Source organism: Haloterrigena salifodinae (assembly GCF_003977755.1).
Taxonomy (GTDB): domain Archaea; phylum Halobacteriota; class Halobacteria; order Halobacteriales; family Natrialbaceae; genus Haloterrigena; species Haloterrigena salifodinae.
This window is the reverse complement of record NZ_RQWN01000001.1, coordinates 837,340-892,205: the sequence shown is the minus strand read 5'-3', so window position 1 is coordinate 892,205 and position 54,866 is coordinate 837,340. Positions and strand designations below refer to the sequence as shown.

Sequence of the window (54,866 nt, the reverse complement as noted above, 5' to 3'; positions counted from 1 at the left end):
CGTAAGCCGGAGCGTCGGAGCATCGTCGATCGAATAATCGGCGACGGCCACTGGCCGACGAGCGCCGCGCCGCGACCGGAGCCGGTTCCGGCCTCGTTCCGGTAGCGGTCGCGAGCTCGCGGCGCGTTCGGATTCGGTTTTTCCTCGCCGAGTTAGTCGGTCAGCGACTGGTCCGGCGGTCGCGCGTCGACGACCTCGAGGGGCTGGCGCCGACCGCGGCGATCGAAGGCACCGAACGACCGGTCGCCGAGTTTCCAGGGCGGAACGGCGACGAAGATCACTTCCGCGAGGTCGTCCCGTCTGGTCACCTCGAGTTCCCGAAGCGGGTGCGAGACGAACTGCCCCTGGGTCTGGCGGGCCGGGGTCGTGAGATTGACGCCGAAGACGGCGTTGAGGGCGTTATCGGGATCGGGAAGGAAGAAGTCCGTAAAGACCGGCATCTCGGGCGCCAACTCGGTCGTGCCCTCGAGTTCGCCGGCGGGCGTCACCGAGACGCCGGTCGTCACGCGGTCCGGATCGGCGTCGCTGGCGAGATCGAGGAGAACGTCGACGAGCGCCCGCGTGATGTAGACCATTATTCACCATAAGTACCGATCGTAGTTAGTTGTACCCCCCGCGGACATCGATGCAACCGATGTCGGAATGAGAAGAGACGATTCGACAATTTCGGAACAGAATACGGGCGATTCGACGGTGCTGGAGCGCGATGCGAGCGCTTCGACCGTATCGGTACCGTTTTCGACGGCGTAGTGACTTTTCTTCGTTTAGATCGGCAGCAGCTGCCACGCCATCCCCGCGTACACCTGCGGTGCGCGCCGGCGGGCGTTCTCGAGGGCGTCCGCGAGCGCCGCCGGCGCGTCGGTCGCGATCCCCGGACCGTGCCCGACGAGGATCCGCTCGGGCGAGAAGCCGCCCAGTTCCTTGCGGGGCGGGACAGGTCGACGCACCGGGTGGACGCCGAGGCGTTCGCTTCCGGCCCGGAAGAACGCGGCCGTGCCGACCGATTCGGGGACGACGAGCGTTCCGTCCTCGGGGTTGTAGAGGGCGACCTCCTTCCAGAAGCGATTGTCGACGATCGTGTGGGCCTCGAGGCCGGTGTCGGAGAGTTCGTCCGAAAAGCGGGCGACCGGCGCGTCGAGGTCCTCGGTGACGCCCTCGAAGATCCGCGGGAGATAGACCGGCACGTTGTGCCGGTCGGCGATCGCTTCGGCGTCCCGCGTGTGGCGATCGAGCAGGACGACGACCCCCCGTACGTCGCCGAACTCGGCGACCAGTTCGTCGAGTCCTGCGGCGTCGACGGGATCGACGAGCCAGACGTCGCCGTCTACCTCGAGGGCGTGGCTCGCGCGTTGCATCTCCTCGTCGGGGTGGGCGATCCAGCCGACGCCGCCGTCGAAGCGGTCGATCTCCCGGAACTCGGTCGCGCGCTCGTCGACGCGGAACGGCATATACCGACGACTACGACGGCGGCGCGTAAAAGCGTAGGCAATGACACTATGTCGCCGCCGCGCGTACGTCCGACCATGCTCACCGGGTTGTCCTGGCTCGCTCTCGAGGCCAAATACCTCGAGCCGGCGCGGTCGTTCTACGAGGAGACGCTGGAGTTGGCCTGCATCGCGGAGCGCGAGACCGAACTCGCCTTCGCCGCCGGCGAGACGGACCTCGTGATTCGCCGGCCCGAGGCCGTCCCGCGAGGCGGGCTCCACACCCACTACGCGTTCTCGATCCCCGACGACGAGTACGACGACTGGTGGGACCGCCTGAGCGCCGAGTACGACCTCGAGGAGGCCCGATTCGGCCCCGCGAAGTCGCTGTACCTCTACGACCCCGACGGCAACTGCGTCGAACTCGGCCAGCAGGGCGTCGATGGCCCCGGCATCGACGGGATCTTCGAGGTCGTCCTCGAGGTCGAGGATCTCGAGCGCGCGGAGTCGTTCTACGCTGCGCTGGGGTTCGAGACGGTCGACGGCGGGGACGAACGCAAGCGGATCCGGATGAACGGCCCGATGGCCCTGGAGCTCTGGGAGCCCCACCTCGGCATCGCCGACGCTCGCGGCGGCGTCCACGTCGATCTGGGCTTCGAGAGCACCGAACCGACCGCGGAACTCGAGGCGGTCAGCGATCGCGTCCGGCGCGTCGACCGCGTCGACGACGAGGAGGTCGTCGTCCGGGACCCGGACGGCCATTTCCTGACGTTCACGACGTGAGGGACGCGAGTCTCTCGGAGACGGGCCGGTCATTGATTGCTCAGCGAGTCGCAGTGGGGGATAGCGGCGACCGCTACGCTCGACTGTCTGGCGGCTCTTCGCTGTCGGCTCGAGACGGGCGAGTCCGTGCCGACTCCCGGGCCTCAGTGCGCGGCAGCGTGAAGTAGAACGTCGCGCCCTCGCCGGGTTCGGAGTCGACCCAGATCTTCCCGCCGTGGCGCTCGACGATTCGCTGGCACAGCGCCAGTCCGATGCCCGAGTCCGATCCCTCCTCGGCCGTGTGGGCGGTTTCGAAGACGTCGAAGATCCGTTCGGACTGCTCGGAATCGAGCCCGATCCCCTGATCGGCGATTGCAAACTGCCACTCGTCGCCGGTTCGTTCGACGCCCACGTGCACCTGCGGCGGCTCGTCCCCGCTATATTTGAGCGCGTTCGAGACGAGATTACGGAAGACCTGCGCGAGCTGGTCGCCGTCCGCGGTCACCGTCGGGAGTTCGTCGACGGTGATCGTCGCGTCGGTCTCCTCGATCCGCGGCTCGAGGTCCGTGAGTACGTCGTCGAGAACCGCCGCGGCGTCCGTCGGCTCCAGGGGGTCCCCGCGGGTGGTGACTCGGGAGTACTCGAGGAGGTTCTCGATCATCGCCCGCATCCGGTCGGCGCCGTCGACCGCGAAGTCGATGAACTCCTCGGCCTCCTCGTCGAGGTCCTCCCGGTAGCGATCCTCGAGCAACTGGAGGTAGCTCGAGACCATCCGCAGCGGTTCCTGCAGGTCGTGGGAGACAGCGTAGGCGAACTGCTCTAAGCGCTCGTTCGACGCCTCGAGCTGGTCGACGCTTTCGGCTAACTCCTGTTGAGTCCGTCTGAGCTCCGTCACGTCGGTGTAGAGCGCGAACGTCCGCTCGCCTTCTTTCCCGACCTCGTAGGGGATCACGCGGAGCTTGTAGTGACTGCGGCCGTCGGGACGGTCGACGGTGACCTCGTCCTGGTAGATCTCGTTGTCCGCAACGTGGGCCGCGACCGCCGCTTCCGTCTCCGTCTCCCGGAGCGGTACGACCTCGAACAGGTTCTTACCCTGGGCGTCCGCGCTCGTGTGGTCGACGAGGTCCTCGAAGACGGTGTTGGCGCGATCGATCGTCGGCTCGCCGTCCGTATACTGGATATCCGCCGCCGCGGACGGCGTGTTCTGGAACAGCGACTCGAACCGCTGCTTCTCCGTTCGGATCTTTTTTTCGATCTCCTCGAGATCGGCGATAGATCGTTTCCTGCGGGCGGTTTCCAAGCCGACGATGACGCCTGCTATCCCCCCGACGAGCGCCACGAAGATCGCCTGGAACAGGATCACGTCGAGCTCGATCGTCGCCTCCGGAACCAGGTACTGATGCGACGCGTATCCCCCGGACGCCAGCCCCGCGAGTACGTACCCGGCGACCGTGTAGCGACCGATGATACCGACCCCGTTCGGCGCGTCGACGTTCGCGAGCGCGTAGTAGCCGACGCAGCCGAACGTCAGCGAGAGCACGACCAGTGACCACTGCCCGACTATCGTCAACAGCAACTGCGTTTCGTGAATCTGCACGTGATAGACGGAGACGACCAGCGAGAAGAGAAAAACCGTCGCGACGATCACAGTTCCGAGCCAGTTCGGAAAACGCCAGTCCATACGATTGTTTGCTACTTGTATCAGTTATAAATTGGGTTGAAAGGACCGTAGAGACTGTTTAACTCGCTGCCATACACCGAACAGGCGTCGAATCGTTGAATGGTCTCCGACGACCGGGGATGAGCACGCCTGTAGAGCCGGTTGCCGCCAGCCGAACGCTCCTGCAGACTGCAAGCCCGCTATTTATCGAACCGAGCGCTGTCCCAACAAACGGATCGTCTATGAGCATCGACTCAACCGAAGACCTCTTCGTATCCGGCCTCAAGCACGCGTATTACACCGAACAGCAACTCGTCGACGCCCTCGACGAACTCGAGGAGACCTCCTCGAGCGAGGAACTCAAGAGCGGGTTCGCCGAGCACCGCGAGGAAACGAAGACGCACGTCGATCGCATCGAGCAGGTGTTCGACCAGCTCGATGCCGACGCCGAAGCCGAGGAAGACCCCGTCGTCGAGGGGATGATCCAGGCCCACGAGGAGTTCATGGATCAGGATCCGAGCGATCAGGCCATCGACCGGTTCAACATCGCTGCCGGCCAGAAGTCCGAACACTACGAGATCGCCACCTACGGCAACCTCATTCCGATGGCCGACCAGCTCGGGATGGACGACGCCGCCGACCTGCTCGAGGAAACCCTCCGCGAGGAGCAGGACGAACTCGACACCCTCTCCGAGAAGGGCGAGCAGTTCGACTACGGCGAACTCGAAGCGTCGAACTAACGGCGCGACCCGCGCGATCCTCGCTTTTTCTCGACCGCGAGACGACGAGACTACAGTCGATTCGTGTTCACGTCGACGCCCGGCGGCGTCACCAGCAGGAACCCGCGGAAGTGAACGAGGTTCCCCCCCGACTCCCTGATGTCGCGAGCGAAGCCGGCGGCCAGTTCGTTGACGTCGCCCTCGACGTTGAGGACGAGCACGTTCCCCTTCGAGATCGCCTCGAGCCACTCCTCGGCGGGCGTCTCCCCGTCGAGGACCCCGAGGACGATGCTGCCATCGATCTCGAGTTCCTCATCGATGTGTTCCTCGACGGTCCGGAGGTCGAGGTCGAAATCGCTCATAGGGGGTGCGTCGAACCGGGACGAGAAAAACGTTCGGCATCAACCTTTTGCGCTGCGGTCTATCGCGCTGGCGGCAGCGTAGCTGCCGCACAGCGCACCGTCCCTCGGTAAAAGGTCGATCAAAAGCACGTCGTCACCCCCTCAGCCGCGCCGACGGCGCGGCTTCGGGGATTCCTCGGCCCGCTCACTCACTTCGTTCGTTCGCGGCGGCCATCGAAGGCGGACCGCTCAGTCCTGCGGGAACTCCTTCTGGAAGCCGCGGAACTCGGTGTGGTGGGCCTCCTCGTCGGCCAGGATCGTCACCGCGACGTCCTCCGTAACGGGGTCGCTGGCCTCGGAGGCAGCCTCGTGGAGCGAACGGTAGGTCTCGATCGCGTCGTTTTCGGCCTCGAGGACGCCCTCGATGACCGACTGGACGTCCGTCGTGTCCTCGGGCGGCTGGAGGCTGTGCTGGTTGGCCTCGAACCCCTCCGAACCCGGCGGGGATTCGTCGAGTTGCTTCAGGCGCTCGCCGAGCATCCGCGCGTGGTCGAGTTCCTCCTGGATGTCCTCTTCTAAGCTCTCCTTGACCTCCTCGGCGTGGATGCCGTCGAGCACAATCGCGTTCGTGAGGTAGTTCATCACGGTCTCGAGTTCGTCGACGTAGGCCTCCGTCAGGAGATCCTTGATCTCGTCGTTCGTCATGCCGGCCGACCTACCACAGCGAGCGGTAAAACCCTGCACCGCGCGCCTGCATGACGCGTTTATGAACACCCGGCCGTTCGTCGCCGATCCGCAGCGGCGCGGCTACGTCCGCCCGCACGACGCCGCGCTGAGGGGGGCGCTTGGAGATATATCGACGAATGGGCGCTAATGGGCCGATATAATCGAAATGTTCGTCTCGGTCCGAATCAGGGGGGCGAATTCTACCCAACTGTCAACCGGTGAGCGCGCGCCAGCGAGTCTCGGTCGTCGTCGGCTCGCGATCGGGGTCAATTCGAGACGATCACGGTCTCGTTCGCTCTCGATCGAAGTATGATAATAGGAGGTAATAGGATGGGAAAGGACGTTGGTGTCTTGCGGTTTTCGACCTCCATCGGATAATGTGTGTTGTGATGACTTGACATTCGGGAGTCGAGACAGCGGTATCTTTATATACCTCGTCGCCCGTCGAATTCAGATACAATGTCTTCACAAGACGATTCGTCCTCTGACACCAGTCAGGGGGGTCGAGTTCTTCCAGGGCACGTTAGATTCCACTGACGAAATAGAGTCAGCACGTGTCTTCGATACGACCCTCCGGGACGGCGAGCAGTCGCCCGGAACTTCGTTCTCCTACGACGACAAACGGCAGATCGCGTCCATCCTGGACGACATGGGAACCCACGTCATCGAGGCGGGCTTCCCGGTCAACTCGGACGCGGAATTCGAAGCCGTTCGCGATATCGCGTCGTCGACGCAAACGACGACCTGCGGGCTAGCCCGTGTCGTCGATGCGGACATCGAGGCCGCACTCGATTCGGGTGTCGAGATGGTGCACACGTTCGTCAGCACCAGCGACGTCCAGATCGAGGACTCGATGCACGCGACGCGAGACGAAGTCGTCGAACGCGCAGTCGAATCGGTCGAGCGCGTCACTGAGACGGGAACCACCTGCATGTTCTCGCCGATGGACGCGACACGAACTGACGAGCAGTTCCTGCTCGAGATCATCGAGGCCGTCAGCGAGGCCGGCGTCGACTGGATCAACATTCCGGACACCTGCGGCGTCGCTACACCGACGCGGTTCCGGGCCATGATCGAGAAGGTCTGTGCCCACACCGACGCGCAGATCGACGTCCACACCCACGACGACTTCGGGCTGGCCACCGCCAATGCCCTGGCCGGCATCGAAGCGGGAGCCGATCAGGCGCAGGTCTCAGTCAACTCCATCGGCGAGCGCGCGGGCAACGCCGCCTACGAGGAGTTCGTAATGGCCGTCGAGTCCCTGTATCAGACCGATACGGGGATCGACACGACGCGCATCGCCGAGCTCTCGAACGTCGTCGAGGAGAAAAGCGGGATGGCGACGCCGGGCAACAAGCCCGTCGTCGGCGACAACGCTTTCTCCCACGAGAGCGGCATCCACGCCGCCGGCGTCATCGAGAACTCCGACACCTTCGAGCCCGGCGTCATGACCCCGGAGATGGTCGGCGCCGAACGCCGCCTGATCCTGGGCAAGCACACCGGTACCCACTCGGTACGGGAGCGCCTGGCCGAACTGGGCTTCGAGCCTACCGACGATCAGGTCAGGGCGGTCACCCGCCGCGTCAAGGACTTCGGGGCCGAGAAGCGTCGGGTCACCGTCGACGACTTGGAGCGCTTCGCCGAAGAGGCTGGCATCGAACGCCAGTCCGAAGAGGAGGAGGAGGTGCGCGTCTAAGGGATGTCCTCCCCGTTTGCCACCGTTCGCGAGCCCCTGCTGTCGCGCTCGAGCGGACCGACCAGCAATACTTGCAGCGGCTTGAAAACTCGCAAGGGTTATGTCACTCGAGGGTCCTACGAGAACGATAATGACGGTCCGCGCTTCACTGTCGGCTCGCAGCCCAGTCGACACCAGCGCGCTCGCTCCGATTCGTATTGTAGGGGCGCCTACGCCCCGTATCTAGTACCTCGTAGCTTCGGACCCGAATTCGTCGCACCGTTCTCACAGCGACAGCAAATCCAGCAGATGACAGCATACCCGACATCCACAGCGATCGACAGCCGCCACGCGGCGGGAGGTAATCGATGAGCGAACGCGCAGCAAAGGTCACACAGGCAGACGAGGAGGCACAGGACGACGACCAGATCACCGACAGCGCGGCCCCGGACGCGGCCCAGGAGGTCGACGCCGAGTCGGAGACGACGCCGGCGCCCGTCACCAGCGGTGCCGAAGCGGTCGTCCGCGCGCTAGAAAACGCGGGCGTCGAGCACGCCTTCGGCGTGCAGGGCGGGGCGATCATGCCCGTCTACGACGCCCTCTACGACTCGGAGATCTACCACGTGACGATGGCCCACGAGCAGGGCGCGGCCCACGCGGCCGACGCCTACGGCATCGTCTCGGGGAAGCCGGGCATCTGCCTGGCGACCTCCGGTCCGGGCGCGACCAACCTCGTCACGGGGCTGGCCGACGCCGACATGGACTCGGATCCGATGGTGGCCCTGACGGGCCAGGTGCCGACGGATCTCGTCGGCAACGACGCCTTCCAGGAGACCGACACGACGGGCGTCACGACGCCGGTCACGAAGGATAACGCCTTCTCGAGCGACTCGGACACCGTCGGTAGCGACGTCAGCGAGGCGTTCGCCCTCGCCGGCGAGGGCCGACCGGGCCCGACGCTGGTCGACCTGCCGAAGGACGTGACCAACGGCGAGACCGACCGGGAGCCCGACGCGCCGTCGGTGCCCGAGACCTACGAGGTCCAAGAGCGGGCCGACGAGGAGATCGTCGCGGCCGCAGCCGAGCGCATCGAGAACTCGAACAGGCCCGCCATGTTGCTGGGCGGCGGCGTCATCAAGGGTGAGGCCAGCGAGGCCTGCCGCAAGTTCGCCATCGAACACGAGATTCCGGTCATCACCACGATGCCCGGCATCGGCGCGTTCCCTGAAGATCACGAGCTCTCGCTGGAGATGGCGGGGATGCACGGTACCGGCTACGCCAACATGGCGATTACCCACTGCGACACGCTGATCGGGATCGGGACGCGGTTCGACGACCGCCTGACCGGCGGTATCGAGACCTTCGCGCCCGATGCGGAGCTCATCCACGTCGACATCGACCCCGCGGAGATCTCGAAGAACATCCACGCGGACTACCCGCTGATCGGCGACGCCGCAACCGTCGTCGAACAGTTGGTCGAGGCCGTCGACGAGTCGCCCGAGGCCACGAAGTGGCGTGCGCAGTGCCAGCAGTGGAAGTCCGACTACTCGATGGCCTACGACGCACCCGAGGACGAGCCGCTCCAGCCGGAGTTCGTCGTCGAAGCCTTAGACGAGGCGACCGACGACGACACCATCGTGACGACCGGCGTCGGCCAACACCAGATGTGGGCCTGCCAGTACTGGACCTACACCGAACCCCGCACGTGGGTCTCGAGTCACGGGCTCGGGACGATGGGATACGGGCTGCCGGCGGCGATCGGCGCCCGGATTGCGGCCGACGACGATCAGGATGTCGTCTGTTTCGACGGCGACGGCTCGTTCCTGATGACGCTGCAGGGTCTCTCTGTTGCGGTCCGCGAGAATCTGGACATCACGGTCGCCGTGCTCAACAACGAGTACATCGGGATGGTCCGACAGTGGCAGGACGCCTTCTTCGAGGGGCGCCACTCCGCGTCGGACTACCACTGGATGCCCGAGTTCGATAAGCTCGCCGAGGCCTTCGGCGCGGCCGGCTTCCGCATCGACGACTACGACGAGGTCGCCGACACCATCGAGGAGGCGCTTTCCTATGACGGGCCCTCGGTGATCGACGTCCACATCGATCCCGAGGCGAACGTCTTCCCGATGGTTCCGAGCGGCGGCGACAACGGACAGTTCGCACTGACGGAGGATCAACTATGACCGTCGGACAAACCGCGTCCGACTGCAACCGAAACACCGAGACGGCTTCGCCGTCTCGAGCGTTACTTCACTCCGTTCAGCAACACACGAGGTGTTTCGCATGAAACGCGGATTAGAAGGACCACCGCCGGAGGACCGACCGACCCCCACGGGTCGACGCAACAAGCAGGGCATTCGCATCGACCCCGAGGTCGAAGCGACCCACGAACCCCGGCGCACCGTGATCTCCGCGCTGGTCGCACACGAGCCCGGCGTGCTCTCGGACGTCTCGGGGCTGTTCTCGAGGCGGCAGTTCAACATCGAGAGCCTGACCGTCGGGCCGACGAAAGACGAGGACCGCGCGCGGATCACGGTCGTCGTCGAGGAGCCCGATCCGGGCATCGACCAGATCAAGAAACAGCTGCGCAAGCTCGTGCCGGTGATCTCGGTGCGCGAACTCGAGCCCGACGCGATGCAGCGGGAACTGGCGTTGATCAAGGTCGACGCCGACGATCCCGCGCAGGTCAGCGCCGTCGCGGACATGTACGACGCGACGACCGTCGACTCGAGTCCGGAGACGGCGACGTTCGAGATCACGGGCGCACGCCAGAAAATCGAGGCAGCGATCGACACGTTCGGCCAGTTCGGGATCCGGGAAATCTCCCGAACCGGGACGACGGCGCTCGCTCGCGGCACCGAGGAGACCGCGGCAGCCGTGAACGCGACTGAATCGACCGCCACCGAGGCGAACCACGACGAAACATACCAGACAGCAAACGATGACTGACGAATTCACCACCGACATCTACTACGACGACGACGCAGACGTATCGACGCTCGACGACGAGACCGTGGCCGTGCTGGGCTACGGCAGCCAGGGTCACGCCCACGCGCTGAACCTCCACGACAGCGGGGTCGACGTGGTCGTCGGCCTGCGCGAGGGGTCGTCCTCGCGCTCGGCCGCCGAATCCGACGGCCTCGAGGTCGCGACGCCGGCCGACGCCGTCGCCCAGGCCTCCTACGTCTCCGTACTGGTGCCCGACACCGTCCAGTCGGACGTCTACGAGAACGCCATCGAACCCAACCTCGAGGCGGGGGACACTCTGCAGTTCGCCCACGGGCTGAACATCCACTACAACCAGATCCAGCCCCCCGAAGGCGTCGACGTGACGATGGTCGCGCCGAAGAGCCCGGGCCACCTCGTCCGCCGGAACTACGAGAACGACGAGGGGACCCCCGGCCTGCTGGCGATCTACCAGGACACCACGGGCGACGCCGAAGAGCGCGCGCTCGCCTACGCGAAGGGGATCGGCTGCACTCGCGCCGGCGTCATCGAGACGACGTTCCAGGAGGAGGTCGAGTCGGACCTCTTCGGCGAGCAGGCCGTCCTCTGTGGTGGCGTCACCTCGCTGGTCAAACACGGCTACGAGACGCTGGTCGACGCGGGCTACTCGCCCGAGATCGCCTACTTCGAGTGTCTTAACGAGCTCAAACTGATCGTCGACCTGATGTACGAGGGCGGCCACTCCGAGATGTGGGATTCGGTCTCCGACACCGCCGAGTACGGCGGCCTCTCCCGAGGCGACCGGATCGTCGACGAGAACGTCCGTGAGAACATGGAGGAGACCCTCGAGGAGATCCAGAACGGCGAGTTCACCCGTGAGTGGATCGTCGAGAACCAGGCCGGCCGACCCAGCTACACCCAGCTTCGACAGGCTGAGAAAAACCACGAGATCGAACAGGTCGGCGAACGGCTGCGCGACCTGTTCGCCTGGGCCGAGGAGGAAGAGGAAGCGGAAGACGAAGACGAGTCCGTCCAGGTGCAGGCGGACGACTAACGACAGGACACCACCAATGAACGAGAACGAAACGACATCCGAGACGATGGCCAACGTCAGCCACACCAACCCCTACACGGGGGAGACGGTCGGTCGGCTGTTCAGCCGCGGGCCGACGGTCGTCGCCGACGGAGGGACGGATGGCCGCGAGCGAGACGCGACCGACTCGAGTGAACGCACGGACGAGCAATCGAACGACACGATGGCGGACGTGGATCACACGCCGCCACAGGACGCCGAAGACGCGAACCGCGTCTTCGAGCGCGGACGGGACCACCCCGTAGAGGACGAGGAATGAGCGAGGGCACACTATACGACAAGGTCTGGGATCGACACAAAGTCACCACGCTGCCGACGGGACAGGATCAGCTGTTCGTCGGGCTCCACCTCATCCACGAGGTCACGAGTCCGCAGGCGTTCGGGATGCTCCGCGAGCGCGACCTCGAGGTCGCCTACCCCGAGCTGACCCACGCGACGGTCGACCACATCGTCCCGACGGCCGACCAGTCCCGCCCCTACGAGGAGGACGCGGCCGAGGAGATGATGGCCGAACTCGAGGAGAACGTCCGCGACGCGGGCATCGACTTTTCGGACCCGACGACGGGCGATCAGGGGATCGTCCACGTCATCGGACCGGAGCAGGGACTGACCCAGCCCGGCAAGACGATCGTCTGCGGCGACAGCCACACCTCCACCCACGGCGCCTTCGGCGCGCTCGCGTTCGGGATCGGGACCTCCCAGATCCGCGACGTGCTCGCGACGGGCACCGTCGCGATGGAGAAACAGAAGGTCCGCAAGATCCAGGTCGACGGCGAACTCGGCGACGGCGTCGAGGCCAAGGACATCATCCTCGAGATCATCCGTCGCCTGGGAACCGAGGGCGGCGTCGGCCACGTCTACGAGTACGCCGGCGAGGCCATCGAGAGCCTCGGGATGGAAGGCCGGATGTCGATCTGTAACATGTCGATCGAAGGCGGCGCCCGCGCGGGCTACGTCAACCCCGACGAGACCACCTACGAGTGGCTCGAGCAGACGGACTACTTCCAGGAGAACCCCGAGAAGTTCGAGGAACTCAAGCCCTACTGGGAGTCCATCCGCTCCAACGAGGACGCCGAGTACGACGACGTCGTCCACATCGACGCGAACGAACTCGAGCCGGTCGTCACCTGGGGGACTACGCCCGGACAGGGGATCGGCGTCACCAAGCCGATTCCGGCCCCCGAGGACCTGCCCGAAGACAAGCAGGACACGGCTCGACGCGCCCAGGAACACATGCGCGTCGAACCCGGCGACACGATGGAAGGCTACGACATCGACGTCGCCTTCCTCGGTTCCTGTACGAACGCGCGCCTGCCCGACCTGCGACGTGCCGCCGAGATCGTCGAGGGACGGGAGGTCGACGACGACGTCCGTGCACTGGTCGTCCCCGGCAGCCAGCGCGTCCAGGAAGCCGCCGAGGAGGAAGGACTGAAGGACATCTTCGAAGAAGCCGGCTTCGAGTGGCGAAACGCCGGCTGTTCGATGTGTCTCGGCATGAACGAAGATCAACTCGAGGGCGACGAGGCCAGCGCCTCCTCCTCGAACCGGAACTTCGTCGGCCGACAGGGCTCGAAAGACGGTCGCACTGTCCTGATGAACCCGCAGATGGTCGCCGCGGCGGCGATCACCGGGGAGGTCTCTGACGTACGCGATCTGAAGGAGGTGAATCTGGCATGAGTGACGAAGTCGATATTCCCGAAGTCAACTACGTCTCCGGCTCCGGTGTCCCGATTCGGGGCAACGACATCGACACGGACCAGATCATCCCCGCGCGGTTCATGAAGGTCGTCACCTTCGACGGACTGGGCGAGTTCGCGTTCTTCGACGTCCGGTTCGACGACGACGACAACCCCAAGGACCACCCGATGAACGAGGACCGATTCCAGGACTCCTCGGTGATGGTCGTCAACAGCAACTTCGGCTGCGGGTCCTCGCGCGAGCACGCGCCCCAGGCCCTGATGCGCTGGGGCATCGACGCGATCATCGGCGAGAGCTTCGCCGAGATTTTCGCGGGCAACTGTCTGGCGCTGGGGATCCCGACCGTCACGGCCGACAGCGAGACGATCCAGGACCTCCAGGACTGGGTCGACGAGAATCCCGACGGCGATATCGACATCGACGTCGAAGCGGAGGAAGTCACTTACGGCAACACCACGATCGACGTCACCGTCGACGACGCCCAGCGCAAGGCGCTCGTCGAGGGCGTCTGGGACACGACGGCGCTGATGAAGTCCAACGCCGGCGCGGTCCGCGAGAAGGCCCGGGAGCTGCCGTACGTCGAGGAGTCGGCTATTCCCGAAGCCGAGTGATGGATTCTCGCTAACGGCGACTCGACTGTTACCTAACTCTTCTAGTAGACCTCTAACGCCACGCCGAGCATGAGCCCAGTGTCGCACACTTCAACGACGTTGCGGACCCGGTCGTAGACCGCGAGTGCGTCGTACCGAGGGGCTCCGATATCGTCGCGCGAGTCGCCCTCGAGCGCGGCCGCACGGACCGACTCCAGATCGACGGCCCTTTCGATCTCGGTCGCGAGACGATCGTAGATCGACCGGAGCTTCTCGAGCTCTACGAGCTCGAGTGCGGATTTTGCCGATCGGGACACACTACTCCGCAAAATACGAGGCACAGGTAGCGGTTGAAAATTTGCCAGGGACTGGACCGCACATCTCAACCCGTTCGCCAATGCGTACAGCACTTGGCCGAGGTCCTATGGGTCCTCCTGTCGATCCAGTGCGTAGATCCCCTCGTTCGTCGCTACGAACACGGATTCGTCTACGATATAGCTGCTGACCTCACCCGAGACCGATCCCTCCCACGTCTTCTCGCCATCCGGTGCAAAGCCGACGAGACGACCATCGGAGTAGGCGAAGACGGCGTGATCTTCCGCGACAGGCTCTTCGGTGATGGGCACCGACTGGATCGAACCGTCATGGAGCGATGCGTTCCAGCGTTCCTCGCCGGTCGCTGCGCTACGGGCATGGAGTCGGTCGGTGCCGACGTATACAGTCTCGTTGAAGAGGGTCACACGTGGTCTGTACTCTTCGCTCGGGTGCCCCAGCGGTCCCGGTGTCTAGTCACGTTTTCCGGTCTCGAGGTCGATCGTCGACGTCAGCGACGTGCCGTCGTGGATTTCGGTCAAACTGTCCTGGACGTCGGCATCGACGAAGAGTTCGTTCGTCGACTTTCCCTTGCCGTCGGAGTAGTCCCGGAGTTTGTTGACGGCGTCGTTATCGGGGTCGATACTCATCGCGGGGATCTTCGCCTCCTGGCTAGTGTCGTTCGTCATACCGAACGCGAGCCACGACGTGGCCTGATCATCGTCCCGAGAGGCGGTGAGGGCTTGCGTCCCCGTCGTCGGTCAGACCGTTCTCGCCGCACCGTCGCCCCCGTCATCGCCCTACTTGTCAAACATCCCTTTCCGTCGGCAAACGTTGTAGACGGCCGACGTCGTCAGGGTCTCCTGGCGCTCGTCACTGAGGCCGCGGTACGTCTCGAAGAGTATGGCCGGCGTGTTGAGGTCCGCACCGACCTTGTGCTTGAGCATACGTTTCGAGCCGTCTTCACCGGCCGTCGCTCCCGTGAACTTGTATGTGTCGTTATCGATGAAGCCATCGTTGAGGTACGACTGAAGGCGGCGTCGGACCTGGTCTGCCTCGCCTGCGTTCGTCGCGAAGATGCCCTGGCCCACGCCGCCTCCGTTACCCCACTTGTACAGACCACTCGAACTGTGGAGGTCCAGCAGGAAGTCGATGTCCTTGTCGGCCACGACATTCCATATCCCTCGTGCGAGCGGTGACCACGGGGTTTTACCAGCGGGGAACTCCCGGTTCAAATCTTGTAAGTTACCGTCTCCGCTGCGGTCGGATAACCGATTTCCCTTCCGAACAGCAGGTTTGCAGGCCTCCGGAATCACCATCAGTCTGCCGCTCTTGATGTTCCACCGGGCGATTCTCGCCGCCGAATTGTATCCGGCTGGTTCGTCGCCGTGCATCCCGCCGACGACCATGACCGTCGGTCCGTACCCTTCCCCGGCGACGACGTGAACTGGCGTCTCTTCGGCCAAGCCTTTCTGAACCATGTAACTCCATTCCGAGGTAGCCGCGGCGGTACCACTGGCAGCCGTCAGTCCAGTCGCCAGGGTGGCACCGGCCGTACCGAGCCCCTTCAGGCACGATCGCCGGTTTAGTTTGTTGTCTTCGCGACCCGAATTATTCGACGTAAATGGATCCCACACATCATTTTATTCTATTCAAAATGATTAAAAGCTATTGAATAGTCTTTCCAGTCTATTCTGGTTCAAAGTATACATCTGTTGAAAGTGTATTGACAGTTGGCACGACTGAAAAATTCGAGATTGAAACGATCTTGACGAAGACGGTATCCACACTGATGAGGAGTACCGGTCGAAGAATACAGAGATACTGGACTATTTCTGATCGGGTTGGCCAATTCTTCAGTCTCTCAAATGACGCATCTCGTCGGCACATAGCACTCAGAGAAGTTGGTAACCCGAGCAGACTCGAGAAAACGGGGTATCGTGGTTCCGGGGAATAATACCCTCGTGGAACATGGCGATTTGTCGAGAGAATATCTCGACCCCCGAGCGACACCCCCGACCGGTCAGTATCCTAGCGTTCTTTAGGTTTAATTACGAAATAAAAAGACGGGCAGGAAAGTGCGCCAGGCCGAAGTCCAGCCTCCAAGCACGTACTCCGGTTCGCACGTAGCCCGCGCGTAGCGAGACAATTTGCCATTGGCGGTGGCGAAATAAAGATGTGCCGACGTCTCGCCGCCCAGTCGTCCCTGTGGCTGGTGCTCTCGCTGGATTGCGTTTCGCTGCGTCGGGGCCTGAAACCGAACAAAACATGGTCTCGAGAATTATCATCCACTGTGACTGTGGTACAGACGTCCGTCTCGCGACGACTGACGATCCGGCCTCATGTCCGGACCCCTCGACGACTGTCTTCGAACGCCCCGACGATCACGATGCACCCATCAATCGCCACGGCACTGTCACGTATCGTGGCCCGTGAGGGCTGTGATCGGACGGCACTGCCACCGGTGTACGAGGCAATCGACCCCGAGGCGCTGACCGCGGTGCTCGAGTCGAACGGGGACGTGTCCGTTCGCTTCGCATACGGCGACTACCGCGTCGTGATCGGCCCCGGGTCAGACGAGGTGGTGATCGACGAGGCTCGATAACGGCTCACCGACTTGAATCGCCAGCCGACCACCCGTCTCGAGTGCAGACGGGCCTGTCTCGAGTCGCTGATATGAGCCGTGCTGTCGTACCGAAAGCGGCAGGACCGTACCCAAATCGCGAGATATTTCGGCAACTGCCGATATCGTTCTCTATGTCTCGGTCCCTCGACGCGCCGCTTTTTGTGTTGCTCGCCGTTCTCTGGGGATTCTCATTTCCGGCGATTTCGGTCGGCCTCGAGTATCTCCCGCCGTTGCTCTTCGCGGCCGCCCGGTACGAAATCGCCGCCGTCCTGTTGCTGACGGCGGCTATCGTCCGCGTCGAGAAGTGGCTACCGACCGCCCGAAACGACCTCGCGGCGGTCGCGGGCGGCGGCGTCTTCCTCATCGCCGGGAACGGGCTGCTCTTCCTCGGCCAGCAGACGGTCCCCAGCGGCGTCGCCGCGATCCTACAGGGACTGGTACCGATCCTGACCGCGCTGTGGGCGATCCCGCTGCTGGGCGAGCGGCTCTCGGGGCTCGGGGCCGTCGGCGCTGCCGTCGGTTTCTTCGGCGTCGGCCTGGTCGTCCAGCCCGATCCCGGAAACCTCCTCGCGGGCGACACCGGCGCGCGGCTGCTCATCGTCGGACAGGTCTGTAGCGTCGCGCTCGGCGGCGTCCTGATCCAGCGGGCCGGCCCGACCCTCGAACAGTTGCCGCTGGTCGGCTGGTCGATGCTCGTCGGCGGCCTCGTCCTCCACGCCGTTAGCCTCGGCGCCGGCGAGGGACTGGGCGCCGCCGCGATCGGTCCCGCTTCGCTGACCGCCCTTCTCTACCTCGGGGTCTTCGCAACCGCCGTCGCCTTCATGATCTACTTCACGATCCTCGAGGAACACGGCGCGTTCGAGGCGGCGCTGATCGGCTACCTGGTACCGATCGTCGCGACCGTCGCGGGCGTCGTCCTGCTCGGCGAATCGATCGGCGCGCTGACGATCGCCGGCTTCGCGCTGGTCGCCGTCGGCTTCGCCCTGCTCAAGCGCCGAACCATCGCCGACGCGGTGGGAGTCTCGACGGGCGTCGGCAGTCCGTGATTCGAGGCGGTCACCGATCGCCGACGCGATGCCCGTATCGATACCCTCTTTTCGCCGCCGCAGAGAGGGGTGAGTATGACTCACGAGATCGCCGTCATCCCGGGCGACGGAATCGGACAGGAAGTCACTCCCGCCGCGGTCGACGTGCTCGAGTCCCTCGAGATCGACTTCGAGTTCACCGAAGCGGACGCGGGCGACGCGGTGAAAGAAGAAACCGGCGAGGCGCTGCCCCAGGAAACCTACGATCTGGCGGCGTCGGCCGACGCGACGCTGTTCGGCGCGGCCGGCGAGACCGCGGCCGACGTCATCCTGCCGCTCCGGACGGCCGTCGACTCCTTCGTCAACATCCGCCCCGCGAAGGCCTACCCCGGCATCGACGCCGTCCGACCCGAGACGGACCTGGTCTTCCTCCGCGAGAACACGGAGGGCGTCTACTCGGGGATCGAGGACCGGCTGACCCAGGACGTCTCGACGCTGACTCGCGTCGTCACCGAATCGGCCTCGGAGCGACTCGCCGAGTTCGCCTGCGACTACGTCGAAGACGGCGACCACGACGGCTTCACGATCGCCCACAAGGCCAACGTCATGCGCGAGACGGATGGCCTCTTCCGCGACACCGTCAACTCCGTCGCCGACGAGAACGGCGTCGAGACCGACGAAGTGCTGATGGACGCATTCGCGACGCGGGTCTGTCTCGACCCCGAACAGTTCGATGTCGTCGTCTGTCCGAACCTCGCGGGCGACGTACTCTCGGATCTCGCCGCGGGGCTGGTCGGCGGGCTCGGCCTCCTGCCATCGGCCAACGTCGGTCCCGAGCGCGGTCTGTTCGAACCCGTCCACGGCACCGCGCCCGACATCGCCGGCGAGGGCGTCGCGAACCCGGCCGCGACGATCGTCTCTGCCGCCATGCTCCTCGAGTACCTTGGTTACGACGAGGAAAGTGACCGCGTCCACGAGGCCGTCGAGGACACCCTCGAGAACGGGCCGCGGACGCCCGATCTGGGCGGCAACGCGTCGACCGAGGACGTGACCGACGCGATTATCGAACGATTGTAACCGGCACTCGAGTCGCGGGCGCTCGGTCGCGCGTTCCTCTCGTTCTTCGCAGGCTGATTTTCGTTTCTGTATTACGGTTCGTCGCTGTTTCGAACGCTCGAGACACGCATTTGGCGTCGAGAGTCCCTAGTCTGTTGCCGATTCGCGTTGTGTTCGTCCTTTACGATCAGAAACGATTACGAATTCCGGCATAAACAAATAAAACCGTGCAGGACGCAAGTAGATCAGAAGACCACCCAGGCACATGTTACCCGAACAGCGCAAACGGACGATCGTCGAACTCGTGTCGGAGCGGGACGGTTGCTCCGTCGAGGAACTGTCCGCCGAACTCGACGTCTCGAAGGCGACCATTCGGCGGGATCTGGACGCCCTCGAGGAGGAGCGTCTCGTCGAGCGATCCCACGGCGGTGCCGTCCCGGTGACGGCGGTCGGACGCGAGCAGACGTACGTCCAGAAGGAAGTCCAGAATCTCGAGGCGAAGACCGCGATCGGCGAGCGCGCCGCGACGGAGATCCACGACGGGCAGGTCGTCTTCTTCGACTCGGGAACGACGACGATGCAGGTCGCAAAGCGGGCGCCGACCGACACGGCGTTCATTCCGGTGACGAACTCGCCGCTGCTGGCGCTCGAGCTCGGGAAGAACGCCGACGACGTCAAGCTCACCGGCGGGACGCTCCGCCACCGGACGCGGGCGCTCGTCGGTCCCAGCGCGGAGGCGTTCATGGATCGGACGAACTTCGACCTGCTCTTTCTGGGGACGAACGGTATCGCCGGCGACGGGAGCCTAACGACGCCGAACGAGGACGAGGCCCGGATCAAGGAGCTGATGGTCGAGAGCGCCGAGCGGGTCGTCCTCGTCACGGACGAGACCAAATTCGGCGAGCGGAGCTTCGTCGAGTTCGCGTCGCTCGCCGACGTGGATGTGCTGGTGACCGACGCGGAACCGGCCGGCGAGATCGAGGAGGCCTGCGCGGCGGCCGACGTGACCGTCGGCGTGGAGGTGCCGGATGATCGCTAGCGTGACGCTCAATCCGGCCGTCGACTACACGGTCGAACTCTCCGAACCGCTGACCGACGGGGCCGTCGCCCGCTCCGACGAGCACCGTTACGACGCGGGCGGCAAGGGGATCAACGTCTCGAAGTACCTGACCGAACTCGGCGTCGAGACCGTCGCGACCGGCGTCGCCGGCGGCTTCCTCGGGCGCTCGCTCCTCGAGCGACTCTCCGCGGCGGCGATCGACGCCGACTTCGTCGAGATCGACGGCGAGACGCGGCTCAACACTACCCTCCTCGGCCCCGACGGGGAGTACAAGATCAACCAGAACGGCCCCCGGATCGCTCCGCCGGCGATCGAGGAGATCGTCGACACGCTCCAGAGACACGATCCCGAGACAGTCGTGATCGCCGGCAGCCTGCCACCGGGAACCGGCCCCGAGACGATCGACCGCCTGGCCGCGGCCGGCCCCTGGGAGACGGTCGTCGACGTCGGCGGGGCGACCCTCGCCAACCTCGAGGCCGAGTACGCGCTCTGCAAGCCCAACCACGAGGAGCTCGCGGCGGCGACGGGACGGCGCGTGGACGACGTGCAGTCGGCGATCGCGGCCGCCGAGGAGCTTCAGACGGCCGGATTCGAGCGCGTCGTCGCGTCCCTGGGCGCCGACGGCGCGATCATGGCGACGCCCGACCGAACGCTGTGCGCGCCGGCGGCAGACGTCGACGTAGTCGACACCGTCGGGGCGGGCGACGCCCTGCTGTCGGGCGTGCTCGCCGCTCGGGCCCGCCAGGAATCGGACGCGGTCGCGCTCAGATCGGGCGTCGCCGTCGCCTCCCGGGTGGTCTCGGTGTCGGGGACGCGAGCGCCGTCGCTGACGGGGCTCCGGGACGAACGCGAGTCGATCAGCGTCTCCGCGTACTGATCGCCGCCCCGAATATCCGATCGCAACTATATTTCGAATAAATTCAATCTAAAACAAACATATTCGAAACCACTTTTGCAGCCGCTGTCGAAGAACTGCGGCAGAGATAGCATGGAAAACGATGTAGAATCACGACTCCGCGCCCACCTCCTCTCGGTCAAGGAGGATCTGATGACGGGCGTGTCGTTCATGATCCCGTTCGTGACGATCGGCGGGATCTTCCTCGCGCTCGCGTTCATGGTGGCGGAACTGCCGTGGACGGCTGGCAACACCGAAACGGTGTTCGAGGAGACGGGGTCGATCGCGTGGTACATGGCCCAGATCGGCGATCTCGGGCTGACAATTATGATCCCCGTCTTGGGCGGGTACATCGCGTACGCGGTCGCGGACAAGCCCGGTCTCGCGCCCGGGTTCATCCTCTCGTGGGCGATCCAGCAGGAGGCGATCATCGAGGCCGCCGGCCTGGTCATCGGATTCGAAGCCAACGGGGCCGCCGCCGGCTTCCTCGGGGCGATCGTCGCCGGGCTGCTCGCGGGCTATGTCGCTCGCTGGATGAAGGGATGGTCGGTACCGTCGGTCGTCTCCCAGATGATGCCGATCCTCGTGATTCCCGTCTTCACGACGCTGCTGCTCGCCCCGATCGTCATCCTCGGACTCGGCGTCCCGATCGCCATGATCGACGACGCGCTGACGTCCGCGCTCGAGGGCATGCAGGGGTCGAACGCCATCCTGCTCGGAGCGATCCTCGGCGGGATGATGGCGGTCGACATGGGCGGCCCGATCAACAAGGTCGCGTACGTGTTCGGGACCGTCCTCGTCGCGGACCAGATCTTCGCGCCGATGGCCGCCGTGATGATCGGCGGGATGGTCCCGCCGCTGGGCCTCGCGCTCTCGAACTTCATCGCGCCCCAGAAGTACTCCGCGGAGATGTACGAGAACGCGAAGGCGGCCGTTCCGCTCGGCCTCGCCTTCATCACGGAAGGGGCGATTCCCTACGCCGCCGCCGATCCGCTCCGGGTGATTCCGTCGGCGGTCCTTGGCAGCTCGACGGCCGGCGCGGCCGCCCTCTGGCTCGGCGTGACGATGCCGGCGCCCCACGGCGGCATCTTCGTCGTGATCCTCTCGAGCAGCGCGCTGCTGTTCCTTGCCTGCATCGCGCTCGGAACGGCGGTCACCGCAACGGTCGCCACGCTGATCAAGCCTGACTACCACGAGCGCGTCGCCGGCGCCGAACCCGCGAAATCCGTAACCGACTCCGGACAGACGAACGACTGACTACCCGACGCAACCCTCACCGTTCAACACGATAGCGATCATACGATGACTGTGTCCGAACCCACAATCGACGCCGTACTGACCCCCGAACTGATCACGCTCGAGGAACCGCCCGCAGAGAAGGCGGCCGCGATCGAGTTCCTGCTCGACCGCGCGGTCGACGCCGGCCGCGTCACCGACCGCGAGGCGGCCCTCGAGGCGCTGCTCGCCCGCGAGGAGGAGACGACGACCGGCGTCGGCATGGGGATCGGCATCCCGCACGCGAAGACCGACGCGGTCGCCGAGCCGACCATCGTCTTCGCGCGCTCCTCGGCCGGCATCGACTTCGACGCGATGGACGGCGAGCCGGCGACGCTGCTGTTCATGCTGCTCGTCCCCGCCGAGGGCGGCGAGGACCACCTCGAGCTCCTAAGTTCGCTCTCGCGGGCCCTGATGCACGACGACGTCCGCGAGCGCCTCCACGAGGCCGACTCGAAGGCGGCGATCGAAGAGACGATCACGGAGGCGGTCGCGTGATGGAGCGCACCGTCACCGTGGTTCCCGAGGACGGACTCCACGCACGGCCGGCCGCGAAGTTCGTCGAGACCGCGAGCGAGTTCGACGCTGACGTGCGGGTCGCTCCGGCCGACGGGGACGACCCGGTCGACGCGGCGAGCATGCTCGCCGTGACCAGCCTCGGCGTCGCCAGCGGCGAGGATGTCCGGCTGATCGCCGAGGGCGACGACGCCGAGGCGGCCCTCGACGACCTCGAGGAACTGCTCACGACGCCCGAAACCGAGTCCGCGGCCGAATCGAGTTCGGGGACCTGAACCGATGGCCGCCAACGAGTCCGCACCGCGAGCGCACGAGGGAACCGGCGTCACGCCGCTGTCCGGCGTCGGCAGCGCCGTCTGGTACGATCCGAACGCCGACCTCGAGCTCGGCGAGCCGCCGGCGGCCGAGGCGGTCAATCCTGACACCGAGCGCGAGCGGTTCGAGGACGCCCGCGACCGCGCCCGAGCGGAACTCGAGCACGAGCGCGAACGGACCGCCGAGCGCGTCGGCGAGGACGAGGCCGCGGTGTTCGACGCCCACAAGCAGTTCGTCGACGATCCGCAGATCACCGACGGCGTCGAGTCGGCTATCGACGACGGCCTGCCAGCCGAGCACGCGGTCGAAACCGCCTTCGAGGACCCGATCGAGCAGTTCGAGGGGATGGACGGCCGGATGGCCGAGCGCGCCGACGACCTCCGCGACGTGCGGGACCGACTGCTGCGACTGCTGACCGACGCGGATCGCGTCGACCTCGCCTCGCTGTCGACCGGTTCGATCCTGCTGGCCGAGCGACTGACGCCGAGCGACACCGCTCAGCTCGATTCCGAGCGCGTCGCCGGCTTCGCGACGATCGAGGGTGGCCGGACCTCCCACGCCGCAATCTTCGCCCGCTCGCTGGGGATCCCCGCCGTCGTCGGCGTCGGTGAGGACCTCGAGTCGATCGACGACGGCGCCGACGTGCTGGTCGACGGCGAGGACGGCGCGGTGATCGCCGATCCGACGCCCGACCAGCGCGAGCGTGCGGCCGCAGGTCGCGACGTCGAGATACGCGAGGAGCCGGTCGCGACAGCCGACGGACGTTCCGTCGAGGTCGCGGCCAACGTCGGCACCCTCGCGGAACTCGAGGGCGCCGTCGCGCAGGGCGCGGACGGGATCGGTCTCTTCCGGACCGAGTTCCTCTTTCTCGACCGCGAGGCGCCGCCGGACGAGGACGAGCAGTTCGAGGTCTACCGCGAGGCGCTCGCGGCGTTTCCCGAGGGGCGGGTCGTCGTGCGGACACTCGACGTGGGCGGCGACAAGCCGATCCCCTACCTCGAGACCCCCGACGCGGACAACCCGTTCCTCGGCCAGCGGGGGATCCGCCGCTCGCTCGGTCCCGACGCCGACCTCTTCGAGACCCAGCTCCGGGCGCTGTTGCGAGCGGCCGCCGCCGAATCGGGGACGCTCTCGGTGATGTTCCCGATGGTGGCGACCGTTCCGGAGCTCGAGGCGGCCCTCGAGACGGTCGCGGACGTCGCGGCCGACCTCGAGTCCGAGGAGATCGAACACGAGCTGCCGGAGCTGGGCGCGATGATCGAGACGCCCAGCGCCGCCTTCATCGCTGAGGAACTGGCCGAGCGCGTCGACTTCCTCAGCATCGGCACGAACGACCTCACCCAGTACGTGATGGCCGCCGCTCGGGAGAACGAGCGCGTCGCCGACCTCCGGGATCCCTGCGAGCCGGCCGTCCTCCGGGCGATCGAGCGCACCGTCGCGGCCGCCGACGCCGGCGACGCCTGGATCGGGATGTGCGGCGAGATGGCCGGCGATCCCGACCTGGCGTCGCTGCTCGTCGGGCTCGGGCTCGACGAACTCAGCATGAGCGCCGTCACGATCCCCGAGGTGAAGGCCGCGATCGCCGACCTCGAGACCGACGCGGCCGAAGCGCTCGCGAACCGAGCGACCGACGCGGCCACGAGAACGACCGTGTACGAGCACGTCAACACCACCACAGACCAATGAAATTCGTCGCAGTAACGTCCTGTCCGACGGGTATCGCACACAGCCAGATGGCGGCCGAAAACCTAGAGCAGACCGCGACCGATCTCGGCCACGAGATCGACGTCGAGGTTCAGGGCGCCATGGGCCAGGAGAACGAACTCTCGAGCGACGCGATCGCCGAGGCGGACGCGGTGATAATCGCCGCGGACACGTCGGTGAACCGGGATCGCTTCGAGGGGAAACCGGTCGTCAAGGCGCCGGTGAAAGACGCCGTCAACGACGTCGAGGAACTCTTCGAGCGAGCGATCGCGGCGGCCGACGGCGAGGCGTCGAGCGCCGAATCAGCGCAGCCGGCGGGAGCGGCCGACTCCGGCACCGAGACGGCCGGTTCGGGCGCGCCGAGCCGGGGCGGCGATCCCTCGAAGGGACTGTTCGCCAGACTCAAACGACTCCTCTCCTGAGCGGGGCGACGTTGCCCGGCGTTCGCCTCGATGGTCCGCCGCGGTGACACTTCTGCAACACCGACACCTATCACAGTCGCCGTGATACCCCCGGCTATGCCTCGAGACGACACCCTCGCCGGCATCGAATCGCACGTCGCCGACACCGACCGCCTCGAAACCCACTACCTCGAGGCCGGCGCCCCGAACGGGGCCACCGAGGCCGACGGAACCGTCGTCTTCGTCCACGGGAACGTCTCCTCGTCGCGCTTTTTCGAAGACGTGATGAGCGAACTGTCGGCCGGCTATCGCGCCATCGCGCCGGACCTACGGGGGTACGGAGACTCCGAGACGAAGCCGATCGATGCGACGAACGGCCTCCAAGACTTCGAGGCGGATCTCCGCGCGCTATTTTCAGAACTGAACCTCGAGGAGCCCGTGACGCTGGTCGGCTGGTCGAACGGTGGGGGCGTCGCGATGCGGTACGCGATCGACAATCCCGAGTCGGTCGACTCGCTCGTCCTGGTCAACCCGCTCTCGCCGTACGGCTTCGGCGGGACGAAAGACGAGGAGGGAACGCCGTGTTTCGACGACTACGCCGGCTCCGGCGGGGGGCTGGGCAACGAGGAGTTCGTCGCGGGACTCGCCGAACGGGACCGCGGCGAGGAGGGTCAATCCTCGCCGCGGAAGGTCCTGCGGACGTTCTACGTCGATCCGAGCTACGTGTTCGACGAGGAGCGCGAGGAGTCGTACCTGACGGGGATGCTCGACACCGCGACCGGCGACGAGAACTACCCCGGCGACGCGGTCGAGAGCGAGAACTGGCCCGGCGTCGCGCCCGGGGAACACGGCGTGAACAACGCCATCTCGCCGAAGTACTGCGACCTCGAGGCGATCACCGATATCGATCCGGACGAGAAACCGCCCGTTCTGTGGATCCGCGGCGACTCCGATCAAATCGTCTCTAACGAGTCCGTCTTCGACGTGGGCACGCTCGGCCGGATGGGACAGGTCCCCGACTGGCCCGGCGAGGACGTCTTCCCGCCCCAGCCGATGGTCGACCAGACCCGTGCCGTCCTCGACGAGTACGCCGATTCGGGCGGCGAGTTCGAGGAGGTCGTCTTCGGGAACACCGGCCACGCGCCCCACATCGAGGTGCCCGGCGACTTCCGCGACAAACTCGAGGGCGCGCTGGACGGCTAACGGCGATCAGTCGAGCGGATCCGTCTGGGCTTTCGCCTCCGCTTTCACTCCGTCGGCTTCCGCTTCGTCCACCTCCGCCTCGTCGCGTTCGCTGCGCATCGTCCGGAGCGTCGAGAGACCCCGTTTTCGGGTGACGCCCTTCGAGAGGCGGACGCCGTCGAAGGTTCCCTCCCAGGACTCCTCGCTCACGCCGAGGTGGTCCATGTAGTAGGCGAAGGCGCCGAGCCACGCCAGCACGGCCGAGAGGACGAGAAACGAGAGCACGGAGACGACCCTCGAGGTGCCGGCGGCGCCGACCGCGATTCCGGCGGTGACGTAGACGAGCGAGGCGATCACCATGAGGACGGTGATCGTCGCGAACATGTCGTTGACGGCCGTCACCCGCGCGTTGTACTCGATCCAGCGGCCGTAGCTGCGCAGCAGGCGCTCCTCGAACTGCGCCGTCCCGGCTCGCGTCTCGGGGTCGGCTCGAGCCGACGCGAGCGCGACCTCGACGGCGTCGGTGTCGATGCCTCCCCGGAGGTTCGACGCGGTGTAGGTCACTCCGGCGAGGCCCGTCGAGACCAGCAAGAGCACCCCGCCGGCGATCGTAAAGAGGTTCGCGAAGGCCATGATGTGGATATCGGTCTGGAAAACGATCGAGCCGCCGGTGACGACCAGCCCGATCAGGAGGAGGTTCGCCTTCAGGATCTCGATGGCTTTGGCGTCGATCTCCTGGAGGCGCTCGACCTGGTAGTCGAACGTCCGCTGGAGTTCCTCGCGGGCGACAGCGACCGTCTCGGCGTCGAGGTCGTTCGTTCCGTCGGTCGCGGTGCCGATCGCTTCGTCACCGGCCGATTCGTCCGTTCGCTCCCGACCGCTCATGGATCAGGACAGCCGCCGGGGCCCTAAATAGCCACGCGTTCGACGCGCTCGAGTCACTGGCGGACGGACGAACCCGCTTGTGACTCGAGTCAGTTCGCCTAAGACGGCTCGCTCGTGTCTCGGATCAATGCGTCTCGAGTGCGTCCCGATCGGCGTCGGCGAGTTCGACCAGCGCGTCGGCCTCGAGGGCGTGACACTCGCCGGGAACGATGAGCAGGTGCAGCGGGTCGCCGAACTCTCGCTCGGCGAGTTCCGACATGGTTCCAGCCGCGACGAGCGGATCGGGGCTGCCGGCGCGAGCGACGACGACGCCGACGAGGTCGGGGTACTCTTCAGCGAGCAACTCGGCGCCGACGTCGGCGGTCATGTACTCGTCCTCGTCGGTGAGTTCGTGATCGACTTTGATGTCGAGGTAGACGACCGTGTGGAGGCCGTCCTCCCGGTTCGCGTCGATCGTATCCGTCACGCTCGCCGGCAGGCCGTCGGCGCCGTGAGCGTAGGGGAACGGGAGGGTGGTCGCCTTCCCGAAGCGGTAGTTTTGGAGCCCGGTCAGGGAACTGGCGGCCGTCTGGGCCGTGACGCCGTGGATCACCCGCGTCTCGATCCCGCGGTCGTGGGCCCGCAGGCGGAGGTCGACGTGGGTCGTCGAGATCATCGTGTCGCCAGCGGTCAGGAAGGCCACGTCCTCGCTCTCGGCGGCTGCGAGGATGTCGTCCGGGTGCTGTTCGACGCCCGCGCGGTCCCGAACCTCGACGTCGACGCCGTGGGCGGCCTCGAGGTCCGCGGCGGTCGCGCCGAGCAGTTTGCTGGTGTAGAACTCGGCGTAGGCGCGATCGGCGTTCCGGAGGGCGTCCCGGCCCTCGACGGTGATCGACTGCTCGTCGTAGAGTCCGAGGCCGATGAAGGTGAGCATGGGCGCTCGTAGTATCAGCGTCCGGAATACGCTTTCGAGACGGCGGTCACCGATCGCGACGCCGTCTCAGCGGAGCCGTCGGTACGCCCGCAGGAGCAGCGACGCGGCCGTTCCGATACCGGGGATTCGCGAGGAGAGCGCGGCCGCGACGAGGAGCACCAGGCCGCTTCCGCGGTGTCCCTTCGAGAACTCCCGTATCGCGTCTATCAGGGTCGTCACGACGCCGATCTTTCTCATCAGTCCCGATCGATCGTTCGTTGTCGACGACATCTGTATCGGGCTGAGCGACGACCGCGACGGGCAAAAGACGGCGGGTTGCGCTTGCCACGCGGAGACCGTCGGCGGCGAACGAGTCTCAGAATCCGATGTGAGAGGTCGAGGCGGGGCCGTCGTCGCCGTCGCTCTCGTTGTCGTCGATCCCACCCTCGCCGACGAACGTCAGTTCGTCGTCAGTGAGCACGATCCGGCCGTCGTTTCGGACCGAGATGTCGACCGACGGAAGCGTCGTGTCGGCGGCCTCGCCGTTGTCACAGTAGCCCGAACAGGAATCGAACATCGAGCCGTGTTTCGGACAGATGATCCGGCCCTCGCGCATCGGGACGCCTCGGCCCGTATCGAAGCGCTGGGCTTCGTGCGTACAGCGGTTGATCCACGCCTCGACGCCGCCGTCGGTCGACGCCTGCCCGCTGGCCGAGCCGCTCTCGTTATCGCAAGGAACGAGAATCACTTCGTCCAGTTCGCCGTACTGGTCCCGCACCGTGAACAGCCACGATCCCTTCTCGCGGACCGTCTCCGTTGTCGTCAGCTCTCGCATACCGACCAGTACCGGCGGCGGCCTGAAAACTGTCACTCCGGCGTCCGCGACTCGAGTCTCGATCGACGGCGTCCGACGGCGCGGCGAAACGTCACCGTTACGGCGGTTCGACGGCTTCGTTCGGGTATGGAAGTGCCGTGCGTCCGCGCGCCGCGCGAGGAAGGGGAAGCCACGCGTCAGCGACTCGCGGACGCGGACCTGATCGACGACGAGTACGAACTGACCGTCGACGACGGCAGCCTCTACATCCCGATCACTGACCCCGACGCGATTCCCGCGGAGTTCGAGGTCGTCTCCCGGACGCTCGAGGAGCGCGAGACACAGACGACGCCCGCGGACCTGCTCGGCTTCGAGCCGTCCTACGAGCGACTGGGCCGTGCGGCGCTGCTCGACGAGGACGACGACGAACGCGCCCGGGAGATCGCCGACGCGATCGTCGCGTCGGATCTGCCCCTCGAGACGGTCCTCAACAAGGCCTCGAAAGTGAAGGGGGAGACCCGCGTCCGCGACTGGGAACTGCTCGCGGGCGCGAACACGGAGGTCGTCCACCGCGAGTACGGCTGCGAGTTCCTGCTCGATCTCGCCGAGGTGTACTTTTCGCCGCGACTCGCGACCGAGCGCAATCGAGTCGTCGAACAGGTCGGAAGCGAGGCGCGTAGCGCCTCGGAAAACGCGAGCGGGCAGCGCCCGCGAGCGGCGGACGAGCACGTCTTCGACATGTTCGCCGGCGTCGGCCCGTTCGTGATCCCCATCGCGAAGCGCGGCGCCGAGTGCGTCGGCGTCGACGTCAACCCGGACGCCATCGACTACCTGCGGGAGAACGCGCGCCGCAACGGCGTCGAGGATCGGGTGACGGCGATCTGTGACGACGTCCGCAACCTCGTTGCGGGCTCGTCGCGCGAACGGTGTGAGTGCGACGGTGTTCGCGAGGTAGCGCCCGAGTACGAGGGCTGGGCCGACCGCGTCGTAATGAACCTCCCCCACAGCGCCGACGAGTTCCTCGAGGCCGCCGTCACCGTCGCGGGCGACAACTGCGTGCTCCACTATTACGACATCCAGCACGAGGACGACCCGTTCGGTCCCGGAGAGCGGGCGATCCGCGAGGCCGCCGAACCGGCGTACGACGTTTCGGTGGAGACAGAGCACGTCGTGCGGTCGTACGCCCCCCACGAACTGAACGTCTGTCTGGACGTTCGACTCGAGCGCTGACTCGAGGTACGAGATCCCATCGCACGGCCGTGACGATTCGCAATCCTTATGGCTGGTATCGGCCCTACAACAGAGTACACTCGCGCCGGTGTAGCTCAGACTGGCAGAGCGAATCCTTCGTAAGGATTAGGTCGAGGGTTCAAATCCCTCCACCGGCTTTCCTTTTGCGACGAACCGCTTCGCGACACCAGTCACAAAGTGGCAACTGAACACGGACTGGCGCTGAAGAGAGGACGGTGGTCAGGACCGGGAGTCCTCAGAAGATCCCGAGAATGAACGTCAGTCCCATGCCCACCAGCACCGTCGCCGTCAGCAACGGTAGGTACGGCGTGTACTGGTCGACCGTTTCGCGGTGGCGTTCGTAGCCCGCGATCAAGAGAAGCGTCGGAATGAGGATCGCAATGATCACGACCAGCGAATAAACCAGCATCAGTTCCAGGCAGTAGGCCGTCCCCGTACAGATCGCCAGAATTTGAATCGGCTCCTCGTGGGCGAACCCCAGCAGGAGGGCGGTCGTCCCGAGGGCCATCAATCCGCGTTCAGCGTCTTCGTCACTCAAATGACGATGTCCGCCGAACAGTCGCTCCCGAATCCGGGTCAGTCTCCCGCGCTGGGAGGTGGTCCCCGAATGGTTGTGGTCGTGTGAATGATCGTGTTCATGAGTGTGGGTATGGGCGTGGTCGTGGTGGGACTCATCGTGATCGTGACCTGACCCGTGTCCGCCGTTCCGATATTCGTGGATTCCCAGTAGAATGAGGATGATCCCTGCGATATATCGCATCCACGGGCCTTCGGCGAAGGCAGCGAAGCGACTGAACCAAAAGTACGCCACTACCAGTGCGACGCTGCTAATCAGATGTCCGACTCCGAGAACGAGTCCTGCGACCGCCCCGTAGAGCCACGTCCGCGAGCGATTCAACCCGTAGGTCGCAGCGATCGGCCACCCGTGATCCGGGAGCACGCCGTGGATAAAGCCGATCGTAACGACACCTGCAACGAGACCGAGATCCATGCGGAATCCTCGGGAGAGACGGCACAAAAATGCTGTTAGCACCGATTGAGGGGGATCGTAATACCACGGTCGGCGTGAAAAACCACAGCACCCATTCGTTCACCCCGCTAAGTCCGCTGTAACCAGATGCGTACCAGTTTCAATATTCCGGATGACTTACTCGAGGAATTTGATCAGACGTGGCAGACTGAGGGATTCGACTCCCGGTCACGAGCAGTTCGGGAAGCGATGCAGGAGTATATCGAGGCTCACACCGAACTCGAGACCGTCTCGGGCGAAGTGACAACCGCGCTTGCCTTCGATTATCAACACGAGCACGTGATCCGCGAACTCCACGACGTGCAACACGATTTTCAGGACATCATTACGACGACGAGCCACACGCACGAAGGCGATTGGTGTCTGGAAACGATTTTCTGTCGCGGCGAGGCGGCCCGCGTTCGCAAACTCGTGTATCGACTCCGCGATTTCGACGCCGTGGGGCAGGTGAAAGTCCTGTTACTTCGGTCTTGAATATCCCTGCAGTTGTTTCGAGTGGCCGGTTATCGACGAGACGAGCGATGTGAGTTCTCGATTACGCTGTCGCCGTCCGAGTGAAACGCAATGCCTCCAGAAACCCCCATCTCCGAACTCGACAACCGCCGCATTCCGCGACGGCGACCGCGTTCGAACGGCGGACTCGACGAGTCCGAATCCGTCTAGACAGGGACGACAAGGAAGACAGGATTGTTGATCGGCACATGTGCGCGTCGGCAGAATACACTCCGCTCGACGAGACGGATCGGAAAATCCTCCAACGCCTGCAGCGCGACGCGCGAAACGAAACCGGGGAGTAGATCGGCGTTTCGGATGGCACCGTTCGGAACCCCATCAGAAACCTCGAGCAACGGGGGATCATCGAAGGCTACGTTCCGACCATCAACTACGAGAACGCCGGTTATCAACTCGAGATCCGCCTCACGTGTACGTCCCGAATCATCAACCGACAGGAACTGGCGAACGAGACGCTCCAGATAGAAGGGGTGATCGAAGTACAGGAGTTGATGACCGGGCGCGAGAACATCGAGGGATGGCGGTGGCGCCGAAACACGACGACGTAACGCGTATCGCGCAGACGCTCGATACGCTCGGGCACCAGGTGGAGAGCGAAGAACTCCTCCAACACACTACTTTCGACCGTTCGATCACTTTGGGAGCGAATCCGTGGCCAACGACGAGAGCGAGCCGGATGCGAACCACGAACTGTCCTGAGCGAGTCGCCAGCTTCGGGTTTTGATGATCGTAACGCGATGCGATTTAGATAATCGAATAGAGTTTGGCTTCGATAATCCAAGTATCTGCGCCAGTTTGGTACGATAATAGAATAATTCAGAAAGAGTTTATAACTGTCGAGTGGATTGAGGGTGGTATGGAACGTAGCCAGCACGCGATCACTCATCCCACTGGAAAGCAGTTTTCGCTGGTCACCAACGCCGCTCTGTTGAAATTTCTTCTGCGGTATCGGAGTATCGAACCGGACGCTCTCGAGGCGGCTATCCACTGGACGGGCGCGAGGACGATATCCGTCGAATCTTTGAGAGATGCTGGTACCGGCGGACCCGACGGCACTGTTCGAGTTTCTGTGGAGAACAGCGGCGCAGGAGTTCGGATAGAACCGGCGAGAGGAAGCTGATTGACGGTCTGTATGGACACGTACATTGAGTGCGACGAGTGCGGCTTCGTGCTCCTCTCTGAGAGCGCTTCCGAACCGCTCCCGAAGCGGGTTGATTCGTGCCCCGACTGTGGCGGAACGAGTTTTCGATTCACCGCGGGCTAACTGCGTATCCGACGGTGCTCGCCCTCGGGAGATTAGTGCGGCGCGATTCGAGTGAGGGCATCCACGCCACATTCGTGCATCATCAGGCAGTAAACACCAAAATTGTTTGGGAGTACAATTTTCCCGATCGAACGTCTAGAAGCGATCGCAGGGAATCCGGATCGAGATCCGGGTTCGCCCACCGCGGTTGGCCGCAGTCGACGGCCACTCGTGGACATCATCCACTTCCGACCGGACCGATCCGTAACGCAGTCGCGCCGAGAGCGGTCGCTCTTCTCACGAGACGCCGATACACCTCCGCTATCGCTTTCTCGACAGATACGTGATTTGATGAAACAATCGATCCGGCGGAAATTATGTCACGCTCGAGAGGCCGATATTATGCATGAATAATAGCCAAGAATACCGCTGGCTGCGTACGGCCTATGGTGTATGGGACCACCTCTCAATCATCTTTATGTGTCGGTTCGTTGCCGTCGTCCATGGATGATGTCCACAACCGAACACCAGCCGACAGTACCGGACGAATTCGACGCGCCGCGGACGAAGCTCGTGTATCTCTCCGTGCTGGTACTCGAAGAGGCGACGGTGTCCGAACTCCAGCAGCTGCTGGGACTATCGAAATTGACACTTCTGCCGATTCTGCGATCGCTCGTCGAGGAGGGCCGCGTTCGGTCCACGGAGGTCGGTTATGCCTGCCGGTGAGATCGAATCGCCATTCGCGCCGGTCCTCAATATCGATTCGGCCGCGAGTCTCCGGGTCGACTGTTACGTCCGAGGGAGCGTTCCGCCGGCCATCACGGCGACCATCGACGACGTCGTCGAGCGGCTCCGAGACCTCGACGAACGCGACGTGATCGATGACTACCGTGTGACCCACTGGCCGCCCGAGTACCGCTCGACCGCCGGATCGACCGGTGAAAACGGGTCGAGCCGCGACGAACTCGTCGCCGAGTTCGAACGCTGGGCCGCCCGGAAGGGCCACTCGCTCGAGCCGGCGTTTCGCCGACAGGCGGTTCCGCCGTCGCCGTTCGACACCGACTCCGACGAACCGCGCGAGCGAGTTCGGGTTCCGGTCGTCGCGCTGGCGATCTCCGAGGTCGAAGAGGACGCGACGATCGCAGACGCCGTCGACGCGGACGCAGCGTCGATTCGAGGCGTCGTCCCCTATACGGAACGGCCGTCGGCGGAGCGGTCGCGGACGTACACCGTCAACGACCTGCTCGCGACCGTCGAAGCGAACGGAAACGACGTTCGCCCGGGGACGCACCAACGCGAGGGGCCGACACCGCTGGAGGGTCGCCAATGAGCGTGGAGACGGCCGACCGGCCGGCCGAGTTGGAGCGTCCGTCCCGCCAGCCGCTCGCGGGGCGAACGTGTCTGGTGACCGGCGGCTCGCGCGGGATCGGACGCGGCATCGCTCGAGAACTCGGGCGGTACGGCGCGACCGTGATCGTCAACTACCGCTCCTCGGAGGCCGACGCCCACGCGGTCGCCGACGCGATCACCGAGGCCGATACCGACGGCACGGCCCATCCGGTACAGGCCGACGTCACCGACCGCAGTGCGGTCGACACGATGCACGACGCGGTCGCCGACGCGTTCGGCCCGATCGACGTCCTCGTCAACAATGCGGGCATCACGGCCGACCGCACGTTCGCGAACATGACCGCCGAGGACTGGCACCGCGTCGTCGACGTCTCGCTCAACGGCGCGTTCAACTGCACGAAGGCGTTCTACGACGACCTCGAGGCCGCTCCGAACGGCCGGATCATCAGCGTCTCGAGCGTGATCGGCAAGCAGGGGAACGTCGGTCAGGCGAACTACGCCGCGGCCAAGAGCGGCCTCTTCGGCTTTACCAGGTCGCTCGCGCTCGAGTTGGCCGGAACGGGGACGACGGCCAACTGCATCGCGCCCGGTTTCACGCGGACAGAGATGATCGAGTCCATCCCCGAGACCGTTCGGGACGACTTGCGCGAGGACATCCCGCTCGAGCGGTTCGCGACCGTCGAGGAAATTGCCGGGCTCGTCCGGTATCTCGCGAGCGAGCAGTCGGGATACGTCACCGGCGAAGTTATCGACGTCAATGGCGGGATCGACCTCTAAGCGGCGGATCGGTGTCGGACCGATTGCGGCGGTCAGCGAGAATCTCGACAGTGCTCGTTTTCGAACCGATAGATCTGGTGGGTCGCTGTCCGGTACGGATGGCCGATCGACGACCGGACGGCGGGCGGTCCCCGCGGCCCGTGCCTCAATGACCGCGGGGCACCACTGCAGTTCGCCGTTGCAACCCGGCGAGCCGGGTTTCCATCCCCGCGACCGCGACGGTCGCACACCGGAGCTACCGGTGCGATCGATGCTAGTTCGGTCCCCTCTAAAACGGTTGAGAGGGTGTGCACGACGCCTGCACAGTCGCGAGGATCAGCTGCACGAACGCGAATCCAACGTCGGGTCGTCCGGCTTCGATCCGGTCAGCGAGACGGTCGGCATGAAGTCGCGCGGGCTACTACCTCGACCGGGGGAACCGTGACGATCACGTTGACCGCGAATCGGGACTCGGGACGCGTCCTCGGTACGAGTCTCGTCAGCGAGTACGGGAAGGGACGGTCCACCGCAGTCACGCGATCGTGGCGGCGGTCACGGAGCGCGCTACCGTCTTCGAACTGGAGAACTACGATCTTGCGTACGCGCCGCCGTTTAACACGGCATGGGATCCGGTGTCAGACGACGCGAAGGTGCTCGGCGACGAACAGCGGTAACGAATGCGAGAACCGTCGGCGGCCATTCGATGTTCGACGGGATGCACGACGGACGCACACCCGGGATAGAACTTTTTTGTTCGTCGGTCGAAGTCCGTGCGATGCTCGTCATTCACGCGACGTTTCCAGTCGATCCGGACCACCGCGACGAAGCCCTCGAACTCGTACAGGACCTCGCCGAAAGCTCCCGTGAGGAAGACGGCGTCGTCGACTATCGGGTCGCGACGGACGCCGAGGATCCGAACGTGTTCCGGTTCTTCGAACGATACGAGAACGAAGCCGCCTTCGGTGTGCACGCGGAGACCGACCACTTCGAGGCGTTCGAAGACGCGCTCCCGGAGTTGCTTTCGGGCGACCCGGAGGTCACTCGATTCGACGTCGAGTCCGCGTCGCCGGTCGAACTGTAACCGGCAGGACGCGGTTCTCTCGTTGCTGATCGGAATCCGTAGTCTAACGCGTTCGTTACTCCTGTCCGGCCGCGAAGCGGCCAGCGACGACGGCGGGTCCGAAACGGTGTCCAGACGGTCGTCTGTCTCGTCGAGGCCGTGTCGTTTCGCGAGGGAGGTCGGCTCGTTGTCGCTCACCGTGAGCGTGTCGTTATACTTGATCTCTCTCGGAGTCGTCGGTGTCGTCCCGATCGACGATGATCTGACTGCGCTCCGTCTCTGGATCGTCACCCTGTACCAGCAGCGAGACCTTCTCCTCGCTGAGATCGTCGATCACGTCGACGGCCTCGATCATCCACGTGTAGAGGCCGAGCTTGAACTGTCGGCGGACCGCGTCGACCGACCGGTGCGAGTAGACGTTGACGCGTCCCCCGTCGGAAAGGACGCGCGACTGTTTCTCGACGATGCCGAACTCGACCAGATCGGTGAGGTGTCTGGTGACGACGCTCCGATCCCGGTCGACCATCGATGCGAGTTCGTTGACGGTGATCTCCGGTTCGGCCATCAGACACCGACAGATCTCGAGTTCGGTCTCGGAGATCCCGAAGACGGTCCGCATGAGACGCTTCTCGTCCGGCGTTTCGATCGGAACGGTGTCGTCGACTTCCGTCATCGACTCGTCACAGCACGTCATCGCCGCGCTGCCCAGCTGATAGTCGCCACAGGACTCACAGCGGTACACCGCGAGTTCCACGTCGGAAGATACCATTGACGCCGATACACCGGCCCCGCAGTAAAGGCTTTCAGCCGTCGCGAGGACCGATCATCGGCGACCGAGGATCGCAGTAGGTCCGGGCGGCTGGCTCCATCGCTGATCGATACCTCGGCTACACTCTCACTCGAAACCGACTGTGTGCGATCCGCCCACAGCCGGTAGGGGCTTTTCCCCCAAGGAACGATAGCGTGCGCGATGCCAGTAGCAGACGAACCTCGAACGACGGAGTCCGTTCGCGATCACTCCAGCGTCGCCGGTGAGACGGCCGTTGTGACGGGCGCCTCGAGCGGTATCGGCCGGGCGATCACCGAGACGTTCGTCGCGGACGGCGCTGATGTCGTCATCTGTTCGCGAACGCGGGACGACGTCGAGGCCGTCGCGGACGAACTCAACGGGGCGGACCTCCCCGGGTCGGTCCATCCCGTCGAGTGCGACGTCACCGATCGCGACTCGGTTGAGGCGCTCGCCGAGGCGACGCTCGAGGAGTTCGACGCCGTCGACCTCCTCGTCAACAACGCGGGCGGAGCCGGCGACGGCGGACCACTGCAGGAGGTAGAGCCCGAGGGCTGGGAGGGGGTCGTCGAGGTGAACCTCACGGGTACGTACAACGTCACCCGCGCGTTCGCCGACGCGCTCCGGAGCGACGGCGGAGCGATCGTCAACACGTCCAGTATGGCCGGTCGCTACGGCGTCGCCGGAATGGGTCCGTACAGCGCCGCGAAGGCGGGGGTCAGCGTACTCACCCGAACGCTGGCCGCCGAGTGGGCCGAGGATGACGTTCGCGTGAACGCGGTCGAGCCCGGGTTCATCGCGACGCCGCCCGTTCGCGAGGCGTACGGCCTCGACGAGGTTCCGGACCGAGAGCCGGTCGCTCGAGAGTTCGGATCTCCCCACGAGGTCGCCGACCTCGTCCGCTTCCTCGCGAGCGACGCCGCCTCGTTCGTGACGGGACAGACCCTCGCGCCCACCGGTCCGCCGAACACGTTCGAGCCGCCGGAGTTGTAGTCCGAGACAGCGAGAGCGGGCTCGCACTGCCTACCGCGAGAGCGGCGTTCGGCTCGAGACTCGGTCCCTGCGCGGTTCGCTTTTTTCCTGTTCGTCGTCGAACGGTGTGCCATGCGCATCGACTCGCCGCTCGATCGCGTTTCGTTCCCCGGTCCGGTCCGAGCCGCAGGTGATGTCGGTGACTGAATCCGACGCCTATCCGCCGATCGAGACCTACGGTGTCGTCGGAAACCTCGAGACGTGCGCGCTCGTTGCGCCGGACGGCTCGATCGACTGGTTCCCGTTTCCCCACCTCGAGTCGCCGAGCATCCTTGCCGCGATCCTCGACGCCGAGCGCGGGGGCCGCTTTCGGATCGCCCCGACCGACTCCTTCGAGACTGAGCGGCGGTACGTCGACGACACGAACGTCCTCGAGACGACGTTCCGGACCGACGACGGGACGGTGACGGACTTCCTGCCGCCGGCCGGGCGGACCGACCACCCGAAGAAGGTTCTCTACCGGAAACTCGCCTGCGCAGACGGGAACGTCGAGGTCGAGATCGAACTCGAGCCGCGGTTCGATTACGGCCGCGCGGAGACATCGATCGAACGGGTCGACGGCGGCGTCCTCGCCGAGGGCGACGAGGAACGGACGCTGCTCGAGAGTCCGATCGACCTCGAAATCGACGACGATCGCGGTCGGATCACCGGCGAGGCGTCGCTCGAGGCGGCCGACGAAGCGTGGTTCATGCTCCGGTGTACGGGCGCCGAGGACGCGGATACGGACCCGGACGCCGCATTAGCCGAGACGATCCAGTTCTGGACCGACCGGGCTCACGACTGCGATCCCGAGGACGACTGCGCGTTCGAGGGACCGTGGCACGACGCGGTCGTTCGCTCCGAACTCGTCCTCAAACTCCTGACCCACGCCGAGTCGGGCGGGATCGCCGCCGCCCCGACCACCTCGTTGCCCGAAGACATCGGCGGCGTCCGCAACTGGGACTACCGATTCAACTGGCTCCGGGACGCGGGGTTTACCGTCCAGGCGCTGATGAACCTCGGTACCGCCGACGAGGCGGTCGACTACTTCGACTGGTTCATGGACCTCTGCCAGACCGACGATCCGGCGGCGATCCAGCCGCTGTACGGCCTCCACGGCGAATCGACCCTCGAGGAGCGGGAACTGGATCACTTCGAGGGCTATCGCGGGTCCCGTCCCGTGCGAATCGGCAACGGGGCCGCCGAGCAGCGCCAACACGACACCTACGGGGAACTCCTGCTCGCCGTCGACGAGATGCGCCAGTACGGACGCGAACTGGACGCCGACGAGTGGGTGCGAATCCACGATATCGTCGAGTACGTCCGCGAGATCTGGACTGAGCCCGACGCAGGTATCTGGGAGGTCCGCGGCGGAGACGATCACTTCGTCTTCTCGAAGGCGATGTGCTGGAGCGCTCTCGACCGGGGGCTCTCGATCGCGATCGACGGGGGCCACGACGCGCCGCTCGAGGAGTGGCGGGACGCTCGGGAGACGATCCGAGGCGACGTCCTCGAGAACGGCTACGACGACGAGACCGGCGCATTCGTCCAGTCCTACGGATCGGACGCGCTCGACGCAACCGGCCTATTGCTCCCGGTCGTCGGCTTTCTGCCCTTCGGCGACGACCGCATTCGAGGGACGATCGACGCGATCGAGACGACGCTAGTCGAGGACGACGCGTTCGTCCGGCGATACGACGGCGACGACGGTCTCCCGGGAGACGAGGGGGCGTTCGTCCTCTGTTCGTGCTGGCTGATCGACGCGCTCGCGCTCTCCGGGCGCGTGGAGGAAGCGCAGTCTCGATTCGAGACGCTGCGTTCGTATCTGAACCCGCTCGGACTCGTCGCGGAGGAGATCGACCCTGAGACCGGTGCGCATCTCGGGAACTACCCGCAGGCGTTCAGCCACATCGGGATCGTCAATAGCGCCCTCTATCTGGGCTACGCTCGCGGGCTCGAGACGCCCGGGCCGGCACCGATGGGGATCCGACTTGGCGACCCGGTCGTTTCGTCGTAAGTTAGGTGATACCTACCCCCAAACTGTTGGGCGCTCCGAGACGTACTATCCCACAACGGGATGATCACGGCGTCGCTGCGGATACGTCTCCCCGAGGACGCGTGGGTCGCGGAGGTCTCTCGCTCGTTCCCGAGCGTCACCTTCCGTCTCCTGTCGGGAGTCCGAACCGGCGACAGGGCAGTGGAACTGGGCGAAGTGGTTGCCGAGAACCCGCGGGAGGTTTCGGGAGCGATCGCGACCCATCCGTCGATCGAAGCCCACGAGCGGCTGGCGGTGACGGACGACCGATCGCTCTCGAAGTACGAAACGATCGAGACGGCGCTGTACGAGTTCGTCGAATCGGCCTCGCTTCCGCCCGAATTTCCGATCGTCGTCCGCGCCGGCTGGTACGAACTGGACTTCACGGGGACGCGCGACGAGTTCGACGGGCTGCGGGCGATGCTCGAGGACGCGAACCTCCGGTACGAACTCCAGTCGCTCGTCGAGGCCGACGAGACCGCGACGCTGCTCACCGACAGGCAGCGGGCGACGCTCCAAGCGGCGCTCCGGGAAGGCTACTTCGAGGTTCCACGGGAGTGTACGCTCGACAGGGTCGCGGGAACGCTCGGCGTCGACGAATCGACGGTGAGCGGCGTCCTCCGTCGCGGCCAAGCCAAACTGGTCAAGTGGCACTTGACCGGGGCGGACGGCGATCGACTCGACTGAGCGTCCAGGTTCCGCGTCTCCCACGCGATCCCAAGCTCTTGGGCCAGTTTACTCGAAGAGACGGGTGTTACGTCCAGTTGATGTCTCCTGAACATCGGCCCGCTGATCGATGCTCGAACGACCGAACGACCGATGATAACGACGGCGACGCGAACCGATCGGTCGAGCGAGGCGATCGGGAGTCGACCGCGTCGGCCGCGCTCGACCGACGCGACGTGCTCGGGACCGGCACCGTCGCAGCGGGGGCGCTTCTCGGCGGCTGTATCGGTGGTTCCGAATCGTCCGGTACCGCCTCGGTCGACGAGCGACACCCGGGATTCCGATCGCTCGAGCGCGAAGTCGCCGACCGGTCCCTGCCGGTCGAGGGGACGTTCCCGTCGTGGCTGGAAGGAACGCTGCTGCGAACCGGACCAGCGAAATTCGAGGTCGGCGACCGGCACCTGCGTCACTGGTTCGACGGCTTCGCGATGCTCCACCGGTTCACGATCGACGACGGCGCCGTGACGTACTCGAACCGATTCCTCGAGACGCGAGCGTACGAGCACGCGACGGACGAGGGTGAACTCGGCTACCGCGAATTCGCCACGGATCCCTGTCGACGGATCTGGGAGCGGTTCTTCACGTTGTTCTCCGACACGACGACCGACAATGCGAACGTCAGCGTCGCGACCCACGCGGACCGGTTCCGTGCGATGACCGAGACCCCCATACCGGTCGAGTTCGATCCGGAGACGCTCGAGACGCTGGGCGTCGTCGCCGACGGGACCGACCTCGGTGACCTGACGACCGCGCACCCTCACCGGGACGACGGGGAGACGATCAACTACGTGACGGACCTCTCGCAGACGAGCGAGTACCGGGTATTCCGGATGCCCGACGGCGAGCACGAGCGGGACGTCTTCGCCACCGTCTCCCGGGACCGGCCGGCGTACATGCACAGTTTCGGGTTGACCGACCGGTACGTGATCCTCGTGGAGTTTCCCTTCGTCGTCGACCCGCTCGAGTTCCTCGTGCGGGATCGGCCGTTCATCGAGAACTACGAGTGGGTTCCCGATCGGGGGACGCGATTCCTCGTGATCGAGCGCGCAACCGGTGAGGTGGTCAGTACCCACAAGACAGACGCGTTCTTCGCATTTCACCACGTCAACGCCTTCGAGGACAGGGATGATCTCGTCGTCGACGTTGTCGCCTACGACGACGCCTCGATCGTCGAGGACCTCTACCTCGAGGCGATTCGATCGGAGGGGTACTCGCCCGACGGGGGACGACTCGATCGGTTTCGGCTCGGCGAGACGGTCTCTCGGGAGGCGCTCTACGAGGGACCGATCGAGTTGCCCGGGATCAACTACGACCGAGTGAACGCCGAACCGTACCGGTACGCCTACGGCGTGGGGAACCGGGAGAAGCCGCCACGGGATGTTCCGAACACGCTGGTCAAGGTCGACGTCGAGACCGGCGCCGCGAGCGAGTGGGAGGAGCCGGGGACCTACGCCGGCGAACCGGTCTTCGTCGAATCGCCCGACGCGACTGCCGAGGACGACGGCGTGATCCTGTCGGTTGTACTCGACGCGGCCGCGGAACGGTCGTTTCTGCTCGTTCTCGATGCCGGGACGTTCGAGGAACTGGCGCGAGCGCCGGCACCCCACCACATCCCACTCGGCTTCCACGGGATTTTCGCCGACCTGTAGCGGCCCGGGAAGCCGCTCTCGTCGGTCGTCAGTTCCCGATCTCGATCGCTCCTCGCATGCTCCGGGGATGGACCTGACAGTAGTACTCGCTCATCTCCTCGCTGGCCGTGAACGTGGCCGTCTGCGTGGCCCCTTCTTCTCCGACGAACTCGGTCGCGAGGAGGTCCTCGCCGTTCTCGTTCTGGATCGCGAAGTTGTGCTGCAGCCCGTCAGCGTTCTCCCAGATCAGGGTGTACTCGGTCCCGGCCTCGAGCTGAAGGGTCGGATTCTCCTCGCCCGCGACGGCCTCGGGCGCTGCACCCTGCCAGGCCGACGCCTCGCCGAGTAGCCGGAAGTCAGCGTCTCCGCCCCCCGATTCCTCGGCGTCCGAGGTCGCTTCGTCGTCCCGTCCGGGGAACTCCCAGTCGGCGAACGGTCCCTCGACGATCTTATCCTGTTCCCACATCGCGTGGATGAACGGCTGGGTCTCGCCGTTCGGCAGTTCCATCGCGGTCGGCACCGGGTCGTAGACGGGGCCGTCGGGCGTCGGCCTGATCGGCAGGACGACGCCGTGCGTGTGGTGGACCTGTCCGGCGATCGTCCCATCCGGCGCGAGCGGCAGCTCCTCGTCTACGGCCATCCGGTATCGCTCGTCGCGGACCGTCTGGGTCGTCATGAAGTGGATGACGCGGAACCCGTCCTCGGTCGCCACCTCGCCGTTGATCCGGACGTCGCCGACCCCCCACGACGCGCCGTAGGTGTACACCCGAGGGAACAGCGGCGAACCGGTCCCCGTGATCCCGTGCAGCCAGCCGCCCGACAGGACGCCGCCGCCGGTCTCGTAGCCCGGAATCGGCGGCTGCACGACGTGGTCGTGCTCGAGTTCATACTCGTTGCCCGCCGGATCGGTAAACCGTGCATTGAAGTCGACCGCGTCGCTCGTATCGCCGGGCTCGCCGGGAAGATCGTACGGCTGCCGATCCCCGTAGGTGATCTCGAACGAGCCGCTCGTCACCTCGGCCTCGTCGCTGTACAGCGTCGGTTCGGTGAATCGTTCTTGTGCGATCCCGGCTGACTCACCGTCCTCGATCGGTTTGCGGGCCTCCTCCGGTGCGGCCACCAGCGGTGGCAGATCCTGCAGAAGCTGCGGAATGGCCTCGTCCAGCGGTTCGGGAAGCCCCTTTGCCTCTTCGATCCGAGACTCGAGCAGATCGCTCCCCCGCCGCGGGGTGTCCGGCGTTCCGAACACCTGCGGACTCAGTCGCCGTTCGCCAGGAAGCACCCAATAGACGGCGTTTCCCGACTCCTGTCGCACCGTGACGTCACGACTCGAGTCGGCGGTTCCACCGCCCTCCTCCTGCCGGGTGACCGTCGATCCGTTCGCTGCTCCGACACCGCCTACGAGCGCCCCGAGCGTCGTCACGCCACCGGCCGCGAGTACCGATCGCCGCGCCACGCCATCGTTCGAGTCGTTCTTATTTGTCATCTGTTACCACATGTATTCCGTGGGGATCGGAGCAAAGAATGGGACGAATCGTTGTGGCACGGCAAACGCTCATTCCCGTAAGGCTTTAGCAGGATGTTTCGCTCGCGCGGGCGATCTAAGGCGCGATTGGACGAACTAATCCGCTCTTATCGATCGGACGCCGATCGGAACGGTGTCGTTGCGATCGATACCGACGACGGCGCATCAGGGTCCGATCGCGTCGAACGAAACCCGATCCGCGCTCGTCGCTCCGGGTCGAACTACGGCCGAAAACAGCGCGCTCGGCGAGAGCCGTTAGAACGTGATGATCTCGTAGTCGTCGTCGACCATCGAACGGATGCTGGGGTGGCCCTCGTTCTCGTCGATGCGGACGAGCCCCTGGTCTTCGACGGCGTCGTCGACGCCGAACGCTCCGGCGCAGTGATCGCAGACGGCCACTTCGTCCTGCACGGACTCGTAGAGGTCGTAGTAGTCGTGGTCCTCGTCTTCCAACTCCTCGACCCACTGGGTGCCCGCCCCGTCGAAGATGAGTTCGAGTTCGTCGTCGTCGTTCTCGGCGAACTCCTTTGCCGCCTCGAGTCCGTTGACGAGTCGACCGGTGTCGGCGTGCGATTCGGTACCTGCGAGAATGACGATGGCTGCGTTTACCATTACACGTGAACGCAGGCCATCCGCGGATAAAACGGACCGGCGGGCGTGTGCGCCCGCTGCAACATCGACGGAGGCCGAGCGGTCCCAGTGGGCCCGATCTGTTATTCGAGTTAGTGGTCGTGACGATGACCGTGGTCGTGTCCGTGGTCGTGGGCATGATCGTGCCCGCCGCGGGTGAACTGCCCCGAGAACGCTCGCTGGATGACCTCCGAGAGCGCGGGGTGGATGTGCACCGACTCTCGAATGTCTCGAACCGTTCCCGAGCCGGCCGTCATCGCGACGACGACTTCCTCGATCAAATTAGAGGCCTCTGGGCCGACGATGTGACAGCCGAGGATCTCTCCCTCGAGGGAGATGAGCGGCTTGACCATCCCCTCGGCCTTCATCGCCGAGCCGCGGGCGGTGTCCTCGTACCGGTACGTGCGCTTGGCGTAGTCGCGGTCGGCGGCCTGCAGTTCCGCCTCCGTGGCGCCGACGCCGGCGACCTCCGGCAAGGAGAAGACGGCGAAGGGCATCGCGTCGTAGTCGACCGGCTCGAGGTCGTCGCCGAAGAGGTTGCGAACGACGGCCCGGGCCTCGTGGTTGGCGTTGTGCTTGAGCAGGTACTCGCCGACGATGTCGCCCAGTGCCCAGACGCTCTCGGCGCTGGTCCGCAGGTACTCGTCGGTTTCGACGAACCCCATCTCGTCGGTCTCGATCCCGGCTGCGCCGACGTTCAGCGTATCGGTGTTCGGAACGCGCCCGGTGGCGACGAGCAGTTCGTCGCCGGTGACGGAGAGCCGCTCGGCCGCGCCCTCGCCGCCTTCGGGCGCCGGGTACGGTGTCGATCCCGGTTCCGCTCCCATCTCCGATTCCGCTTCCGATTCGGAGTCGGCCGCCGGATACGGCCGCGCCTCGATGGTCACCTCGCCGTCGGACTCCGAGACGGCCGTGGCTTCGTAGCCCGTGTACACGTCGTACCGGTCCGCGAGTCGCTCCGTGAACTCGGCGGCGACCGCCGCGTCGGCGTCCGGCAGCAGGTGCGGGCGCCGTCCGATAATCGAGACGTCGCTGCCGAACGTTCCGAAGAAGTGGCCCAGCTCCGCCGCGATGTAGCCGCCGCCGACGATGACGAGGTGTTCCGGCGGCTCCTCGAGTCGGAGCGCCTCTCGGCTCGTCAGGTAGTCGGCGTCCTCGATGCCGTCGATCGGCGGGACGCCGGGCCGGGTTCCGGCCGCGACGAGAACCGTTTCGGCGGTCAGGCGCTCGCCGTCGTGGTCCCCGCCCGAGAGTTCGACGGTTCGCTCGTCGACGAACTCCCCTTCCGCCTGGTAGAGGTCGTGATCCGAGGAGGACTCGAGCCCCCGGCGGATCGACTCCGAGCTTCCGGCGACGTCCTCGTTGACCTCGCGGACGATCTCGGAGAACGCGACGTCGTCGACCGACGCCTCGATCCCGAACTCCTCGGCGCGCTCGACCGTCTCGAGGACCTCCGCGCGGTACAACAACTGCTTCGAGGGGATACAGCCGCGGTTCAGACAGGTGCCACCGAGCCGCCCCTTCTCGACGACGGCGACCGACTGATCGCGCTGTGCAGCCGCGTTCGCGACGTCGAGCCCCGATCCCGAACCGACGCCCAGGAAATCGTACTCCTCCATGTGCCGAACTCCGGCGCCGGTCGTAATGAAGGCCGGGCCGGAATGTACGGGACGTGCACGTCCACTGCGGCCTGCGGAGTCTCGTCCCCGCTCCCGAGTGGCGCCCGTCTCGAGGATCGCACCGCCGCGGATCCGGTTCCCCTACAGTAACGCCGATAGCGCGAGCACGACGGCGACGACGAGGGCGGGATAGTCGAGTCGCGAGAGCGACAGCGCGGGCAGGGTTGGATTCCAGGCGAAACACCGCGCCTGCATAGCGAGCGCGAGGCGATCGGCCCGGTCGAACGCCCGCGAGAGGCCCAGCAGTCCCAGCGTACTCGCGCGGTCGACGGCGCTTCGCTGGTCGCCCAGTCGGGCCGCCATCGCGTCGCTGATCGTTCGCAGGTCGGCCTGCAGGACCGGCAGGAACCGGAAGACGAGCGCGACGCCGATCCCGAGGAGCTGGCCCGGTTTCCCGGGAACCGTCCGCTGGATCGCGGCTCGAGAGTCCCGGACCGTCGTCGAGCGGACGTACGCGGCGCTGACGAACAGGACGAGCAGGACGCGGTAGCTCGCCCGCGCAGAGGCGAGGCCGTCCGCGAGGTCGATCCAGGGCGGACCGAACGTGAGCGCCGCGAGCACCGGCGCGAGCGAGAGGAAGAGCAGGGCAAAGCGATAGGCAGACAACGTCTCGCGGAGCGGGACGCGAGCGGCGAGCAGGATCGCCGCGGCGACGGTGGTGAGCGCGACCAGCGCCCGCGGGCTCGTATGTGCCAGCGCGGTCGCGGCGAATCCGAGTTGGACGGCCAGCTTCGAGCGGGGATCGAGCCGGTGGGCGAGCGTGTCGTCGGGGTCGTAGGTGAGCATCGTCGGTATCGATGGCGGGGACGGCGATCGTCGCGCCGCGTGCGGTCAGCTATCGGGCACTCGAACCTCGAACGCCGACAGCGCCTCGAGCGCGCGGTCGGGCGAGTCATCGACGGCGACTGCGCCGTCCCGCATGGCGACGACGCGGTCAGTCAGGTCGAGCACGTCTCGGAGGTCGTGGGTCGCGAGCAGGATTCCGGTTCCGTCCGCCGAGAGCGCCTCGAGTCGCGAGAGGACGGATCGGCGGGCCGGATCGTCCAACCCGGTGAACGGTTCGTCTAAGACGAGGTGCGTGGGTTCCATCGCGAGCGCGCCGGCGATGGCCACGCGGGACTGTTCGCCTCCCGAGAGCGCGTCGATCCGCTCGTCCTCGCGGCCGGCCATGTTGACGGCCTCGAGGGCGTCGGCCACGCGGCGGTCGATCTCGGTGCGCTCGAGGCCGAGGTTCTCGGGGCCGAAGGCGACGTCGGCGCCGATCGTCGCGGCGACGAACTGGTCGCGCGGGTGCTGGAAGACCATGCCGACGCTCGAGCGAGCGGCGACGAGATTCTCGGTGACCGGGGTCCCGTCGATCAGTACTTCCCCCGCGTCGGGTGTCACCAGCCCGTTACAGTGGCGCAGCAGAGTCGTCTTGCCGCTCCCGTTGGCACCCGCGAGGACGACGAACTCGCCGTCGCCGATGGTCAGCGAGACGTCCTCGAGGACCGGGACCTCGTCGAAAGCGTAGGTAACGGAGCGAAACTCGATCATCGCGTCCTCGCTGACGGGGTCGGTGGCGTCACTCGAGCGATCACGATCCGACCGGCTCGAGTCGCCCGCTCTCGACGATCGCGATCGCGGCGACCATCTTGACCAGTTCGGCGGGAACGAAATGGAGCGCGTAGACGGTGATCGCCTCCCAGGGCTCGAGGGCCTGAAGCCAGGCCGCGTACGCCGTCCCCATGGCGTAGATGAGGATCGTCGCGGCGACGAGCGCGGCGACGACGATCGGCAGGGGGACGTCGGCGGGATTTCGGAGGTCCGTGCCCCGGTGAACGACGGCGCCGATCAGCGCCGCCGCGAGCGGGTACGACCAGAGGTAGCCCGCGGTATTTCCGACGAGGGGGCCAAATCCGGCCTCCATCCCCGAAAAGACCGGGAGGCCGGCCGCGCCGGCGGTCAGGTAGAGGAGCATCGAGACGGCTCCCCAGACCGGCCCCAAGACGAGGCCGGCGAGAAAGACGAACAGGACCTGCAGCGTGATCGGCGCCGGCGAAAACGGATACGGGATCGTCACGAATATCGACGCCCCCACCAGCGCCGCCAGCACCGCCGCGCGAGCGAACTGCCGGACGACGTCCCCGTCGACGAGATCGACCGTCTCTCGATTCGTTGCCATACCACTCCCACTCTCGTAAACCAAGTTCAACACTTCGGTTTCCGAGGGTGTGGAAAGTCAACAGATTGACATCTACGCGCGGTGGGACGGATCCCGGTCCGCCGGGAGGGGCCGAAATAGGCCGCTTCCTCTCCAGAAACGGACATTTCGAGGCGAATCAAGATCGATCGAGGCCTGAACGCGTCCGAAATAGCCGCTCCCTCGAGAGCGCCGCTCTGGTAGGAGACGCCGCGCTCGAGGGGAGTAATCGGAGATTATGTCCGATTACTAACCGAAACGACCCGCTGGCCTTATGCGCTCTTTCGCTCCCGTGATAGAAAGCTGATGTCATCCGTACGTAGCCGGTTCGGACCGAGGGGCAATCGGGAACCGAGACGTAGCCAGCGGCCGACTCGCGGACGGTGGGACCGCGACGGTCTCAGAGGCCGCTGGAGCCGCGATGGTCGCTCTAAACGTGGGGAGCGAGCGAACCGATCGAGCGGTCGGGCCGGCAGGAGCGTCGAGCCATGAATCGGTCTCGAGGCGCGGCCGTAGCGGTGCTCGCCGTCGCCGCGCTGCTGGTCACGAGCGTAGTGGCACTTCCGCTGCTCGGCGGCGGTATCGTCCCGTTCGAGGGCGGCGAGAGCGCTCCCGGGGAGGGAAACGGCAGAACGGCCGGTATCGCCGCTGCAGACAGTGCAACCGCCAGTCAAGACGACGGCAGCGGGAGTGCGAACGCCACTGCCGCGGATGCGGCGGATCGTGAACCGGTGCGTGCGAGTCAATCGGGCGGAGACGGCGAGTTAGTGTCGTTCGACTCCGCGGCCGAATCGGCCGCGACCGACGCGGAGGCGACCACCGACGCCGACGCGAGCGCCTCGCTCGCACAGGAACAGACGACGGCCGTCGAGGCCGGCGTCGACGAGGGGATCGAACTGGCCCAGCAGCAGGGCATCGAGGTAACCCAGGAACAGCGCGCGACGGCCGTCGAGGCCGCCAGCCGGTCGGCGGCCCAGCATCAGGCGGCCGACGCCGAGCAGATTCAGGCGGCGACGGCCGGCGCGGTCCACGGTTCGCTGATCCAGTCTCAGGATGCCGAGATCGAACAGATCCAGTCCGCGGTCGGTGGCGCAACCGACGGCGCGCTCACCCAGTCGCAGACGGTCTCAGCGGACCAGATGCAGAGCGCGACGTGGGGAGCGACCCACGGCGCGCTCGCCCAGAAACAGCACGCCGACGTCGACCAGATTCAGGTCGCCACGCGCGGGGCCGCGGCGGGGGCGTGCCGGGAAGCGGGCGATAGCGACGTTCGGGATCACCCGAAGACCCAGGAGGCCGCGCAGGGGGCGGCCTACGGCGTCCTCGAGCAGTACCAGAAGATCACCGTCGAACAGCGCCAGCGGATCACGCTCGAGCACGTCCAGCACGCGGCGGCCGGCGCGTCCGCGGGGGCACTCGAGGGGAGCGTCCCCGCAGCCCTCGCAGGCGAACAGAGCCAGGAGGTCGACGTCGAGCAGCGCCAGCGCGTGAACATCAAGCAGGTGCAGAAGGCCGCCACCGGCGCCGCGAAGGGTGCGCTCGTCCAGCGGCAGGCGGTCTCCGTCGAGCAGACCCAGGCCGCGGCTCGCGGGGCCGGCAGGGGAGCGCTGACGCAGATCCAGACCGTCAGCGTCGAACAGGTCCAGCGGATCTCGATCAGCCAGATTCAGGAGGCCTCGTTCGGCGCCGCCAAAGGGGCGATCTATCAGAGCCAGTCGGCCACGGTCGAGCAGATCCAGGCGGCGGCCGACGGGGCCGCGGGCGGCGTGTTGGTCCAACACCAGGAGATTTCGATCACCCAGATCCAGTACGCCGCGGTCGGCGCGTCTCAGGGAGCGATCGAGTCGGCGGTCCAGTACCAGATCGCCGAGATCGAACAGATTCAGGCCGCCGCGTTCGGCGCCGGCGAGGGAGCGGTGCTCCAGCAACAGGTCGTCGACGTCACGCAGATCCAGCGGCTGGCGTCCGGCGGTGCCAGCGGCGCACTGAGTCAGTCTCAAGAGGCGACCGTCGAACAGATCCAGGTCGCCGCCAGCAGCGCCACGCAGGAGACGGCCCGCGTCGTCCAGTACCAGCGGATCAGCGTCACGCAACTACAGGTCCTGACCCAGGAGACTGCATCCGAGGCCACCGCGTACGCGGTCCAGCAGGAGACCGCCGACGCGACCGAGATCCGGCAGTTCGTCGAGGACGACGCCGAGGATCGCGCTGACGAGATCGACGAACTCGAGGGAACGGCGTCGATCACGTTCGCCGACCGGGAGAGCGACGGCGAGACGGTCACCGTCGACGAACTCGATCTCTCGGAGGGCGGCTTCGTCGCGGTCTACGCGGCCGACGCCGTCGCCGATCCGGGCGCCGTGCTCGGAACCTCGAGCGCCCTCGAGGCCGGGAGCCACTCCGACGTCGAGATCGACCTCGAGGAGCCGATCGAGGAGGACCAGCCCCTTACCGCGGTGGTCCACCACGATACGAACGACGACGGAGCGTTCGAGTACGGCGACACCGACGGGGCGGAGGACGTCCCGTACGTCACCGACGCCGGCGTGCCGGTGCTCGACACGGCGTTCGTCTCGGTCGGCGACGAGCCGCAGGTGCCACAAGAGCCCCAAGAACCGCAGGAACCGGCCGAGCCGAACGCGACGCTCTCAGTGAGCGATCAGACCGGCGACGGCGAGAACCTGACCGTCGACGAAGCGAGCGCGACCGTCGACTACGCGGTGACGGCGTCGGCTAACGGAACCGCGGCCGAGAGCCAGTCGTTCGAGGCCAACGAGACGGTGACGGACCTCGAACTCGAGTTCGATTCGCCGCTCTCCGAGAACGCGACGGTCGACGTCGCCGTCACCGACGACAACGGCACGGCGCTGGTGAACGAATCCGTCGAGTACACGGTCGACGACGCTCCGGACGAACCGGCTGAGCCGAACGAATCGGCGGCCACGCTCAACGTGTCGGACCAGACGGGCGACGGCGAGACGCTCGTCGTCGACGAGGCGAACGCGACCGTTGACTACCGACTCACCGCGACCGACGAGAACGGCACGCAACGTGGGGAGAGCGATCTCTTCGAGGCCAACGAGACCGCCGAGTTCGAGTCGCTCGATCTCGAGCCGCCACTCTCCGAGAACGCGACGCTCGAGGTCGCCGTCACCGACGAGAACGGCACGGCACTGGCGAACGAGTCCGTCGAGTACACGGTCGACGGCGATCCGGCGACGTTCGAGGCGACGTTCCCCGGCTGTTCGCAGGCCGAGGTGACCGGCTCCTTCGAAGCGGGCGACAGGATCATCGTCGGCACCGCGTTCTACGAAAGTGGCGGCTTCGGCAACTCGATGGGCGAGTACGCCATCACGGTCGGCGAGGACCTCGAGGCGCCGTTCGAGGGGACGATCACCTACGAGACCGGCGACGACTTCACCGTCGCCGAGACGGCCGACGGCGCGACCGTCACGGTCCCCGAAGGCGATACGGGCGCCGTGATCACCGGCTTCGCGTCGCCCGAAGCGACGCCGGGATCGATCGACTATCTGAATCCGAATGCTAGCGAGTGTCTCGAGGAGATCCGGCCCGAACGGCCGAACATCAGCGTGGTGGAGACGACGCCGACCGAGGACGGAATCGCGGTCACCTTCGAGTACGAGAATCCAAACGAGGAATCGCTGGTGGCCGGCAGCGAGTTCGTCGAGGGAACCACGGACGACGAGCCACCGTCGGAACTCGAGCCCGGCAACGATTCGTTTACCGTCGACTGGACGCCCGAAACCGATGACGAACGGCTCGTCTGGGAGGTCGACATGAGCAACTACGACTACGAGGAGCCGCTGACCGCACAGACGGAGCCGGCCGGCGAGATCGATTCGAGCGAACCGACCGATCCCGCCGCGTTCACCGTCTCGATCGCCGGGACGAACGCGCCGGTCGAAGCGGGCGAGACCCTCGTAGTTGACGCCAACCTCGAGAACACCGGCGGAGAGAACGGTACGCAGGACGTCGAACTCGCGATCGACGGCGCGGTCGTCAACGAGACGCCGGTCTCGCTCGCGCCTACCGAATCTGAACTCGTGACGCTGACCGCCGAGACGATCACTCTCGAGCCCGGCGAGTACCCGGTCGCGGTCTCGAGCGAGAACGAGACCGCCGAGACCACCGTGACGATCGAGGAAGCCGAGGCCGCGGAGACGCCGACCGGCGCGGAGTCGACGGCGGACGGACCAGCGGACGCGGAACCGACTGCAGACGCTGACGAGCAGCCGGCGAACGCAACCGCCGAGCAGCCGACGGAGGAACAGCGCACGTCCGAAGACACCGTCTCGGCGGAGTCGGCCGGTTCGGAGCCGACGACGGACGGCTCACCGACGGAATCCGAACCGGAAGCGCCGACGGGAACGGAGACGACCGAATCGCCCGCCGGAACGGACGAGCCGTCCGTTTCCGACGGAGCCGGTTCGGGGGCCGACGCGAACGGCTCCGCGGTTGCTACGGAGTAACGACGGCGCGATAGAAGCGGAGCGCTACCGATCGTTCATCCGTCTTCGAAAAACGCCTCGAGCCCGTTTCGATCGATCGGTGACTCGAGTGGGTCTGTCGCGGTTAGTGCTGGTGGCCGGTCGCTTCGCCGTAGGTCACGCCGAAACGTTCCTCGAACAGGTCCATGATACGTGACTCCTGGGCCTCGAGTTCCTCGTCCGACTCCTCGCCGTGGTGGACGATGTGGTGGGCGCGGCTGGCGAAGGACAGCAGGGTGACGTCGCCGACCGTTTCGGCGTCGGTCTGGTCGCCTTCCGCCACGAGGTCGAGGAGTCCGGTGGGGACCGTGACTTCGTCGGTGGTACCGTCGTCGGCGCTGATCTCGAAGGTCGTCGTGTCGACTTCCTCGGTCATACCCCTACCGTAGTGAACTGTCCCTAAAGGTGCTGTGGCTTGCATCGCAGCGGGGCGGCGATCGCGCCGGTTTCGTCCCCCGTGTCGTTTTTGCTGATCGCCGTCGAAGCGTCTCGTATGCCATCCGTCGAACTCGAGGAGGAGACGATCGAACGGCTGGAGGCGCTGCGCGTCGACGACGAGTCCTACGACGAACTCATCAACGAACTCATCAACATCTACGAGACCAGCGAGTACACGCTCTTTCACGCCGGCGACTGAGTGCGCCGCGAGCTCGTTCGATCGGTCCGATTAGTCCGCCGGCAGCACTAGTCGTCCGCGGCCGCGGCCTTCCGAACCGACTGCCAGCGTCCCTTCGACTCGAGGTGGGACTGGAGCTTTTCCGCGTACTCCTGGGTGAGCTTCTCGGCCGCGCGTAACTTTTCGGCGTGGTCGTCGCCGCCGTCGCCGCCCAGCCCGAGCGCGCCCATGATCGAGTCGAAGACGCCGCCCGACGAACCGTTCTGGTTGCCGCCGCCCGCACCCGGGCCGCCCATCGCGCCCATGCCGCCGCTGGGGACGTTCTCGAGTTCGGGGATGATCTGCTCGACCTGCTCGGTGTCGGCGACGAGCCGCGCACGGTCGGGATCGTCGGCGTCTTCGATCTCGAACTCCGTCGCGGTCATGATCAGACTCCACTGCTGGTTGGAAAACTGCGAGTCGACGATCCGCGAGGAGAACTCCTGATCGACGGTCATTCGGGCGCCGACGATCCGGTCCGTCCACGGTGAGTCGCTCATAGCTATCGCTTGGGACGGCGGCTGTATCAGCGTTTTCATCGGGTTCGCGCTCGAGTCGCCGAGGGCCCTCCGACGACACCGTTAGTCGCCTGCATCGTCCGTGTTCTCGCCCGCGGCGAGCATCCAGTAGACGAGCATTCGGTACGGAGATAGAACTATGACGTGCGGAGAGACACGTCAATCAAGAGCACACGGCATGGATCAGCTCACAGCCCATCGTCTCAAGTTGGCAGTCGGGATCGCGATTCTGGTCGGCGGATTGTGCTGGATCGCCGTCGACGGCCGAACGACGAAGAACACCTTCGTGGTCATCTGCGGTGTGGGTACGCTCCTCGAAGAGCGGTACCGGTGGAACAAAACTAGCTCGTAGCTGACGCTTGAACGGATGGTCCTCGAGGCCGATCCGCTCAGTCGAGCCGTTCGGATGATTCGGCGTACCGCCGCGAGAGTTCGACGTACCGGTCGGCCGTCGCCTCGAGGTGGGGGTCGTCGATCTCGGTTTTCGGCTCGGCGGGCACGCCGGCGACGAGCGTCGACGGCGGCACCTCGGTTTCCTCGGTGACGACGCTGCCGGCCGCGACGACGGCGCCCTCGCCGACGCGAGCGCCGTCAAGGACGGTCGCGTTCATTCCGACCAGCGCGCGCTCGCCGACGGTCGCGTCGTGGACGATCGCGCTGTGGCCGACCGTCGCGTAGGACTCGAGTGCGGCGTCCTCGTGGAGGACGGCGTTGTCCTGGACGTTGGCCCCCTCGCCGACGACGATCCGACCGTGATCGCCCCGCAGCGTCGTGTTCGGCCAGACGCTCGCCTCCGCCTCGACGAGGACGTCGCCGATGACGACCGCGGCCTCGTCGACGTACGCCGAGTCGGCGACCTGCGGCTCCGTTCCGTCGAACGATCGTAACATGGCTGCGTCTGCTCCGAGGAACGTCTTGAACCTGACCATCGGCGAACGGAGACGGCCGACTCGCGGCCCATCAGGGAGACAGCTGGGGCGACGACTGACGACGGATCCGCGTTACGGGCCGCGATCGTCGCGTTCAGATCGTTCGGTCCCAATGTATTTTGGCGTCACTGCTATTTACAAACCCGATGAAGATGCAACTGCAGCGGCATCCGTCTCTCCCCATCGAAGGCACTCCGCTGCTGTGTCATCCCACACATCCCGAACCACCAGTGGGGGTTTTCACCCCAGCCTTCGTTC

The 54,866-nt window shown here is 65.7% G+C and carries 58 protein-coding genes, 1 tRNA gene and 1 pseudogene (1 of these 60 running past the window's edge); 36 read left to right on the top strand and 24 right to left on the bottom strand.

The features are described 5' to 3' along the window. A protein-coding gene (locus EH209_RS23895; protein ID WP_164721997.1) for a hypothetical protein crosses the window boundary here: on the top strand, positions 1 to 105 show its 3' portion. Its footprint begins 51 nt before the window's first position; 105 of the gene's 156 nt are visible here — the last part of the coding sequence; the start codon falls outside the window, past its left edge; its stop codon occupies positions 103 to 105. Between the two features lie 47 nt (positions 106 to 152). On the opposite strand, the gene EH209_RS04555 is transcribed toward EH209_RS23895, so the two are convergent. Together EH209_RS04555 and EH209_RS04550 are read right to left on the bottom strand one after the other, a co-directional pair. Then, entirely contained in the window at positions 153 to 575 is a 423-nt protein-coding gene (locus EH209_RS04555; RefSeq protein ID WP_126661745.1) for a hypothetical protein, read from the bottom strand. A 189-nt stretch (positions 576 to 764) separates the two neighbouring features. Then, positions 765 to 1,448: a hypothetical protein gene (locus tag EH209_RS04550; protein ID WP_126661744.1), complete on the bottom strand. Its 684-nt coding sequence runs from the start codon at positions 1,446 to 1,448 to the stop codon at positions 765 to 767. A 75-nt stretch (positions 1,449 to 1,523) separates the two neighbouring features. On the opposite strand from EH209_RS04550, the gene EH209_RS04545 reads away from it, so the two are divergent. Continuing rightward, a complete protein-coding gene (locus tag EH209_RS04545; RefSeq protein WP_126661743.1) occupies positions 1,524 to 2,207 on the top strand; it encodes a VOC family protein in 684 nt (227 codons plus the stop codon). Between the two features lie 73 nt (positions 2,208 to 2,280). Here the strand turns inward: EH209_RS04545 and EH209_RS04540 are convergent, their stop codons facing one another. Continuing rightward, positions 2,281 to 3,867, bottom strand: coding sequence for a sensor histidine kinase (locus EH209_RS04540; RefSeq protein WP_126661742.1), 1,587 nt, complete (start codon positions 3,865 to 3,867; stop codon positions 2,281 to 2,283). A gap of 221 nt (positions 3,868 to 4,088) precedes the next feature. Here EH209_RS04540 and EH209_RS04535 point away from each other — a divergent pair, with 221 nt between their 5' ends. Continuing rightward, positions 4,089 to 4,586: a YciE/YciF ferroxidase family protein gene (locus EH209_RS04535; RefSeq protein WP_126661741.1), complete on the top strand. Its 498-nt coding sequence runs from the start codon at positions 4,089 to 4,091 to the stop codon at positions 4,584 to 4,586. Between the two features lie 50 nt (positions 4,587 to 4,636). Here EH209_RS04535 and EH209_RS04530 read toward each other — a convergent pair whose 3' ends face one another. Both EH209_RS04530 and EH209_RS04525 read right to left on the bottom strand, forming a co-directional pair. Next, entirely contained in the window at positions 4,637 to 4,927 is a 291-nt protein-coding gene (locus EH209_RS04530) for a DUF5779 family protein (protein ID WP_126661740.1), read from the bottom strand. Between the two features lie 228 nt (positions 4,928 to 5,155). Beyond that, positions 5,156 to 5,611: a ferritin-like domain-containing protein gene (locus tag EH209_RS04525; RefSeq protein ID WP_126661739.1), complete on the bottom strand. Its 456-nt coding sequence runs from the start codon at positions 5,609 to 5,611 to the stop codon at positions 5,156 to 5,158. A gap of 469 nt (positions 5,612 to 6,080) precedes the next feature. Between EH209_RS04525 and EH209_RS04520 the strand changes: the two genes are divergently transcribed. From EH209_RS04520 to leuD, 7 genes are all read left to right on the top strand, one after another. After that, the gene (locus tag EH209_RS04520) at positions 6,081 to 7,328 is read left to right on the top strand and encodes a LeuA family protein (RefSeq protein ID WP_449271908.1); all 1,248 of its coding nucleotides are present in this window, start codon (positions 6,081 to 6,083) and stop codon (positions 7,326 to 7,328) included. A gap of 347 nt (positions 7,329 to 7,675) precedes the next feature. Continuing rightward, positions 7,676 to 9,490, top strand: a complete 1,815-nt coding sequence (ilvB, locus tag EH209_RS04515; RefSeq protein WP_126661738.1) for a biosynthetic-type acetolactate synthase large subunit — start codon at positions 7,676 to 7,678, stop codon at positions 9,488 to 9,490. Positions 9,491 to 9,590: 100 nt separating this feature from the next. Then, a complete protein-coding gene (gene ilvN / locus EH209_RS04510) occupies positions 9,591 to 10,256 on the top strand; it encodes an acetolactate synthase small subunit (RefSeq protein WP_126661737.1) in 666 nt (221 codons plus the stop codon). Beyond that, the gene (ilvC, locus tag EH209_RS04505; RefSeq protein WP_126661736.1) at positions 10,249 to 11,307 is read left to right on the top strand and encodes a ketol-acid reductoisomerase; all 1,059 of its coding nucleotides are present in this window, start codon (positions 10,249 to 10,251) and stop codon (positions 11,305 to 11,307) included. Before ilvN ends, ilvC begins: the two co-directional genes overlap by 8 nt. Before the next feature lie 16 nt (positions 11,308 to 11,323). After that, positions 11,324 to 11,605 (top strand): hypothetical protein, encoded by a 282-nt coding sequence (locus EH209_RS04500; protein ID WP_126661735.1) that lies wholly within the window; start codon positions 11,324 to 11,326, stop codon positions 11,603 to 11,605. Further along, positions 11,602 to 13,023, top strand: coding sequence for a 3-isopropylmalate dehydratase large subunit (leuC, locus tag EH209_RS04495; RefSeq protein ID WP_126661734.1), 1,422 nt, complete (start codon positions 11,602 to 11,604; stop codon positions 13,021 to 13,023). The genes EH209_RS04500 and leuC overlap by 4 nt, the downstream gene beginning before the upstream one ends. Then, positions 13,020 to 13,655: a 3-isopropylmalate dehydratase small subunit gene (leuD, locus tag EH209_RS04490; protein WP_126661733.1), complete on the top strand. Its 636-nt coding sequence runs from the start codon at positions 13,020 to 13,022 to the stop codon at positions 13,653 to 13,655. The genes leuC and leuD overlap by 4 nt, the downstream gene beginning before the upstream one ends. Positions 13,656 to 13,696: 41 nt before the next feature. Here the strand turns inward: leuD and EH209_RS04485 are convergent, their stop codons facing one another. From EH209_RS04485 to EH209_RS04470, 4 genes are all read right to left on the bottom strand, one after another. After that, positions 13,697 to 13,951 (bottom strand): hypothetical protein, encoded by a 255-nt coding sequence (locus EH209_RS04485; RefSeq protein ID WP_126661732.1) that lies wholly within the window; start codon positions 13,949 to 13,951, stop codon positions 13,697 to 13,699. Positions 13,952 to 14,056: 105 nt separating this feature from the next. Continuing rightward, entirely contained in the window at positions 14,057 to 14,374 is a 318-nt protein-coding gene (locus EH209_RS04480) for an outer membrane protein assembly factor BamB family protein (protein ID WP_164721996.1), read from the bottom strand. Positions 14,375 to 14,419: 45 nt separating this feature from the next. Next, positions 14,420 to 14,635, bottom strand: a complete 216-nt coding sequence (locus EH209_RS04475) for a hypothetical protein (RefSeq protein WP_126661730.1) — start codon at positions 14,633 to 14,635, stop codon at positions 14,420 to 14,422. Between the two features lie 111 nt (positions 14,636 to 14,746). Beyond that, positions 14,747 to 15,583, bottom strand: a complete 837-nt coding sequence (locus EH209_RS04470) for a succinylglutamate desuccinylase/aspartoacylase family protein (RefSeq protein ID WP_343132679.1) — start codon at positions 15,581 to 15,583, stop codon at positions 14,747 to 14,749. A gap of 752 nt (positions 15,584 to 16,335) precedes the next feature. Here EH209_RS04470 and EH209_RS04460 point away from each other — a divergent pair. The 11 genes from EH209_RS04460 (at position 16,336) to EH209_RS04410 (ending at position 26,022) form a co-directional block, all read left to right on the top strand. Continuing rightward, on the top strand, positions 16,336 to 16,551 hold the full coding sequence (locus tag EH209_RS04460; RefSeq protein ID WP_126661727.1) for a HalOD1 output domain-containing protein: 216 nt from the start codon (positions 16,336 to 16,338) through the stop codon (positions 16,549 to 16,551). 152 nt (positions 16,552 to 16,703) lie between these two features. After that, positions 16,704 to 17,618 carry a DMT family transporter gene (locus EH209_RS04455; RefSeq protein WP_126661726.1) on the top strand — a complete coding sequence of 305 codons (915 nt, stop codon included), beginning with the start codon at positions 16,704 to 16,706 and terminating at the stop codon, positions 17,616 to 17,618. A gap of 75 nt (positions 17,619 to 17,693) precedes the next feature. After that, complete coding sequence (gene leuB, locus EH209_RS04450; RefSeq protein WP_126661725.1) at positions 17,694 to 18,674, top strand: 3-isopropylmalate dehydrogenase; 981 nt, start codon at positions 17,694 to 17,696, stop codon at positions 18,672 to 18,674. Positions 18,675 to 18,918: 244 nt separating this feature from the next. Then, entirely contained in the window at positions 18,919 to 19,692 is a 774-nt protein-coding gene (gene glpR, locus EH209_RS04445) for an HTH-type transcriptional regulator GlpR (protein ID WP_126661724.1), read from the top strand. Beyond that, positions 19,682 to 20,590 carry a 1-phosphofructokinase gene (pfkB, locus tag EH209_RS04440; RefSeq protein WP_126661723.1) on the top strand — a complete coding sequence of 303 codons (909 nt, stop codon included), beginning with the start codon at positions 19,682 to 19,684 and terminating at the stop codon, positions 20,588 to 20,590. The genes glpR and pfkB overlap by 11 nt, the downstream gene beginning before the upstream one ends. 111 nt (positions 20,591 to 20,701) lie before the next feature. Then, positions 20,702 to 21,865, top strand: coding sequence for a PTS fructose transporter subunit IIC (locus EH209_RS04435; protein ID WP_126661722.1), 1,164 nt, complete (start codon positions 20,702 to 20,704; stop codon positions 21,863 to 21,865). Positions 21,866 to 21,910: 45 nt separating this feature from the next. After that, positions 21,911 to 22,381: a PTS sugar transporter subunit IIA gene (locus EH209_RS04430; RefSeq protein ID WP_049914466.1), complete on the top strand. Its 471-nt coding sequence runs from the start codon at positions 21,911 to 21,913 to the stop codon at positions 22,379 to 22,381. Then, positions 22,381 to 22,674 carry a phosphocarrier protein HPr gene (gene ptsH1 / locus EH209_RS04425; RefSeq protein ID WP_126661721.1) on the top strand — a complete coding sequence of 98 codons (294 nt, stop codon included), beginning with the start codon at positions 22,381 to 22,383 and terminating at the stop codon, positions 22,672 to 22,674. The genes EH209_RS04430 and ptsH1 overlap by 1 nt, the downstream gene beginning before the upstream one ends. 4 nt (positions 22,675 to 22,678) lie before the next feature. Further along, entirely contained in the window at positions 22,679 to 24,400 is a 1,722-nt protein-coding gene (gene ptsP, locus EH209_RS04420; protein WP_126661720.1) for a phosphoenolpyruvate--protein phosphotransferase, read from the top strand. Next, positions 24,397 to 24,840 carry a PTS fructose transporter subunit IIB gene (locus EH209_RS04415; protein ID WP_126661719.1) on the top strand — a complete coding sequence of 148 codons (444 nt, stop codon included), beginning with the start codon at positions 24,397 to 24,399 and terminating at the stop codon, positions 24,838 to 24,840. Before ptsP ends, EH209_RS04415 begins: the two co-directional genes overlap by 4 nt. A 96-nt stretch (positions 24,841 to 24,936) precedes the next feature. Further along, complete coding sequence (locus tag EH209_RS04410) at positions 24,937 to 26,022, top strand: alpha/beta fold hydrolase (RefSeq protein WP_126661718.1); 1,086 nt, start codon at positions 24,937 to 24,939, stop codon at positions 26,020 to 26,022. Between the two features lie 6 nt (positions 26,023 to 26,028). On the opposite strand, the gene EH209_RS04405 is transcribed toward EH209_RS04410, so the two are convergent. From EH209_RS04405 to EH209_RS04390, 4 genes are all read right to left on the bottom strand, one after another. Further along, a complete protein-coding gene (locus tag EH209_RS04405; protein ID WP_126661717.1) occupies positions 26,029 to 26,886 on the bottom strand; it encodes a hypothetical protein in 858 nt (285 codons plus the stop codon). Between the two features lie 124 nt (positions 26,887 to 27,010). Then, the gene (dph5, locus tag EH209_RS04400; RefSeq protein WP_126661716.1) at positions 27,011 to 27,799 is read right to left on the bottom strand and encodes a diphthine synthase; all 789 of its coding nucleotides are present in this window, start codon (positions 27,797 to 27,799) and stop codon (positions 27,011 to 27,013) included. 66 nt (positions 27,800 to 27,865) lie between these two features. After that, complete coding sequence (locus tag EH209_RS04395) at positions 27,866 to 28,036, bottom strand: hypothetical protein (RefSeq protein WP_229380101.1); 171 nt, start codon at positions 28,034 to 28,036, stop codon at positions 27,866 to 27,868. Between the two features lie 118 nt (positions 28,037 to 28,154). Next, positions 28,155 to 28,613 carry a Rieske (2Fe-2S) protein gene (locus tag EH209_RS04390; protein ID WP_126661714.1) on the bottom strand — a complete coding sequence of 153 codons (459 nt, stop codon included), beginning with the start codon at positions 28,611 to 28,613 and terminating at the stop codon, positions 28,155 to 28,157. A gap of 126 nt (positions 28,614 to 28,739) precedes the next feature. Between EH209_RS04390 and EH209_RS04385 the strand changes: the two genes are divergently transcribed. Both EH209_RS04385 and EH209_RS04380 read left to right on the top strand, forming a co-directional pair. Continuing rightward, a complete protein-coding gene (locus EH209_RS04385) occupies positions 28,740 to 29,822 on the top strand; it encodes a class I SAM-dependent methyltransferase (RefSeq protein ID WP_126661713.1) in 1,083 nt (360 codons plus the stop codon). Between the two features lie 84 nt (positions 29,823 to 29,906). Next, a tRNA-Thr gene (locus EH209_RS04380) sits at positions 29,907 to 29,980 on the top strand. Between the two features lie 98 nt (positions 29,981 to 30,078). On the opposite strand, the gene EH209_RS04375 is transcribed toward EH209_RS04380, so the two are convergent. Continuing rightward, on the bottom strand, positions 30,079 to 30,834 hold the full coding sequence (locus EH209_RS04375) for an ABC transporter permease (RefSeq protein WP_126661712.1): 756 nt from the start codon (positions 30,832 to 30,834) through the stop codon (positions 30,079 to 30,081). Between the two features lie 126 nt (positions 30,835 to 30,960). Between EH209_RS04375 and EH209_RS04370 the strand changes: the two genes are divergently transcribed. From EH209_RS04370 to EH209_RS04335, 7 genes and pseudogenes are all read left to right on the top strand, one after another. Then, a complete protein-coding gene (locus EH209_RS04370) occupies positions 30,961 to 31,347 on the top strand; it encodes a CopG family ribbon-helix-helix protein (protein WP_008894349.1) in 387 nt (128 codons plus the stop codon). 895 nt (positions 31,348 to 32,242) lie between these two features. Next, complete coding sequence (locus EH209_RS04360; protein ID WP_126661711.1) at positions 32,243 to 32,506, top strand: hypothetical protein; 264 nt, start codon at positions 32,243 to 32,245, stop codon at positions 32,504 to 32,506. A 630-nt stretch (positions 32,507 to 33,136) separates the two neighbouring features. Further along, on the top strand, positions 33,137 to 33,355 hold the full coding sequence (locus EH209_RS04355) for a MarR family transcriptional regulator (RefSeq protein ID WP_126661710.1): 219 nt from the start codon (positions 33,137 to 33,139) through the stop codon (positions 33,353 to 33,355). After that, a complete protein-coding gene (locus EH209_RS04350; RefSeq protein ID WP_126661709.1) occupies positions 33,342 to 33,959 on the top strand; it encodes an HTH domain-containing protein in 618 nt (205 codons plus the stop codon). The genes EH209_RS04355 and EH209_RS04350 overlap by 14 nt, the downstream gene beginning before the upstream one ends. After that, complete coding sequence (gene fabG, locus EH209_RS04345; RefSeq protein WP_126661708.1) at positions 33,956 to 34,756, top strand: 3-oxoacyl-ACP reductase FabG; 801 nt, start codon at positions 33,956 to 33,958, stop codon at positions 34,754 to 34,756. The genes EH209_RS04350 and fabG overlap by 4 nt, the downstream gene beginning before the upstream one ends. 346 nt (positions 34,757 to 35,102) lie before the next feature. Beyond that, positions 35,103 to 35,409 (top strand): annotated as a pseudogene (locus tag EH209_RS04340) (FAD-dependent oxidoreductase); the annotation flags it as partial. A 101-nt stretch (positions 35,410 to 35,510) separates the two neighbouring features. Beyond that, positions 35,511 to 35,816: a putative quinol monooxygenase gene (locus EH209_RS04335; protein WP_126661707.1), complete on the top strand. Its 306-nt coding sequence runs from the start codon at positions 35,511 to 35,513 to the stop codon at positions 35,814 to 35,816. Positions 35,817 to 36,006: 190 nt separating this feature from the next. Here the strand turns inward: EH209_RS04335 and EH209_RS04330 are convergent, their stop codons facing one another. Continuing rightward, the gene (locus EH209_RS04330) at positions 36,007 to 36,564 is read right to left on the bottom strand and encodes an HVO_A0114 family putative DNA-binding protein (RefSeq protein ID WP_126661706.1); all 558 of its coding nucleotides are present in this window, start codon (positions 36,562 to 36,564) and stop codon (positions 36,007 to 36,009) included. Between the two features lie 201 nt (positions 36,565 to 36,765). On the opposite strand from EH209_RS04330, the gene EH209_RS04325 reads away from it, so the two are divergent. From EH209_RS04325 to EH209_RS04310, 4 genes are all read left to right on the top strand, one after another. Further along, the gene (locus tag EH209_RS04325; RefSeq protein WP_126661705.1) at positions 36,766 to 37,575 is read left to right on the top strand and encodes an SDR family NAD(P)-dependent oxidoreductase; all 810 of its coding nucleotides are present in this window, start codon (positions 36,766 to 36,768) and stop codon (positions 37,573 to 37,575) included. A 172-nt stretch (positions 37,576 to 37,747) separates the two neighbouring features. After that, complete coding sequence (locus tag EH209_RS04320) at positions 37,748 to 39,610, top strand: glycoside hydrolase family 15 protein (RefSeq protein WP_126661704.1); 1,863 nt, start codon at positions 37,748 to 37,750, stop codon at positions 39,608 to 39,610. A 60-nt stretch (positions 39,611 to 39,670) separates the two neighbouring features. Next, positions 39,671 to 40,315, top strand: coding sequence for a helix-turn-helix domain-containing protein (locus tag EH209_RS04315; protein ID WP_126661703.1), 645 nt, complete (start codon positions 39,671 to 39,673; stop codon positions 40,313 to 40,315). Positions 40,316 to 40,395: 80 nt separating this feature from the next. Next, positions 40,396 to 42,003 carry a carotenoid oxygenase family protein gene (locus tag EH209_RS04310; RefSeq protein WP_126661702.1) on the top strand — a complete coding sequence of 536 codons (1,608 nt, stop codon included), beginning with the start codon at positions 40,396 to 40,398 and terminating at the stop codon, positions 42,001 to 42,003. A gap of 28 nt (positions 42,004 to 42,031) precedes the next feature. On the opposite strand, the gene EH209_RS04305 is transcribed toward EH209_RS04310, so the two are convergent. From EH209_RS04305 to EH209_RS04280, 6 genes are all read right to left on the bottom strand, one after another. Continuing rightward, a complete protein-coding gene (locus tag EH209_RS04305; RefSeq protein ID WP_126661701.1) occupies positions 42,032 to 43,468 on the bottom strand; it encodes a cupredoxin domain-containing protein in 1,437 nt (478 codons plus the stop codon). A 294-nt stretch (positions 43,469 to 43,762) separates the two neighbouring features. After that, positions 43,763 to 44,119, bottom strand: coding sequence for a DsrE family protein (locus EH209_RS04300; protein WP_126661700.1), 357 nt, complete (start codon positions 44,117 to 44,119; stop codon positions 43,763 to 43,765). 110 nt (positions 44,120 to 44,229) lie between these two features. Then, positions 44,230 to 45,756, bottom strand: coding sequence for a dihydrolipoyl dehydrogenase (locus tag EH209_RS04295; protein WP_126661699.1), 1,527 nt, complete (start codon positions 45,754 to 45,756; stop codon positions 44,230 to 44,232). Between the two features lie 141 nt (positions 45,757 to 45,897). Next, a complete protein-coding gene (locus tag EH209_RS04290; RefSeq protein ID WP_126661698.1) occupies positions 45,898 to 46,602 on the bottom strand; it encodes an energy-coupling factor transporter transmembrane component T family protein in 705 nt (234 codons plus the stop codon). A 45-nt stretch (positions 46,603 to 46,647) separates the two neighbouring features. Beyond that, positions 46,648 to 47,352: an energy-coupling factor ABC transporter ATP-binding protein gene (locus EH209_RS04285; RefSeq protein WP_126661697.1), complete on the bottom strand. Its 705-nt coding sequence runs from the start codon at positions 47,350 to 47,352 to the stop codon at positions 46,648 to 46,650. 40 nt (positions 47,353 to 47,392) lie between these two features. Then, a complete protein-coding gene (locus EH209_RS04280; protein ID WP_126661696.1) occupies positions 47,393 to 47,980 on the bottom strand; it encodes a biotin transporter BioY in 588 nt (195 codons plus the stop codon). Between the two features lie 506 nt (positions 47,981 to 48,486). Here EH209_RS04280 and EH209_RS04275 point away from each other — a divergent pair. Continuing rightward, positions 48,487 to 52,488 carry a DUF7282 domain-containing protein gene (locus tag EH209_RS04275; RefSeq protein WP_126661695.1) on the top strand — a complete coding sequence of 1,334 codons (4,002 nt, stop codon included), beginning with the start codon at positions 48,487 to 48,489 and terminating at the stop codon, positions 52,486 to 52,488. A gap of 103 nt (positions 52,489 to 52,591) precedes the next feature. Here EH209_RS04275 and EH209_RS04270 read toward each other — a convergent pair whose 3' ends face one another. Next, complete coding sequence (locus EH209_RS04270) at positions 52,592 to 52,882, bottom strand: DUF7545 family protein (protein ID WP_126661694.1); 291 nt, start codon at positions 52,880 to 52,882, stop codon at positions 52,592 to 52,594. A gap of 117 nt (positions 52,883 to 52,999) precedes the next feature. Between EH209_RS04270 and EH209_RS23890 the strand changes: the two genes are divergently transcribed. Beyond that, positions 53,000 to 53,143, top strand: a complete 144-nt coding sequence (locus tag EH209_RS23890) for a DUF7557 family protein (protein ID WP_164721995.1) — start codon at positions 53,000 to 53,002, stop codon at positions 53,141 to 53,143. A gap of 47 nt (positions 53,144 to 53,190) precedes the next feature. On the opposite strand, the gene EH209_RS04265 is transcribed toward EH209_RS23890, so the two are convergent. Then, positions 53,191 to 53,661: a DUF5799 family protein gene (locus EH209_RS04265; RefSeq protein ID WP_126661693.1), complete on the bottom strand. Its 471-nt coding sequence runs from the start codon at positions 53,659 to 53,661 to the stop codon at positions 53,191 to 53,193. Positions 53,662 to 54,068: 407 nt separating this feature from the next. Further along, on the bottom strand, positions 54,069 to 54,569 hold the full coding sequence (locus EH209_RS04260) for a gamma carbonic anhydrase family protein (protein WP_126661692.1): 501 nt from the start codon (positions 54,567 to 54,569) through the stop codon (positions 54,069 to 54,071). Between the last annotated feature and the right edge of the window lie 297 nt (positions 54,570 to 54,866).

What these genes read in the sequence shown, in the direction of transcription:
- glpR (WP_126661724.1), top strand. Translation starts at nt 18,919, where the DNA reads ATGTTACCCGAACAGCGCAAACGGACGATCGTCGAACTCGTGTCGGAG.
- EH209_RS04260 (WP_126661692.1), bottom strand. Translation starts at nt 54,569, where the DNA reads ATGTTACGATCGTTCGACGGAACGGAGCCGCAGGTCGCCGACTCGGCG.
- EH209_RS04280 (WP_126661696.1), bottom strand. Translation starts at nt 47,980, where the DNA reads ATGGCAACGAATCGAGAGACGGTCGATCTCGTCGACGGGGACGTCGTC.
- EH209_RS04555 (WP_126661745.1), bottom strand. Translation starts at nt 575, where the DNA reads ATGGTCTACATCACGCGGGCGCTCGTCGACGTTCTCCTCGATCTCGCC.
- EH209_RS04320 (WP_126661704.1), top strand. Translation starts at nt 37,748, where the DNA reads ATGTCGGTGACTGAATCCGACGCCTATCCGCCGATCGAGACCTACGGT.
- EH209_RS04285 (WP_126661697.1), bottom strand. Translation starts at nt 47,352, where the DNA reads ATGATCGAGTTTCGCTCCGTTACCTACGCTTTCGACGAGGTCCCGGTC.
- EH209_RS04405 (WP_126661717.1), bottom strand. Translation starts at nt 26,886, where the DNA reads ATGAGCGGTCGGGAGCGAACGGACGAATCGGCCGGTGACGAAGCGATC.
- EH209_RS04455 (WP_126661726.1), top strand. Translation starts at nt 16,704, where the DNA reads ATGTCTCGGTCCCTCGACGCGCCGCTTTTTGTGTTGCTCGCCGTTCTC.
- pfkB (WP_126661723.1), top strand. Translation starts at nt 19,682, where the DNA reads ATGATCGCTAGCGTGACGCTCAATCCGGCCGTCGACTACACGGTCGAA.
- EH209_RS04460 (WP_126661727.1), top strand. Translation starts at nt 16,336, where the DNA reads ATGCACCCATCAATCGCCACGGCACTGTCACGTATCGTGGCCCGTGAG.
- EH209_RS04395 (WP_229380101.1), bottom strand. Translation starts at nt 28,036, where the DNA reads ATGAGAAAGATCGGCGTCGTGACGACCCTGATAGACGCGATACGGGAG.
- EH209_RS04435 (WP_126661722.1), top strand. Translation starts at nt 20,702, where the DNA reads ATGGAAAACGATGTAGAATCACGACTCCGCGCCCACCTCCTCTCGGTC.
- EH209_RS04550 (WP_126661744.1), bottom strand. Translation starts at nt 1,448, where the DNA reads ATGCCGTTCCGCGTCGACGAGCGCGCGACCGAGTTCCGGGAGATCGAC.
- EH209_RS04270 (WP_126661694.1), bottom strand. Translation starts at nt 52,882, where the DNA reads ATGACCGAGGAAGTCGACACGACGACCTTCGAGATCAGCGCCGACGAC.
- EH209_RS04315 (WP_126661703.1), top strand. Translation starts at nt 39,671, where the DNA reads ATGATCACGGCGTCGCTGCGGATACGTCTCCCCGAGGACGCGTGGGTC.
- EH209_RS04265 (WP_126661693.1), bottom strand. Translation starts at nt 53,661, where the DNA reads ATGAGCGACTCACCGTGGACGGACCGGATCGTCGGCGCCCGAATGACC.
- EH209_RS04355 (WP_126661710.1), top strand. Translation starts at nt 33,137, where the DNA reads ATGATGTCCACAACCGAACACCAGCCGACAGTACCGGACGAATTCGAC.
- leuC (WP_126661734.1), top strand. Translation starts at nt 11,602, where the DNA reads ATGAGCGAGGGCACACTATACGACAAGGTCTGGGATCGACACAAAGTC.
- EH209_RS04330 (WP_126661706.1), bottom strand. Translation starts at nt 36,564, where the DNA reads ATGGTATCTTCCGACGTGGAACTCGCGGTGTACCGCTGTGAGTCCTGT.
- EH209_RS04370 (WP_008894349.1), top strand. Translation starts at nt 30,961, where the DNA reads ATGCGTACCAGTTTCAATATTCCGGATGACTTACTCGAGGAATTTGAT.
- ilvC (WP_126661736.1), top strand. Translation starts at nt 10,249, where the DNA reads ATGACTGACGAATTCACCACCGACATCTACTACGACGACGACGCAGAC.
- EH209_RS04475 (WP_126661730.1), bottom strand. Translation starts at nt 14,635, where the DNA reads ATGACGAACGACACTAGCCAGGAGGCGAAGATCCCCGCGATGAGTATC.
- EH209_RS04540 (WP_126661742.1), bottom strand. Translation starts at nt 3,867, where the DNA reads ATGGACTGGCGTTTTCCGAACTGGCTCGGAACTGTGATCGTCGCGACG.
- EH209_RS04375 (WP_126661712.1), bottom strand. Translation starts at nt 30,834, where the DNA reads ATGGATCTCGGTCTCGTTGCAGGTGTCGTTACGATCGGCTTTATCCAC.
- EH209_RS04325 (WP_126661705.1), top strand. Translation starts at nt 36,766, where the DNA reads ATGCCAGTAGCAGACGAACCTCGAACGACGGAGTCCGTTCGCGATCAC.
- EH209_RS04535 (WP_126661741.1), top strand. Translation starts at nt 4,089, where the DNA reads ATGAGCATCGACTCAACCGAAGACCTCTTCGTATCCGGCCTCAAGCAC.
- EH209_RS04430 (WP_049914466.1), top strand. Translation starts at nt 21,911, where the DNA reads ATGACTGTGTCCGAACCCACAATCGACGCCGTACTGACCCCCGAACTG.
- ptsP (WP_126661720.1), top strand. Translation starts at nt 22,679, where the DNA reads ATGGCCGCCAACGAGTCCGCACCGCGAGCGCACGAGGGAACCGGCGTC.
- EH209_RS04310 (WP_126661702.1), top strand. Translation starts at nt 40,396, where the DNA reads ATGTCTCCTGAACATCGGCCCGCTGATCGATGCTCGAACGACCGAACG.
- EH209_RS04530 (WP_126661740.1), bottom strand. Translation starts at nt 4,927, where the DNA reads ATGAGCGATTTCGACCTCGACCTCCGGACCGTCGAGGAACACATCGAT.
- EH209_RS04295 (WP_126661699.1), bottom strand. Translation starts at nt 45,756, where the DNA reads ATGGAGGAGTACGATTTCCTGGGCGTCGGTTCGGGATCGGGGCTCGAC.
- EH209_RS04390 (WP_126661714.1), bottom strand. Translation starts at nt 28,613, where the DNA reads ATGCGAGAGCTGACGACAACGGAGACGGTCCGCGAGAAGGGATCGTGG.
- EH209_RS04415 (WP_126661719.1), top strand. Translation starts at nt 24,397, where the DNA reads ATGAAATTCGTCGCAGTAACGTCCTGTCCGACGGGTATCGCACACAGC.
- leuB (WP_126661725.1), top strand. Translation starts at nt 17,694, where the DNA reads ATGACTCACGAGATCGCCGTCATCCCGGGCGACGGAATCGGACAGGAA.
- ptsH1 (WP_126661721.1), top strand. Translation starts at nt 22,381, where the DNA reads ATGGAGCGCACCGTCACCGTGGTTCCCGAGGACGGACTCCACGCACGG.
- EH209_RS04335 (WP_126661707.1), top strand. Translation starts at nt 35,511, where the DNA reads ATGCTCGTCATTCACGCGACGTTTCCAGTCGATCCGGACCACCGCGAC.
- EH209_RS04360 (WP_126661711.1), top strand. Translation starts at nt 32,243, where the DNA reads ATGGAACGTAGCCAGCACGCGATCACTCATCCCACTGGAAAGCAGTTT.
- EH209_RS04385 (WP_126661713.1), top strand. Translation starts at nt 28,740, where the DNA reads ATGGAAGTGCCGTGCGTCCGCGCGCCGCGCGAGGAAGGGGAAGCCACG.
- EH209_RS04500 (WP_126661735.1), top strand. Translation starts at nt 11,324, where the DNA reads ATGAACGAGAACGAAACGACATCCGAGACGATGGCCAACGTCAGCCAC.
- ilvB (WP_126661738.1), top strand. Translation starts at nt 7,676, where the DNA reads ATGAGCGAACGCGCAGCAAAGGTCACACAGGCAGACGAGGAGGCACAG.
- EH209_RS04290 (WP_126661698.1), bottom strand. Translation starts at nt 46,602, where the DNA reads ATGCTCACCTACGACCCCGACGACACGCTCGCCCACCGGCTCGATCCC.
- EH209_RS04410 (WP_126661718.1), top strand. Translation starts at nt 24,937, where the DNA reads ATGCCTCGAGACGACACCCTCGCCGGCATCGAATCGCACGTCGCCGAC.
- fabG (WP_126661708.1), top strand. Translation starts at nt 33,956, where the DNA reads ATGAGCGTGGAGACGGCCGACCGGCCGGCCGAGTTGGAGCGTCCGTCC.
- EH209_RS23890 (WP_164721995.1), top strand. Translation starts at nt 53,000, where the DNA reads ATGCCATCCGTCGAACTCGAGGAGGAGACGATCGAACGGCTGGAGGCG.
- EH209_RS04525 (WP_126661739.1), bottom strand. Translation starts at nt 5,611, where the DNA reads ATGACGAACGACGAGATCAAGGATCTCCTGACGGAGGCCTACGTCGAC.
- EH209_RS04300 (WP_126661700.1), bottom strand. Translation starts at nt 44,119, where the DNA reads ATGGTAAACGCAGCCATCGTCATTCTCGCAGGTACCGAATCGCACGCC.
- dph5 (WP_126661716.1), bottom strand. Translation starts at nt 27,799, where the DNA reads ATGCTCACCTTCATCGGCCTCGGACTCTACGACGAGCAGTCGATCACC.
- EH209_RS04275 (WP_126661695.1), top strand. Translation starts at nt 48,487, where the DNA reads ATGAATCGGTCTCGAGGCGCGGCCGTAGCGGTGCTCGCCGTCGCCGCG.
- leuD (WP_126661733.1), top strand. Translation starts at nt 13,020, where the DNA reads ATGAGTGACGAAGTCGATATTCCCGAAGTCAACTACGTCTCCGGCTCC.
- ilvN (WP_126661737.1), top strand. Translation starts at nt 9,591, where the DNA reads ATGAAACGCGGATTAGAAGGACCACCGCCGGAGGACCGACCGACCCCC.
- EH209_RS04305 (WP_126661701.1), bottom strand. Translation starts at nt 43,468, where the DNA reads ATGACAAATAAGAACGACTCGAACGATGGCGTGGCGCGGCGATCGGTA.
- EH209_RS04545 (WP_126661743.1), top strand. Translation starts at nt 1,524, where the DNA reads ATGCTCACCGGGTTGTCCTGGCTCGCTCTCGAGGCCAAATACCTCGAG.
- EH209_RS04350 (WP_126661709.1), top strand. Translation starts at nt 33,342, where the DNA reads ATGCCTGCCGGTGAGATCGAATCGCCATTCGCGCCGGTCCTCAATATC.